Genomic DNA, 57671 nt, shown 5'->3' on the forward strand with positions numbered 1-57671 from the left:
CATATAGAAATTATTTTTTCAAGAGTATGAAACGGGAAGCTAATGGTGAAGAAACGAATGAAAAAACACAGTGATTCCATCACAGTGAAACAAAACGAATTGGAAAGCGGGGCTTGATGGATTTGAATGGACAGCGCATGTTTCCTGGCATTTTGTTAATCGGTTTCGGCTTGTATTTTTTTCTTCAGCAATCGGCCTTTACGTGGGTGAAGCCTTATCTCGGCTGGCCGGCGCTTTTGCTGATTACCGGCATTTCTTTTCTTGTTCAAGGCCTTAAAGAAGAGGGCAGCGGTATTTTGCCCGGTGTTGTATTGACCGGATTTGGCCTTCACTTTTATGTTGTGGACTACCTTGGCTGGTGGGCGAATGATACGGGCGTGTTTATTTTAATCATCGCGGTCGGCTTTCTTCTTCAGCATCAAAAAACGGGTCACGGCCTCCTAAATGGCATCTTGTTTTTGTTTTTGGCAGCGATCACTTTATTTTACGGAACGATCAAGCAGTGGCTCGGCCCGCTCGAATCCTTCTGGCAATTCTGGCCGCTCGTTCTCATCGCCATCGGCGGCTACCTGCTGTTTGTCCAGAAAAATGCAGGGCACAGCCGGAAAAAATCATAAAAGAGTCTAGGACGTAACATTGAGGGCAGCCGGTGAATCCGAACAATCCGGTAGCTGAAAGCCTTGATTCTTCTTTTTTTCTGGAAAAGCACAAGCAGGGGCTCCGAACGCGAAGTCCTGCAGAAGCCGCCCGAACTGTGTTCGCGCAAGCGCAGTCTCTAAAGGGCTCATCACCTTAAAGATCAAAAAAGAAAGCCGAGTGCATGCGATATTTTCGCACGATCATTCGGCTTTCTCTTGTATTCAAAACCTTTTGTCTCAAGCTCTTTTCTTACTTATTCGTCTATTTCCTTTTGCTCATTTCGCAATTCTGCTTCGTACTCCTTTTGCTCATACATCCGCTTTTTAACAGCTTTCCATACTTCATCCTTGCCAAGGCCCGTTTCAGATGAAAAGACGATAATGTCATCGAGCGGGTCGAAGTCGAGTGTTTCTTTTACGACTTTTAAATGCTTTTGCCATTTGCCTTTTGGAATTTTATCTGCCTTTGTCGCAATGACGATGGCCGGGATTTCATGATGCTTTAAAAATTCATACATGGCGACATCATCCGCTGACGGTGCATGGCGAAGATCGACGATTTGCACGCAGGCAAACAGCGGCTTTCGGTCTGTCATATACGTTTCGATCATCTGTCCCCAGGCTGCCCGCTCTGTTTTGGCTACTTTGGCATAGCCGTATCCTGGCACGTCCACGAAAAATAGTTCGTTTTCGATTTTATAAAAATTCAATGTTTGGGTTTTGCCGGGCTTCGATGAAATACGGGCCAGGCTTTTCCGGCCAATCATCCGGTTAATAAAAGACGATTTTCCTACATTCGAACGGCCAGCCAGCGCAAATTCCGGCAGGCCATCGGCTGGATACTGATGCGGCTTTGCAGCACTGATCACCAGCTCCACATTATTTACTTTCATGAATTGCTTCCTCCGATCGCGATATCCAGAACCTCGTCCATTGTGGAAACAGGCAAAAAGGTCAGCCCTTCCCGAACGCTTTCTGGCACATCATCGATATCTTTTTCATTATCTTTTGGCAATATAATCGTTTTTAGTCCGGCACGGTGTGCACCGAGCGATTTTTCCTTTACGCCGCCAATGGGCAGCACTCGTCCGCGCAGGGTGATTTCACCGGTCATGCCGACATCACGCCGAACCGGGCGCCCTGTCAGAGCCGATATTAACGCGACAGCCATCGTAATTCCTGCCGAAGGGCCGTCTTTTGGTACAGCGCCTTCTGGAACGTGAATATGAATATCGTGGTTTTCATGAAATTCATCCTCAATGCCCAGCTCCTCTGACTTGGATCGCACGTAACTGAAAGCAGCCTGTGCGGACTCCTTCATCACATCGCCTAATTTCCCCGTTAAAATAAGTTTTCCTTTGCCCGGTGAAAGCGATACTTCAATTTGAAGGGTATCGCCGCCCACTGTCGTATAAGCAAGGCCGTTGGCAACACCCACTTGATCTTCTGTGTCTGCCTGTCCATAGCGGAAAATGCGTTTTCCAAGAAACTCCTGCAGGTTTTTGTCAGTCACGGTCACCCGTTTCTTTTCACCCGATACTATTTTTTTCGCGGCTTTCCGGCAAATGGCCGCCAGCTGGCGCTCGAGGCTCCGGACACCGGCTTCACGCGTGTAGTAGCGGACAATATCCCGAACGGCTTCTTCTTTTAAGCGGATTTGATTGCGCGTAAGACCATTTTCCTTCGCTTGCTTTGGAAACAAGTGATCCTGCGCGATGTGGATTTTTTCCACTTCGGTATAGCCTGCAATTGAGATAATTTCCATCCGGTCACGCAGCGGTCCTGGAATGGCACTTAAATCATTGGCAGTGGCGATAAACATGACATTTGATAAATCGTATGTTTCCTCAATGTAATGATCACTGAAATTGTGATTTTGCTCCGGATCCAGCACTTCAAGCAAGGCTGATGAAGGATCGCCTCTGAAATCGCTCGACATTTTATCAATTTCGTCAAGCAGAAACACCGGATTAACGGTCCCCGCCTTTTTCATGCCTTGAATGATCCGGCCTGGCATGGCTCCAACATACGTGCGCCGGTGCCCGCGAATTTCCGATTCATCCCGTACGCCACCAAGAGAAATACGGACAAAGTTGCGCCCCAATGATTCTGCAATTGACCGCACAAGACTTGTTTTCCCGACTCCTGGAGGGCCCCCAAGGCAAAGAATAGGTCCGCGAAGAGACTGCGTTAATTGACGCACAGCCAAAAATTCAAGGACGCGTTCTTTTACTTTTTCGAGTCCGTAGTGATCACGGTTTAATACATCCTCCGCCTTGATCACATCCAAATCGTCTTCTGTCGCATTCGACCATGGCAGCGTGACAAGCCATTCCAAATAATTGCGGATAACCGCACTTTCCGCCGCACTTTGCGGAATTTTCTCATATCGGTCCAGCTCTTTCAGGGCGGTTTTTTCGACATGCTCTGGCATAGCCGCCGCCATAATCCGCGTGGTCAGCTCTTCCACTTCACCTGTTTTGCCTTCTTTATCACCGAGTTCCTGCTGGATCGCTTTCATCTGCTCGCGTAAATAATATTCCTTTTGTGTTTTTTCCATGGAGGTTTTCACACGCTGGCCAATTTTTTTCTCTAAATTGAGGACTTCCCGCTCATTGTGCAGCAGCGCAATCAGCCGCTCGAGCCGTTTTTTTACCGAAAACGTAGCCAATATGTCTTGCTTTTCCTTTACCTTCAAAGACATATGCGACGTGGCAATATCGGCCAGCCTGCCCGGCTCCTGTATGTCTGAAACAGAACTGAGCGTATCGGATGACCCTTTTTTCGACAGCTTCACATACTGTTCAAATTGCTTTAACAGCATCCGCATGAGTGCCTCTGTTTCTGCATCCTTTGACTCATCTTCTTTATGCACTTCCACGACAGCTTCATAAAACGCTTTTTGATCCACAATGGAAATAAGCTTTGCCCGCTCCAGGCCTTCAACGAGCACGCGAATCGTCCCATTCGGCAGCTTGAGCATTTGCTTCACCTTTGTTAATGTGCCGACCTCATACACGTCATCTCCCGCAGGATCATCCAGGTCCGGGTCTTTTTGAGCGGATAAAAAAACGAGCTGATCGTTCATCATTGCTTTTTCCAGCGCTTCAATGGAACGGTCGCGGCCTACGTCTAAATGCAGCACCATCGACGGGTATACGTGCATTCCACGAAGCGGCAAAAGCGGTATTGTATAAATTGTATCTGCCTTCATGACAACTTCTCCTCCCAATAAGAAAAGCGCAACGTCCAACTATACACCTTTTCTTCTCTTGCTTTCTTCCTATCTTATCGCAAACGCATAGACGCTGTCGATTGAAAAGAAGGGACAGCACCTGTACAGGCACTGTCCCTTCTGAACGATCACTGGCACTTATGCAGATGTTTTATCAACCGTACCGACATCATTGCCGTTTTCGTCAAGAAGACGAGGCGATGCCAGGTCTGTTACAGTTTCTTTTGTAATCACACACGTTTTAATATCGTCACGTGTCGGCAATTCATACATCACATCAAGCATAATGCTTTCAATGATGGAACGGAGGCCACGTGCACCGGTTTTGCGTTCGATCGCTTTTTTGGAGATTTCGCTTAATGCTTCATCGTCAAATTGAAGTTCGACATCATCAAGCTCAAGCATTTTCTGGAACTGCTTCACGAGCGCATTTTTTGGTTTTGTTAGGATTTCAATCAATGCTTCTTCATCCAGCTGCTCAAGGCTGGCGATGACTGGAAGACGGCCGATGAATTCCGGAATTAAGCCGAAACGCAGTAAATCTTCAGGCACAAGCTGCGCCAAATAAGACTTGTCTTCTGCTTCTTCTTTTTTCTGGTCGGAACCAAAGCCGATGACCTTCTGGCCAAGACGGCGCTTGATAATTTGTTCGACACCATCAAACGCTCCGCCGCAAATAAAGAGGATGTTTGTCGTATCGATTTGAATGAATTCCTGGTGAGGATGCTTGCGCCCGCCCTGTGGTGGAACACTGGCAACCGTTCCTTCAAGAATTTTCAATAGTGCCTGCTGAACGCCTTCACCTGATACATCGCGTGTAATCGAAGGGTTTTCCGATTTACGGGCAACCTTATCGATTTCATCAATATAAATGATGCCTTTTTCGGCTTTTTCAACGTCATAATCTGCCGCTTGGATCAATTTCAGCAGGATGTTTTCCACGTCTTCCCCTACGTAGCCCGCTTCTGTCAGTGACGTCGCATCCGCAATCGCAAATGGCACGTTCAAAATGCGTGCAAGCGTTTGAGCAAGAAGGGTTTTCCCGCTTCCTGTTGGTCCAATTAAGCAAATATTCGATTTGGCCAGTTCCACATCGTCAATTTTGCTGTTTGAATTAATCCGTTTATAGTGGTTGTACACCGCAACCGCAAGCGACTTTTTCGCACGCTCCTGGCCGATGACATACTCGCCTAAAATTTCGCGGATTTCAGTTGGCTTCGGTACATCCTTGAATTCCACTTCTTCTTCTGTGCCAAGCTCTTCTTCCACGATTTCTGTGCACAGCTCAATACATTCGTCGCAAATATAAACGCCTGGTCCAGCAACGAGTTTCCTCACCTGGTCCTGCGATTTTCCGCAAAACGAACATTTTAACTGTCCTTTTTCTTCATTAAATTTAAACATCTGGTTCACCCCTTATGCTATGTTGGTGCAGCCGGAGCCAAATCATGTCCGCCTTTTTAAACTGCGCCGTAACTAAGTTATGTATCGCATTGTAGCACACTTGCCGCAAAACCAAAAAGAAAAAGCGTTTTTCTCTTCTTATAGGTAGAAAACAAGGCACGATCACGTCGCGCCCTGTCAGTGTGTTCTCTTATATATTATGCACCAGTTTTGCTGTTTTCGACAAGAAATTCGACTGCTTTGCGAATTTTCAAATCAGCTTTCATGCCTTCAAGGCTTCCAAGCGCTTTTTGAATATCTTCTGCTGAAAGACCAAATTGCTCAGACATTTTAGCTACTTCTGCATTCACATCTTCGTCTGTTGGCTCAAGGTTTTCTGCTTCAGCGATTGCTTCAAGCGTTAAGCTTGTACGCACGCGCGTTTCTGCATTTTCCTTCATTTGGCCGCGAAGATCTTCTTCAGATTGTCCAGAGAACTGGTAATACAGGTCAAGGTTCATTCCTTGCATAGAAAGGTTTTGCGTGAACTCTTGAAGCATGCGGTCGATTTCAGCATCGATCATCGCATCCGGTACGTCTGTTTGTGCATTGGCTACCGCTTTTTCAACAAGGTCATCGCGAAGCTTTTGCTCAGAAGCGTTTTTCTTTTGTTCAGTCAGACGCTCCTGTACCTTTGTTTTTAATGCTTCAAGTGTTTCCACTTCTTCGTCTGTTTCTTTCGCGAAATCATCGTTAAGCTCAGGAAGCTCCTGTGATTTGATTTCATGAAGAGTGACTTTGAACGTTGCCGGCTGGCCCGCAAGCTCTTCTGCATGGTACTCTTCAGGGAATGATACTTCTACTTCTTTTTGTTCGCCAGTTTTCATTCCAACAAGCTGCTCTTCAAATCCAGGGATAAACGTGCCTGAACCGATGACGATTGAATAGTTTTCCGCTTGTCCGCCTTCAAATGCTTCACCGTTTACAAAGCCTTCAAAATCGATGACAACCGTATCGTCGTTTTCAACAGCTCCGTCTTCTTTTACAACAAGCTCAGCGTGGCGTTTTTGAAGATCCTTCAATTCGTTTTCAACATCTTCAGCTGTTACTTCATCGCTTTCTTTTTCCACTTCAAGGCCTTTGTACTCGCCAAGTGTTACGTCAGGCTTTACCGTTACTTTTGCTGTGAAGATGAACGGCTTGCCTTTTTCGAATTGCTCAACGTCAATTTCAGGGCGGTCTACTGGCTCGATGCCTGTTTCGTCAATTGCGTTTCCGTATGCTTCCGGAAGAATCGCATCGATCGCATCCTGATAAAGTGCTTCAACGCCGAAACGCTGTTCGAACAACGGACGTGGCATTTTCCCTTTACGGAATCCTGGTACGTTGATTGTTTTTACTACTTTTTGAAATGCTGTGTTAAGACCTTGGTTAACCGTTTCAGCGTCAACTTCAACTGTTAAAACGCCCTGGTTACCTTCTAATTTTTCCCACTTTGCTGACATAAAAAATTCCCTCCAACAATCTATTAATAAATATGAACGTTCGTCCTATGTATATTCTTATTTGATATAAAAAGGACACAATACGACTTTTACATTATAACATACAGCCGTTTTCTTTCAACTAAAAGGCTGAAATTTCGTCGAGTTCCTTCATGACGGCCAGCGCTTTTGCGACTTCAGCATCCTCTGTTTTCTCTGCGTCCTGCTCGTACATGGCGTTCAGTTTCAGCAGCACCGCCTCCACCCACTTTTCCGGCGACACCTCCGGATCAAACGGATGCAGTAAAAACTGATACTGCTTCACCAGTTCAGCTGCCTGCTCATAAAGCGCGGGATTGTCCTGTCCGGCACGTTGGTCAAGACCATCTATGACGGACTGAAAAAAAGGCTGCTGAAACGCTTCATCCGTTAAAACCGGAACGAGGTCTTTTTCCCTTTGCATTTTCTTGACGGTTATTTTCTCGGCCGTGCCGATTTCCCGCAGCAGTCCCAGGGCAATGGTTTGGATGAATGGGTGCTCCGCTTCATTTTGAACGAGCTGAATCAGCTCTTTCTCAAATGGAGCTGCATCCGTTTTGCCGAGCTCTGCAAGCTTCATCATCTTTTCCTGCAGCCCATCTTCAGTCCTAAACAGAACCGTTTCTTTTTTCACACTCATCCGGTCTGCCAGTGCTTTTAAATGAGCGAAGTGTTCATAACGGTCTGACGGCAGCCCTTCTTCCATTAAAACAGACAGCGTGTCCGCCACTTCCTTATACCGTTTTCTTTGAATCAGCATCAGTACATGCAAATCCAGCACATCAAAATAATGGCCTTCTCCTTTAAGAAGCATATCACGTGACAGCTCAATTCCCTCTTCGTGGCTTCCACTTTCATGATACGCAATGAGAAGCGCCATTTTCAGTTCCTCCTGGCGGCTGTCATCAAAGCGCAAAGCCTCTGAATAGCATCTGATCGCTTCATCAAACCGCTTTTCTTCCAGCGCCTGCTGCCCCTGCTGTTCAAGCCGCGCGGACGTTCCCGGAAATGGAACAATATTGCCGGACTGCTTTCGGTTCTTTCTTTTCATTCTTCTCACCGCCCGAATGTCTTTCGTTAAAGTGTAGCACGCGGCTTTTTGATTGAACAGAGAAAACAGTTGCCATCCTCCATGGCTGCTGTCATGCTTAAGAAATGATTCCACCTACAAAGGAGATTGACAATGATTGAAGTAAAAACATCTACATTAAGCGACGGCGAATTTAACCGGGGCGTTTTTGCCACAAGAGACATCAAAAAAGGGGAAATGCTTCACGAAGCACCCGTTATTCCATACCCGAATGACCAGCATGTGCATATTGAAAAAACGCTGCTCGCTGATTACGCATTCGAATACGGGGCCAACCATACCGCGATGCTGCTCGGCTACGGCATGCTGTTTAATCACTCGTACGAGCCGAATGCTGTGTATGATATCCACTTCGAAAGCCACTCGTTTAAATTTTACGCGTACCGCGATATAAAAGCGGGCGAGGAAATTTTGATTAACTATAACGGAGAAGTGGATGATGAAACGCCGCTTTGGTTTAACGACGACAGCTTGGAGCAATAAAAGCAGCCGCTTCCTTTAGGGGAGGCGGTTCATAGTGTTGAAAAACAAACTCGTCAAGAGAAACTAGATGTTTTCTCGAGGTTGTTTCCTTTTCTTTAGAAAAATAAAGGCTGTTGTCTTTTCTGGAAAAAAACATTCATGGGCTCCGGGCTGCCGGCTCCGCTTTTCTATGTGGCGAACGCCGAACAAGCCCAAACTATGTTGGCACAAGCGCAGCCCCAAAACGATTTATTATCATGAAGAGCTCAAAAGAAAGTCGAATATGATCGTTCGGCTTTTTCTTCTATCTAAAACCTTTTGTCTCAAGATCTTTTTCACATAAAAATAAAGAAAGAATGAAAAAACGTCCACAAATGTTGATTTAACAACATTTGCAGACGTTGGCAAGGGTTTAAAGCTTATGTAAAAAAGTAATACATACGTCCCAAGAGGGATTCGAACCCCCGACCGACGGCTTAGAAGGCCGTTGCTCTATCCAGCTGAGCTATTGGGACTTCCTTTAAAGACAATATTTATAATAACAATCGGTTGGATTCCTGTCAACCTATTTTTCAGCATACGATAAATCTAAAGAAAAAGCCGTTCTGCTTGGACGGCAGAACGGCTTTTACGGTCAGCGGCTAAAGGAGCAGGCGAGATCGGCCACCTCATGATGCCGTTCGTCAAAAAAGCGAACACCGATTTTAGATTTGCTTACGTCCACAATGGCGTACGTTTTTTCACGCCGCCCGCGCGGAAGGGAGATGCTGCCGGGGTTTAAATAAAGCACACCGTCGGCCATTTCCGCGCCCGCAGTGTGCGAGTGTCCGAAAAACACAAAGTCGGCTCCGGTTTCTTTTGCCTTCATCGCTAAATTAGTTAAGGTCATTTTAATGTTGTACCGGTGTCCGTGCGTTACAAATACGCGGCAATCTTCCACACTTTCCAGAATGTCATTCGGAAACTGGTCCTCCGTGTCGCAATTTCCGCGCACGATCGTGAATCCGTCAACAGCCGGGTCCTCTGCTGTCAGCTCCGAATCTCCGCAATGAATCAGCGCGTCCACTTTTCCTCCGTAACGGCGTTTCAAGTCTGTTAAAATGCTGTCCCATCCATGATTATCACTTACAATTAGCATTTTCATTTTCCGTCACCTGCCCATTCAGGCAATAGCGCCTGCAGATTGTGTAGTGCCTTTGCACGGTGGCTGATGGTGTTTTTTTCTTCCGGAGAGATTTGCGCCATCGTGACTGCGTAGCCTTCCGGAATAAAAAGCGGATCATAGCCGAACCCATTTTCTCCGGTTTCCTCAAAGGCAATGGTTCCTTCACAGTAGCCATTTGCGAACAGCGGCTCCCGGTCATCCGGAAATGCGACAGCCAGCACACAAGCAAAGCGGGCACCGCGCTCGTCCGCTGGCACATCATGAAGCTCAGCCAGCACTTTTTCATTGTTGGCGCGGTCATTCTTTTCTATTCCCGCATATCGGGCTGAATACACACCCGGACGGCCATTTAGTGCATCGATGACAAGTCCTGAATCATCGGCAATCGCAGGCTTTCCAGTGAGACGGGCAGCCGAATCTGCTTTTAACAGCGCGTTTTCCGCAAAGGTTTCGCCTGTTTCCTCCACGTCCGGCAGCTCCGGATAGTCAAGCAAAGTTTTGACCGTTATGCCAAGGGGCTCAAACAAACGGGCAAATTCCTTTGCTTTCCCTGCATTTTGAGTAGCGACAATCACCTCATTCATCGACTGACTTCCTTTCCTGAATCAAATCAGCTGCAACGCCAAGCACATCCGCTTGAAAGCCGAACAGCTCTTTCATAGCAGCCTGAGCTGATTCTAAAAGCTGTTGAAGCTCTGTCATGGAGAAAGTAGCTTCTTCTCCCGTTCCCTGCACTTCCACAAACTGACCTGCTCCGGTCATCACAACATTCATATCCACTTCTGCACGGCTGTCTTCTTCATAGTTCAAGTCGACCACGACGCCCTGCTCCTTGACGATGCCCACGCTGGTTGCCGCAAGAAAATCTGTGACGGGATAGCGTGGAAAATCCTTTTCAATTGCCAGCTCATGCAATGCCATGGTCATTGCCACAAAAGCTCCTGTAATCGCAGCCGTTCTCGTGCCGCCATCGGCTTGTATGACGTCACAGTCAATCCAAATCGTCCGTTCCCCGATCACATCGAGGTCCACAACGGCGCGCAGAGCCCGTCCGATCAGCCGCTGAATTTCCATCGTCCGCCCCGTTACTTTTCCTTTCGTGGACTCCCGCATATTGCGCTGGCCTGTTGCCCGCGGGATCATGGAGTATTCAGCCGTTACCCAGCCCTTTCCGCTCCCTCTCATAAAGGGCGGCACACGGTCTTCAATGCTCGCTGTGCAAATCACTTTTGTGCTGCCGACTGAAATCAGCACCGATCCTTCCGGGTGTGTTAAAAAGTTTGGTTCAATTTGAACCGGGCGCAGTTCTGTTTTTTCTCGTCCGTCTGTACGCATACACATTCCTCCGTTTTTTTGCTGCTTCCGCTGTTCATTTTCCGGAATTTCCGTTCATCTGTCAAATGTTCACTCAGCTGTTACCTGACTTTCTGCATTGACAAACAATGGCGCTGTCAGCGATACAGGCAGCGGCTCACCTGTTTCCATTTTCACGTCCGGGTGCCCGTCGACTGTAATGGAGATGCTTTCAATATTGGCGGATGCAGCAAGCGTCAACGCAAGCGGCTTTAACAGCTGGCTTGATACGAGTGCCTCTCCATTATTCTCTAGAACTGATTCATTTAATTGAAGCGATGCCTGTCCTTTTTGAACAGATGGTGTGCCTGTTACCGCTGCATCCGCCGGCCAGGTGGTCATGAGTCCGCTTCCCGGGACAGGACCTTTCGCGAGCTCTGATACAGCGGCGGAAATGATATCCGTTGTTTCGGCCGGGATGCGGCGCGTAACCGGCACGAAGTACGGCCCCTGTTCGTTTTGAGCGGTATAAAACACCGTCAGCGGCTTTGTCGCTCCAGTATGTGCGTAATCTGCTTTCATATTGATTCCATCCTCGCGCTTCATTCCGCCCGCTGCAATGGGCAAGCCGGCCTTTGGCATGGCGTCCAGCTTTTCACCGTTCAGCTTGACCTGCACCCGTTCAGCCTGGCCCATCCCCGTCACCGTCCAGGTGATTGCCGACGCAACCAGCAGCTCTTCCTCTGCAGGATAATCTGCAAAGCTTCCGCCCAAGCTGACGGTTGCCGTTTTTCCTTCGACCTCTACATTTTGAATGACGGTTCCTTCTGGCAATGGAGATGTAAATCCTTCCGGCAAGGTGCCGGCCGCCAATGCTTGCAGTGCTGCTTTTTCAGCATTTTCCTCCGCTGGAATGGAGACCGCCTGCGGCACAAGCAGCCCATTTTGATCCGTTGCGTACAGTTCAGCCATCATGTTTTCTTCAGCGGCAGCCGGGCTTTCGTTTTTTTCCTCTGTATACACGACTTTGATCGGAAGTCCCTCCTCCGGCTCCACTCCGCAGCCAGCTAACAACAGCAACCCCAGTCCTATTCCTGCTTTTTTCATTTGATCCGCTCCTTTTCATCGCTGTTCATCCATATATATGCGGTCAAATAAAAAAAAGCCGGCATTAGGCCAGCTGAATTTTTTTTGTATTTAAGTTTATGTCACCAAGCCAGTCTTTTGCAATGGTGTTAAATGATCTGATGCTGCCTGTCGTAAAAAACCGGTGATCGGCCGTTTCACTTTCCGCCAGCATGTCATTAAACTCAAGAATGGCACTGACCCCCCGAGCCGTTTCGTCTCCCGAGCTGATGACGGACACTGAATCACCCATGTAATCCGCAATAATCGGCTCTAAAAGAGGATAGTGGGTACACCCTAATATAACGGTATCCGCCAGCGTGTTTTTCAGCGGCGCAAGCGTTTGGGCAACGATTTGTTTTGCGCGTTCACTCCGGTATTCCCCGCTTTCCACAAGCGGCACAAAACCCGGACAAGCGAGTGAATACACTTCAACATCTGGATTAATGGCTTCGATTGCTTTTTGATACGCATGACTTTTCACCGTTCCAGCCGTTCCAAGCACCGCAATGTGACGGTTTTGGGTTTGCTTGATCGCGGCCCTGGCGCCCGGCTGAATGACCCCGACAACCGGAATGGGCAGCTCGCGCTTAATTTCATCGAGTACAACGGCGGTAGCGGTATTACAGGCGATGACGAGCATTTTCATGTCGTACCGTTCTAAAAAGCGAGTCATCTCCCACGTAAACTGACGGACTTCTCCCGGCAGCCTTGGTCCATATGGACAACGGGCCGTATCCCCTACGTAATAAATCGTTTCTTTCGGCAGCTGACGCATCATTTCTTTGGCAACCGTCAGCCCGCCGACACCTGAATCAATGACGCCAATTGGTCTATTCAACATGCCCGCCTCATTCCGCTTTCATTTCGATGTGCATTTTGTTTAAAAGGTTGTTCAGCTGTGCCGTTTCTTCTGCTGAAAAGTTATTCAGTACGCCGTCGACATATTCCTGGCGCCTTTTAATCACATCTTTAATAATGTTTTCGCCTTCTTCAAGCAAATGAATACGGACGATGCGGCGGTCTTTTGTGTCTTTGACTCGCTCCACCAATCGGGATTTTTCCATCCGGTCAATAAGATCGGTTGTTGTACTGCAGGCTAAAAACATACGCGAGGACAAATCGCCGATCGTCGTGTCCCCTTTTTCATATAAAGAATGCAGCGCAATAAACTGCGGCGGCGTGATCATGTAATCATTTAAAATTTCTCGTCCCTTTTGCTTAATAATACCGTCGATATGGCGTAAATTCCGCTCAATATCAGCAACGGCTTCTCCCGAACTGCTTTGTGTGAGAGACATTTCTTTGCACCCTTTCATATGTAAAACGATATGCGATTCTTCGTCTATTTTCCCTGTTTATGGACCAAAATGCAAGCAAAGGAAAGCCGCGCCATCGATTGGCGCGGCTGCCGTGCTATAAGGTCAGCTCACCGATGCGGAGCAATTCCACAATGGCCTGTGCCCGGCCTTTTACGCCGAGCTTTTGAATCCCATTTGAAATGTGATTCCGAACGGTTTTTTCGCTAATTCCAAGCTCCTCTGCAATGTCATGAGTCGATTTCCCGTCAACCAGCCGCTTGAATACATCCTTTTCCCGTTTCGTTAAAATCAACGCTGCCACAAACCACGTCACCCTTTCAAAGTGCAGCCCGTTTTTTGTTTAGCCGCCGCTTCTTTATCATATGCGCGTTTGCTTTAATTGGTTTTCGTTAACAGCTGTTTTGTCGACGGATGAAACGGCACCGGACGCCCTGTTAACTGGTTAAATTGCACAATCGTCCCTCTGCCGGTTAACACAACCTCGTTTTTTTCATTGACAGCTTTGTAATGAAGGTCACAGGAGCTGTTTCCGAAGGCAGCGGCTTTCACGAAAATCCGAAGCGTTTCATGATAATACACCTGCCGGATGTAGTCGCACTGTAAATCTGCGACGACAAACACAAGCTCATCCTTTTCCCAGTTTTTCCTCAAGCCTTTTTCACGAAAAAAATGAATGCGCGCTTCCTCAAAATATTTAAACGCGATCGTATTATTTAAATGCCCGAGCATATCAATTTCAGAAAAACGGACGACCGTTTCCCAATAGGTATCGAATTCCCCGGACCACTCCTCCCAATCAGCTATGTATGACGGTTTTTTCATTAAGACACCTCATTTTATGAATGGTTATTCATTTGTTTTGCAAAGAAAACCTCCAGCACAAGCTGGAGGTTCTTCCCGTTTAATCGACCGCGTGGTCACTGCCAAAAAAGCTGCGGAAGGACTGAATGGTTGTATCACGGTTTAATGCTGCAATGGACGTTGTAAGCGGAATGCCTTTCGGGCACGACTGAACGCAGTTTTGCGAGTTGCCGCAATTGGCCAGGCCGCCATCGCCCATAATCGTCTCCAAGCGCTCATCACGGTTCATGGCACCTGTTGGATGCGCGTTAAACAAGCGAACCTGTGACAATGATTGCGGACCGATAAAGTTCGATTTGCTGTTTACGTTCGGGCAAGCCTCAAGGCAGACACCGCACGTCATGCATTTCGACAATTCATATGCCCATTGACGCTTCCGCTCCGGCATACGCGGGCCAGGACCAAGATCATACGTGCCGTCGATTGGCACCCAGGCTTTCACCCGTTTTAACGAATCAAACATCCGGCTCCGGTCCACCTGCAGATCGCGAACAACAGGGAATGTGTTCATCGGCGCCAGACGGATCGGCTGCTCCAGCTTATCAACAAGAGCTGTACATGACTGGCGCGGCTTGCCGTTAATGTTCATCGAGCACGCACCGCACACTTCTTCGAGACAGTTCATGTCCCAGTTGATTGGCGTTGTTTTTTCCCCTTTTTTGTTTACAGGGTTGCGGCGGATTTCCATCAGCGCGGAAATCACGTTCATATTCGGGCGGTATTCTATTTCAAATTCTTCATCATACGGAGCAGAGTCGACAGCATCCTGACGTGTAATAATGAAGCTGATTGTTTTTTGCTCGCTCATTATTTCTCCTCCTTTTTCTTCGAGTAATCCCGTTTACGAGGCGGAATGAGCGATACGTCAATCTCTTCATAATGGAAGGCTGGCGCTGTATTTTCACCTGTAAACGAGGCCATCGTTGTTTTCATGAATTCATCGTCATTCCGTTCCGGGAAGTCCGGCTTGTAGTGCGCGCCGCGGCTTTCGTTCCGGTTCAACGCCCCGATTGTGATGACACGGGCTAAATGAAGCATGTTCTTCAGCTGGCGGGTAAACATCGCGCCTTGATTGCTCCATTTCGCTGTGTCATTAATATCAATGTTTTTGTACCGCTCTAAAAGCTCGACAATCTTATCATCTGTCTGCTTTAATTTGTCGTTGTAACGGACAACGGTCACGTTGGCTGTCATCCACTCGCCCAGCTCTTTGTGAAGAACATAGGCATTTTCCGTTCCTTTGTTCATCGACATAATATCATTCCATTTTTCCTGCTCCTGCTTGACGTGATTGTCAAATACAGTAGATGAAATGGAATCTGCGCTTTTCTCAAGACCGCTAATGTAACGGACTGCATTTGGTCCTGCCACCATTCCGCCGTAAATCGCTGAAAGAAGCGAGTTTGCGCCAAGACGGTTTGCACCATGCTGTGAATAATCACATTCACCCGCTGCGAAAAGACCCGGAATATTCGTCTGCTGATCATAATCAACCCACAAGCCGCCCATCGAATAATGAACCGCAGGGAAAATTTTCATCGGCACTTTACGCGGATCGTCACCCATGAATTTTTCATAGATTTCGATGATGCCGCCAAGCTTTACATCAAGCTCATGCGGATCTTTGTGCGAAAGATCCAAATACACCATGTTTTCACCATTAATGCCGAGCTTTTGATTCACACACACATCGAAAATTTCACGCGTCGCGATGTCACGCGGCACGAGATTTCCGTACGCCGGGTATTTTTCCTCAAGGAAGTACCACGGCTTTCCGTCTTTATATGTCCATACACGGCCGCCTTCACCGCGCGCTGATTCACTCATCAGGCGAAGCTTATCGTCGCCAGGAATCGCTGTCGGGTGAATCTGGATAAACTCACCGTTCGCGTAATGAACGCCCTGCTGATACACAATGGAAGCGGCTGAGCCTGTATTAATAATGGAGTTTGTTGACTTGCCGAAAATGATGCCAGGACCGCCTGTTGCCATAATGACAGCGTCACCCGGGAACGACTGAATGTCCATCGTTGACAGGTTTTGTCCAACGATGCCGCGGCAAATGCCTTCATCGTCTACGATCGCGCCAAGAAATTCCCAGCCTTCGTATTTGGTCACAAGACCGGCTACTTCATAGCGGCGAACTTGTTCATCAAGTGCATATAAAAGCTGCTGCCCTGTTGTGGCACCGGCAAACGCGGTACGGTGATGCTGTGTACCTCCGAAACGGCGGAAGTCGAGAAGCCCTTCCGGTGTCCGGTTAAACATAACGCCCATCCGATCCAGCAGGTGGATAATACCAGGAGCTGCTTCAGCCATCGCTTTTACCGGCGGCTGATTCGCTAGGAAATCGCCTCCATAAACGGTATCATCGAAGTGCTCCCACGGAGAATCCCCTTCTCCTTTTGTATTAACGGCACCGTTAATTCCGCCCTGCGCACAAACGGAATGAGAACGCTTTACCGGAACTAGTGAAAATAATTCAACTGCTGTTCCGGATTCCGCTGCTTTAATCGTAGCCATCAGACCAGCTAGTCCGCCACCGACTACGATAACTTTACCTTTACTCATTGTGAGGTCCACTCCCTTTTCCGGTTCTATCTTCTACCTATCTGATGGAACCCGATTCATTGCCGGTTTTACAAAAATGCAAAAATAGAACGCATTCCGATTACAGATAATGCGACAAAAACAAACAGTGTTGCGTATGTAACGATTTGCTGTGAACGCGGTGATACGGCGATGCCCCAGCTCACGCAGAAAGACCAAAGGCCATTTGCAAAGTGGAAAATTGCTGCAAGTACACCAACTATGTAAAAAGCAACCATGAATGGATTATCTAAGATATTCTCCATCATTTGAAAGTTCACTTCCGCACCGAGTGCAGCTTGAACCCGTGTTTCCCATACATGCCATGCAACAAACACAAGTGTAATGACACCCGTCCAGCGCTGCAGGATAAACATCCAGTTACGGAAGAAGCCAAAGCGTCCCGCATTGTTTTTCGCCGTAAAAGCAATATACAGCCCGTAAATAGCATGAAACAAAAGCGGCAGGAAGATAATAAACGTTTCAAGCACAAGTACAAACGGCAAGCTCGCCATAAACCCTGCAGCCTGATTAAACGCTTCTTCCCCTTTCGTCGCAAAATGATTGACGACTAAATGCTGCGTCATAAACAGCCCGACCGGTATGACACCGAGCAATGAGTGCAGCCTGCGGTAAAAGAACTCTCGATTGTCAGCCACCATTTTCCCCCCTCAATCTTGAAGCATCCGACAAATAGTTTGATTATTCGCACATGGCTTCATCTCTTAATCTTACGATGTGACAAGTACATTTTACTCCCATAAAGTACTAGCGTCAAGGAAAGGTGGGCACATTTTTGTCCGGCTTTTCGTGCGGAATATGCTTTTTTTAAAGCGGTTAATTGTATATAATGTTGAAAGAGAAAGCGAGGAATTCACTTTGACTATTGAAAACGAAGAACAGGGACTGACTAAAGCAAAAACAGCGTCTGTTTCTTTCTTTGGCTATGAATTGATTCGAGACGTTTTAATGGGAGAGCTTTTAGGAAAAGACGCTGATGATGTGCTGTACTGGGGAGGAAAAACACTTGCCCGTCGTTTTCCTTGTACGGACACAGACGAATTGGCGGCCTTTTTTCAGGAAGCAGGCTGGGGCATAATTGTCCTTGTGAAAGAAACAAAAAATGAACGGCTCTATCGTTTATCCGGCGGAATGGCAGAACGCCGAATTGATACACAGACGACTCCATCCTTTACGCTAGAAAGCGGCTTTGTCGCAGAACAGATGTCTTCTCACTTTGATAAAGCAGCGGAAGCGATTTTCCAATTACATAAAAAAACCAAGCATGTGGACATTACAGTCAAATGGGAATAGACCGCTCTCGTAGCGGTCTATTCATGCTGTTGAAAAAAGAATGTGTCAATGAAAAGTAGATGATGTTATCTCTTTCTCAAAGCTAATGTGCTTGTACGAACACAGTTCGGGCGGCTTCTGCAGGACTTCGCGTTCGGAGGGGCGGGCGGTGAGCTAACTTTTGTCGCTTCGCTCCAAAAGTGGATCTCACCTAGCCCGCTGATCCCTCCCGAGTCTTCGTCCTGCGCCAGCCGCCCTGGTGGGGAGGAAAAGCAGATTGCAAAACGAAAAATGGAAATGGTTCTGAGTGGAAAGAAAGCGATGAGAACCCTCTGATTTTCACTATGTAGGAAAAGCAGGCTTCCTTCTTGATGTCAAACGTTTTCAAGAATAGCTGTCAGTCATTCACTTTGTTCCTTTAAAACCACTACGGGCGGAGGGAGGCCGGCGTAGACTCTCCGCGAAACTGGCGGGCAGGTGAGATCCGGCTTTGGCGCGCCAGCGACAAAGACTAGCTCACCGCCTGCTTCGCAGAAAAGCGGAGCCGGCAGCCCGGAGCCCCTGAATGTTCTTTTCTAGAAAAATAGCCTATTTTTTGCTAAGTAAAAAAAGGAAACACTCTCGAAAATCCTCTGGTTTCTCTTGACACGTTTGTTTTTCAACACTATAGGAATAGACCGCTCTCGTAGCGGTCTATTTTTCTGCGAGTGCCTGTAGGACAGCATCGGCGGTTTTTTCGGGGATGCCGGCTGCTAGGATCTCTTCTTTTGATGCTTCCTTCAGCTTCTTCAACGAGCCGAATGCTTTCAGCAGCTGCTTTTTGCGCTGCGGTCCGACGCCTTCAATATCATCGAGTACCGACTGAAAAGCACCTTTGCCACGAATTTGCCGGTGAAAGGTAATCGCGAACCTATGCACTTCATCTTGAATACGCTGAAGCAAATAAAACGCCTGACTGTTATGCTTGAGCGGCACAATTTGAAGCGGATTCCCGTAAAGCAGCTGGGACGTACGGTGCCGATCGTCCTTCGCCAGCCCCGCAATCGGAATATCGAGCCCTAGTTCATTCACTAAAATATCACGGGCCGCCTCAATCTGCCCCTTCCCGCCGTCAATCACAATTAAATCCGGCAGCGGCAGCCGGTCGCGCAGCACCCGTGTATACCGGCGCCGAATCACTTCACGCATGGAGCCGTAGTCGTCCGGTCCCTGCACCGTTTTAATTTTATATTTCCGGTATTCTTTTTTCTCCGGCTTGCCGTCAATAAACACAATCATGGCGGAAACAGGGGCTGTCCCCTGTATATTGGAATTATCGAATGCTTCAATCCGAAGTGGAATGTGGATATTCATCGCTTCACCGAGCTGCTCGGCTGCTTTGATCGTCCGCTCTTCATCCCGGTCAATGAGGGCAAACTTTTCGCGCAGTGCGGCTTTTGCATTGTTTTCAGCAAGCTTAACCAAATCTTTTTTCTTGCCGCGCTGCGGTTTGGTGATCGGTACGCCGATCAGCTGTCCGGCAAGCTCTCCGTCCACTGCATCGGGAAGCAAAATCTCCTTCGGTTTAAAATGCTCCGGCGCTTCGTAAAAACGTCCTAAGAAAGTAAGAAATTCTTCTTCAGGCTCACTATAGATCGGAAAAGTAGAAACGTCCCGTTCAATCAGGCGCCCCTGCCGGATGAAAAAGACCTGCACACACATCCAGCCCTTATCGACGGTCCATCCAAACACATCACGGTCGGTTAAATCCGCCATATTCATTTTCTGCTTTTCCATCAACGTGTCAATATGCGCCATTTGATCGCGGTATTCCTTGGCCCGCTCGAATTCCAGCTTTTCAGCCGCCTCCATCATTTTGCTTTGAAGCTCTTTTTTCACTTCCTGATGTCCCCCATTTAAAAAACGGGTGATTTCGGCTGCCATTTCCTTATAGGCTTCATTTGGCACTTCTTTTACACAGGGAGCGAGGCACTGCCCCATATGATAATAAAGGCAGACCCGGTCCGGAAGCGTCGAACACTTTCGAAGCGGATACAAACGGTCTAGCAGCTTTTTCGTTTCGGAGGCGGCGTAGGCATTTGGATACGGACCGAAATATTTCGCTTTATCCTTTTTCACCTTCCGTGTAATGATCAAGCGCGGATGGCGTTCGGCCGTCAGCTTAATAAACGGATAGCTTTTGTCATCCTTCAGCATAATGTTGTATTTCGGATCATGCTTTTTAATTAAATTCAGCTCTAATATAAGGGCTTCAAGATTGGAGGATGTAATAATGTATTCAAAATCAACAATCTCACTGACTAATCGGGTCGTTTTCGCGTCATGTGACCCTGTAAAGTACGATCGCACCCGGTTTTTCAACACCTTTGCTTTCCCGACATAAATGATGGTGCCGTGCCGGTCTTTCATTAAATAACAGCCTGCCTCATCCGGCAGAATGGCCAGTTTATGCTGGATCAACTCATTCATAAGATGCACCTCTTTCGTACAAAAAAAGCGCCCCGGCAAAGCGGGACGCCTCTTGTTTATTACGCGTTGCGGTTGATTAGTTCTTCAAGCGCTTCTTTTGGCTGGAAGCCGATGACTTTATCAACCGGCTGACCATCCTTGAAAAGAATTAGCGTCGGAATGCTCATTACGCCGTATTCGCCAGCGGTCTGTTGATTTTCATCAACGTCAAGCTTGACGATTTTCACTTTGTCGCTCATTTCTGTGTCTAATTCTTCTAGTACAGGAGCGATCATTTTGCACGGTCCGCACCATGGTGCCCAAAAGTCCGCGAGAACGAGTCCGCTTCCTGTTTCAGTTGAAAAGTTTGCATCAGTTGCTTTTACGATTGCCATGTATAAATACCTCCTAAAGTTTCTGCATCATACGGACAGTATATCACCGTTTTTTTGCGTTAGCTATTATTTTGCTTACCCGTAAAAAAACAGCCTCAAACCACGAGGCTGTTCAAAAGAACGAATTAAACTGTTCCCGCTTTTACTTTTTTAAACTCTTCGGTCAGCATCGGCACGACATCAAAAAGATCGCCGACGATGCCATAGTCTGCCACATTAAAAATGTCTGCCTCCGGGTCTTTATTAATGGCAACGATCACCTTGGAATTGGACATGCCGGCTAAATGCTGGATGGCTCCTGAAATGCCACAGGCGATGTATAAGTCCGGTGTAACCACTTTGCCTGTCTGGCCGATTTGCAGAGAGTAGTCGCAGTAATCGGCATCGCAGGCGCCTCGTGAGGCACCTACCGCACCGCCGAGGACATCTGCAAGCTCCTTCAGCGGCTGAAATCCTTCCGCACTTTTAACGCCGCGGCCTCCCGCAATAATGACCTTTGCTTCGGATAAGTCTACCCCTTCTGCTGATTTCCGAACAACGTCCTGAATAATGGTCCGCAGGTCAGAAATGGAAGCGGATACAGAAAAAACCTCACCCGACCGCGATTCGTCTTTTTGGAGCGGTTCGATGTTATTCGGGCGTACAGTGGCGAGCAGTAGTCCTTCTTGAATGGCCACTTTCTCAAACGCCTTGCCGGAATAAACCGGCCGTGTAAAATGAATGTCCCCGTTTTCTTCTTCAACAGCCGTTGCATCTGACACGAGGCCCGCGTCCAGCTTTGCGGCTATTTTCGGTGACAGATCTTTTCCGAGAGCGGTATGCCCCATCACGATTCCTTCCGGCTGCTCCTGGTCAATCACAGCCTGAAGCGCCTGGGCGTACCCATCAGATGTATAATGAGCAAGCTTTTCGTCTTCAACAATGAGCACACGGTCTGCTCCGTAATAAATCAGCTCCTGCGCCAGCGATTGCACGGAGTCACCGATCACAACGCCGATCACCTCTCCGCCCTGTGCCATTGTCTTCCCCGCTGCAATCGCTTCGAATGTGACATTTCTGAGCTGTCCGTCACGCGTTTCTCCCAGTACAATGATGTTCTTTGACATGAATAATCCCCCTTGTGAAATCAGATGACTTTTGCTTCAGAGCGGAGCAGGCTGGCCAGTTCCTTTACTTGATCGGACAGGTCGCCTTCAAGCACCCGGCCTGCGGATTTGGCGGGCGGCATAAAAATATCAATGGTTTTGGTTTTCGGTGCGACATCATCTTCTTCTAAATCCAGATCATCCAGCTCCAGTTCTTCGAGTGGCTTTTTCTTTGCTTTCATAATGCCCGGCAAAGACGGATAACGCGGTTCATTTAACCCTTGCTGGCAAGTAACGAGAAGCGGAAGCGTTGTACTGATTTTCTCCGAGTCTCCTTCTACATCGCGGGTAATCGCTACATCTGTTCCATTGATTTCAATATCGGTTATCGTCGTGACGTACGGAATGCCCAGCCCTTCTGCTACACGCGGCCCTACCTGACCGCTTCCGCCGTCGATTGCCACGTTCCCGGCTAAAATGAAATCGACTTCTTTGTTCTTCAAAAAAGCCGTCAGGATTTTGGCTGTCGTATGCTGATCCCCTTCATCCAGGTCTTCTTCTGAATTAATGAGCACCGCTTGATCCGCCCCCATCGCAAGCGCTGTCCGAAGCTGTTTTTCCGATTCGTCGCTGCCGACGGTCACCACGGTTACTTCACCGCCATGCGCGTCCCGGAGCTGGATGGCTTCTTCAACCGCATATTCGTCATATGGATTAATGATAAATTCCGCCCCGTCTTCTTGAATGCGTCCCCCTGACACCGAAATTTTCTCCTCTGTATCAAACGTTCTTTTCAGCAGCACATAAATATTCATGTGGTTCCCTCCCCATTGTCCGTTCTGTTACTGATTTGAAAAGCCGTTCAGCAGCATCTTTGTGACATCCGGTGCCGATGCGGCCAAATCATATTTTTGATCATTCATGACCCATGTCGTGATCATTTCATCCAGCGTGCCGAAAATCATTTGACGGGCAAGCCGAATGTTTAAATCCGGCCCGAATTCCCCTTTTTGCACGCCCGTTTGCAGCACCTCGTCAATAAGCAGCAAATATTCTTTTAAGACCTCATTAATTTTTAAGCGAAGCTCTTTATTGGACTGGCGCAATTCCAGCTGTGTGACAACAGCTAAATGCGGGTCTTCTGTCAGCAGTATAAAGTGGTTTTGTACGAGAAGCTCCAGCTGCGCAGCGGCTGTTTCCTTTGTTTGAATGCTTTCCTTTGTTTTAGCTGCAAACGTCCCCATTTTTTCCTGGAATAATGAAATGAGGATGTCCTCTTTGTTTTTAAAGTATAAATAGATCGTGCCGTCTGCAACGCCTGCCTGCTTGGCGATTTTGGATACCTGCGCCTGATGGTAGCCGTTTTCAGCAATCGCGACAACAGCGGCATCGATGATTTGATGATATTTTGGTTTGTTTTTTTTCATGAAACAAGCCGCCTTCCTGTGAAATCAATAATGAATGACTATTCATTCATGATATTATCTTACCGCCAATCACTGATTTCGTCAAGAAGACCGCTTTGTTTATTCTGCTGGCTGATCGTTTTTTTGTTTTTCTTCGTCAATAAGGACGCGGCGAAGGATTTTGCCGACTGCTGTTTTCGGCAGCTCTTTCCTGAATTCATAAATACGCGGCACTTTAAAAACAGCCAGGTGGCTTCTGCAAAAGTCGTCCAGCTCTTTTTCCGTAATGTGCTGTCCTTCTTTTAAGACGATAAAGGCTTTGACGGTTTCTCCCCGGTAAGGGTCCGGCACGCCGACGACGACCGCTTCTTGAATGGCATCGTGCTCATATAATACTTCTTCCACTTCCCGTGGATAAATGTTAAAGCCGCCGGCAATAATCATATCTTTTTTCCGGTCCACGATGTAAAATAAGCCCTGCTCATCCATGTAGCCGATATCCCCTGTTAAAAACCAGCCCCCTTTAAACGACTGCTCTGTTTCGTCCGGACGGTTCCAATAGCCTTTCATTACTTGCGGACCTTTCACCGCAATTTCGCCTTTTTCGCCTGGCTGCTGCACCGGCTCTCCTGTCTGCATGGATAAAATCACCGCATCTGTATCGGGCCACGGGACACCTACACTGCCCGGAACGCGCGCTCCCCAAATGAAATTAGCATGCGTAACCGGCGATGTTTCTGTTAGCCCATACCCTTCAACAAGCTTGCCTCCTGTTACCGCTTCGAATTTTTGCTGCACCTCGACAGGAAGTGGAGCGGAGCCGCTAATACAGGCATCGATCGACGATAAATCATATTGATGAATGTGGCCGCTGTTTAACAGTCCGATGTAAATGGTCGGTGCGCCTGGAAAAATCGTCGGCTTTTGCTTTTGAATGGTTTTCAGCGTTGTTTTCACATCAAATTTCGGCAGCAGAACCATTTTATACCCTTGCATCACGCCGAGAATCATAACCGTGGTCATGCCGTATACGTGAAAAAAAGGAATAACGCCTAAAATGACCTCTTCACCCGGCCGGTATTTGTACATCCATGCACCGCACATGGATGCATTGGCCACCAGGTTTTTATGTGTCAGGATGACTCCTTTCGGAAATCCGGTTGTCCCGCCCGTATACTGTAGAACGGCTGGATCGCGATCAACATCTGTTTGAAGCGGCACTTCCTTCGCTGGTGATTCTTCCATAATTTTTGTGAAAAAGTGATTGTTGTTTCGATTTTCCACTTGAACGACGATGCCGGTTTGCTTTTTTTGAATAAATGGGTAAATAACGTTTTTCGGAAATGGAAGATAATCCTTGATAGCGGTTACAATAACATGTTCCAATGGCGTGCTGCGAATGATCTTTTGCAGGCGCGGATAAAGCAGGTCAAGGACAATCATGGCTTTCGCTCCGCTGTCTTTTAACTGGTACTCCATTTCCCTTTCTTTATAAAGCGGGTTAAACTGGACGACGACGGCACCTGCGTACAGCACACCGTAAAAGCTGATCACTGCCTGTGGTGTATTCGGGAGCATGATCGCCACCCGGTCCCCTTTTTGAATCCCAATCTTTTTCAGGTAAGCAGCCATTTTCAGCGCAGACTCGTGCAGTTCCTTGTAGGAAAGCTCCTTGCCCATAAACTGTATAGCGGTTTTGTCTCCGTACTCAGCTGCCGCTTTTGTTAAAAATAATGGAAGCGGCTGATCCGGGTACACAATTGAATGAGGTATTTCCTCCGGATAATGGGCAAGCCACGGTTTATCAGACATCTTCATCCACCCCTTTGTGAGAAGAATTCGTTCTCTCTTCAGTATAATGAATAATGATTCATTTTACAACAAAAGAAAGCCGAACGCATTCGTTTGGCTTTTCTTCTTTTCAAACTCTTTTGTTTTAAGTTCTGCTCTACTTCATCCCCTTAATTCATCATCATATATATGACGCCAATGATAAAAAATGCGGCACAGCAGCCAATTAACACCTTTGCCAGGGTTTCCATGCGTTTATTCCTCTTTTCTTACAGCAGAGCCGCGCCAATCATGTACGACAGTCCTGCTGATATCACGAATGAAATAAAGCCGACCGCGCGGTTATCCCGTTCGATTTCTTTGTCTACGTTAAAGCTGGGCGTTAAAAACTCAAACATAAAATAACCGCTCAGCAGCAGAATAAAGCCGAAAATCCCCCATCCTGCCATCGTTAAAACGGAGTCATTATGCAAAATAGAATGGCGGAATATATTCGCAATGCCGAAAATTTTGCCGCCTGTGGCCATTGCCACCGCCATGTTGCCTTTTTTTATTTCTTCCCAGTTTCGATAGGACGTCACCAGCTCAAACAAAGCGAGGCACAGAATAATGCAGATCGTCGCAATACTGTAATAGCCCGCTAGCTGCACATATTGATTTTCCCAAAAACCGGTCATATTCCCGCCTCCTTACTTTAGTTCGGCAATAGTGACGCCGAGGCCCCCTTCGCCCGAGCCGCCAAACCGAATTGATTGAACCATTCGATGCTTCGTTAAATAGCCGCGCACGCCTTTCATTAAAGCGCCGGTTCCTTTTCCGTGAATAATCGATACCTGGTGATAGCCTGCTAACAGGGCGTCGTCTAAATACTTCTCCACGCGCTTCAGCGCATCCTCATAGCGCTCGCCTCGCAAATCCAGCTCAGAAGACACATGAAAGTCTTTTCCGCGGATGGTTGCGATCGGCTTTGGCTCTTTCTTTTTCTCCGACTTGATAAACTGCATATCGGATTCGGCGACCTTCATCTTAATGATGCCCATTTGAACAACCCACTCGTCGCCAGCCGCTTTTTCGATAATGCTGCCTTTTTGGCCAAAGCTGATGACTTTCACTTCATCGCCCGGCTTCCACTGGCGCTTCGCCGGTTCTATCGCCGGTTTTTTCGTTTTTTGCTCCGGAACGGCGCCTTCAAGCCGCTTTCTTGCTTCAATCAGCTCGTGCTCCTTCATCCCGGCTGCCCCGCTCATCCGCATCGCACGCAGCTCTTTCATCACGTCTTCTGCTTCTGCACGTGCTTTTTCAACGATGGCCGCTGCTTCCGCACGCGCTTTTTCTTCCATTTTTTCTTTTTGCTCGTGATAAGCAATGACTTCTTTTTGCAGGTCGCGGTGCAGCTTTTCTGTATCGCGCAAATAGTCACGTGTTTCTTTTTCATGCTGCTCGGCCAGTCGGCGGCTTGTATCCAGTGCCGCAATCATATTGTCCACTTCATGAGAATCAGCGCTGATCATGCTGCGGGCATTTTCAATAATCGCTGAGTTAAGACCAATGCGCTTTGAAATTTCAAATGCGTTGCTTCGGCCCGGAATGCCGATTAAAAGCCGGTACGTCGGGCTGAGTGTTTCCACATCGAATTCCACGCTGGCGTTAATCACCTGCTCGCGGTTGTAGCCGTATGCTTTTAGCTCCGGGTAATGGGTGGTCGCAATGATCCGGGCTCCGCGCGCAATCACTTCATCTAAAATGGAAATAGCAAGCGCTGAACCTTCCTGCGGGTCTGTTCCTGAGCCGAGCTCATCAAACAGAACGAGGCTTTCGTGATCAATTTCGTTCAGCATGCCGGCAATGTTCACCATGTGAGAGGAGAAGGTACTTAAATTCTGCTCAATTGACTGCTCATCCCCAATGTCGGCAAAAACCGATTGAAATACCGCTGTTTCCGAGCCGTCCTCCGCCGGGATAAATAAGCCTGACTGTGCCATTAAAACGGACAGGCCTGTTGTTTTTAACGTAACCGTTTTACCCCCTGTGTTCGGTCCGGTAATGACGATTGCCGTATAGTCCCTGCCGATTTCAATATCACTGGCCACCGCTTCATCCGCGGGCAGCAGCGGGTGGCGTGCTTGAATATAATGAATGTAGCCTTCTTCGTTTAAGAGCGGCTTCGTGGCATTCATCGAACGGGCAAATTTCCCTTTTGTAAAAATAAAGTCGATCTCCGAGAGCATTTTGGTCATCGTGAACAGACCCGGTGCGTGCTCCGCTGTTTCAGCAGACAGCTCGCGCAGAATCTTTTCAACCTCGTACTGCTCCTTCACGGTCAGCTCACGAAGCTCATTGTTCAAATTCACGACAGATGCCGGCTCGACAAATAATGTTTGCCCGGAAGAAGACTGGTCGTGGACGATGCCGCCGTAATGAGAACGGTATTCCTGCTTGACGGGAATAACGTACCGGTCATTTCGAATCGTCACAATGGCATCTGACAGCATCTTCTGGGCGCTTTGGCCGCGCGTCAGGCTTTCGAGCTTGGAGCGGATGCGTGATTCTGCCGACCGCATACCATGGCGAATATGGCGCAGGGCATCGCTCGCTGAATCAAGCACACGTCCGTTTTCATCTACTGTATGCTTAATTTTATGCTCAAGATCGGTCAGCACCGGGATCATCGCCGTTTTTTCCGGCAAAATGCGCAGCGTCACCTGTCCTTCTGAGCGGACATCCTCAATAAACTTGCGAATGTGCCGGCTCGCCGCAATGGTCGAAGCAATTCGCATCAGTTCAACACCGCTCAGCACACCGCCAATTTGCGCCCGTTTGGCGTGAGGACGGATGTCATAAATACCGGCAAGCGGCACGTTTCCTTTGATCCGGATGACCGCTGCCGCTTCTTCCGTTTCATCGAGCCACTGCTGTACTTCTTCTGGCTTATGCGACGGCTTCAGTTCCTCTGCAAACGAACGGCCGGCTTCAGATGATGCATGCTGGGCCAGTTTTGCGATAATTTTATCAAATTCAAGTGTTGCAAGCACTTTTTTGTTCAAGGTCGTTGCATCTCCTTTAATGGCGTTACAAGCTGCGGATAAAGGACATGAATGCTGCTTTTGGCCACGTATTCACAACCGTTTCCGGCCGCAGCCATCCTTTTCTGCCCGCACTTGCGCCTGTTTCCATAAATTCTAAGTGTTCAATGGCATGGGCATCTGTATTGATCATCAGCTTCGCCCCGGCCTCCTGTGCCATTTTTAAATGAACGGCGGATAAGTCAAGACGATGCGGATTCGCGTTTAATTCAAGCGCTGTATTCGTTTCAGCTGCAAGGCGAATTAATTCCTCCATGTCCACCGAATATCCGTCGCGGCGCCCAATAATCCGGCCGGTCGGATGAGCAATCAGCTTTACGTACGGATTGTAAAGAGCTGTTTTCAGCCGCTCCATAATTTGCTCCTGCGGCTGCGAAAAGCTTGAATGGATCGACGCAATGACGAAATCAAGCTGTTTGAGCACGTCATCCTCATAATCGAGCGTGCCGTCCGGCAAAATATCCATTTCAATCCCGGACAAAATTTCGATATCTGTAAATTTTGCATTCCATTCTTTTATTTCTTCATTTTGACGGAGCAGCCGTTCCGCAGACAGGCCATTTGCGACCTTTAAGTAATAAGAATGATCGGTAATGGCCATATACTCATATCCGCGCGCCCGGCACGCTTCAATCATTTCTTCAATGGAGAAAGCGCCGTCTGACCAGGCCGTGTGCATATGCAGATCACCTTTTATATCCGTCAGCTCAATAAGCGTGCTCTCCTCGTAATGATCCGTTTCCGTTCCGTCCTCCCGAATTTCCGGCGGGAAAAAGGGCAAGCCAAGATGGTGATAAAGCGCGGCTTCATCTTCAAACGTTTGGACTGTGCCATCCGGCTGCTCGATGCCGTATTCGCTTACTTTTTCATTTCGCTCTTTGGCAATCTGGCGGATTTTCACGTTATGGTCTTTTGAACCGGTAAAGTGATGAAGGGTGCTTGCGAACTGCTCCGGCTCAACGATGCGGAAATCGATGGACAGATCGAATTCACCGTCGATGATGACCGATACCTTCGTCGGGCCGGCGGCAATAATTTCTTTGATTCCGTCCATTGCAAGCAGGTGCTCCTTGGCTCGCTCCGGCTTTTCTGATGCCACAATAAAGTCCAGGTCCTTGACCGTTTCACGCAGCCGTCTGAGGCTCCCAGCTCTTGAGTAGCGAACGATGTCCTCACACTCGTTTACGTACCGTTCGATTTGTTCAGCGATCGGCAGGACGTACATAATCGGCAGACGGTCTGGCTGGGTGCCTGCTTTTTGAACGGCCGCTAAAATTTTCTCTTCTGTTTTGGCGCCAAAGCCAGCAAGTGCCTGTACCTTATGCTGCTCGCACGCTTCCTTTAATTCAACCATGTTGGTGATGCCCAGCTCCTTGTAAAGCTTGGCGATCTTCTTGCCGCCGAGCCCCGGCAGCCCTAAGAGCGCCACAAGCCCTTCCGGTACTTCGCCGGACAGCTCTGTCAGCACCGTGGACTCGCCCGTCTCTATGTACTCGGCAATCACCGCAGCGGTGCCTTTGCCGATTCCGGACAGCTTCGTCACGTCCTCGATTTCAGACAGGCTTCTGTCGTCCTGTTCAAGCGCGGCGGCTGCCTTGCGGAACGCTGATATTTTAAAGGGGTTGTCACCTTTTAACTCCATGTATACAGCAATTTTTTCAAGCAATCGGATAATGTCTTTTTTATTTACCATTTCAGTCACCTGCTTTTCTTTAATAGTAGCAGAAAAAAACTCCTCTACCAAATAGGAGAGAAGTTTTCAGCCATTGGCGGCGTTTCGGTTTTTCACACGGCTCATTTCCATTTTCATTTGTTCTAATTCTTCTTCCATTTTTAAATAATCATTCACCATATTAACAGCCGTCAGAACCGCAATTTTCTGCGTATCAAGCGAAGCATTGCGGCTCCCGATTTCACGCATTTTGTCATCAACCATTTCCGTTACACGGCGAATATGGTATTCTGATTCAGTTCCGATAATCGTATACTGAGATCCGTAAATGTCAACTGTTAGGCGAGTCTTTTGTCCGTTCGACAAATGCAAGGCCCCCATTTCTGTTGCAATTCTGTTATATATCATACCATGAGTCATTTCCTGTGAAAAGGAAGAAAGTTTGGAGGAGTGTCGAATTGAGTCATACTGTGCTTGTTGTCACCCGCGATACACTTGAAAAAATGAAGGCGCATTACGGCGTTCCAGCTTCTCTGCCAGCCGGTGCCGTCTTTGCTGCAAAAGTGGACGGCTGCTCTGTGACAGGCTACCGCTCGGGGAAAGTGCTGTTCCAGGGCAAGCGGTCAAGTGCTGAATCCGCAAAGTGGGACGGCCAAAAATCGGAGCCGAAGAAAAAGAAGGTGTCTGCCCCGAGCGGCCTGCTGCCAGAGGGGTTTTCCAGCTTATCTGTCGCTGGAAGTGATGAAGTCGGCACAGGCGATTACTTTGGTCCGATCACGGTCGTCGCCGCTTATGTCGAAAAAAGCAGAATTGCCGAGCTGTCTGCCATCGGTGTCCGTGATTCCAAAGATATGAAGGACCCTGAAATTATATCTATTGCGAAAAAATTAGTTAAAGACATCCCATACAGTCTGCTTATTTTGCACAATGAAAAATACAACGATTTGCAGGAAAGCGGCATGTCGCAAGGAAAAATCAAAGCGATTCTGCATAATCAGGCGCTCGGCAAGCTGCTCGAAAAAATCGCCCCTGAAAAACCGGAAGCGATTCTCATTGACCAATTTGCGGAAAAGCCGATTTATTACCGTCATGTAAAGGGACAAAAAAACATTGTCCAGGAAAACGTGTATTTCAGCACAAAAGGAGAAAGCATCCATATCGCCGTCGCTGCCGCTTCCATTATCGCCCGCTACGCCTTTTTAAAGGAAATGGATCTTTTGTCTGAAAAAGCCGGATTTTCAATCCCAAAAGGAGCCGGGCCAAAAGTAGACGAAGCCGCCGCCCGTTTAATCCGCACGTATGATGAAAGTGTGCTGCGCCATTTCACGAAGCTGCACTTTGCCAATACCGGAAAAGCGAAAAAACTGTAATATGGTGGCGAAATCCTGCGACATTTAACGCCGGTATTTATGATTTACCGCTGATATAAAGGCGCTATCGCCGGTATGTTGATGATACCGGCGATAGACAGGCGGATATCGGCGTTATTTTCACTTTATCGGCGATCGACCGGTACATGTCAGCGATGGGTTGATTTTATCAGCGTTAGTGGTCTCCAACACAATAAAACAGGCAGCCGCTGATGGCTGCCTGTTTTATTTTATGTCCGCAAATCTGCGTTAGCTTTTTCTTTCAATGCTGTCAGTACTTTTTCGTGAACAGCCGTGACTTCTTCGTCTGTTAACGTTTTGTCCGGATTCACGTACGTCAGGGCAAAGGCAACGGACTTCTTGCCTTCCTCCATCCGCTCTCCTTCATACACGTCAAACACATGAACATTCGTCAGCAGGCTTCCGCCTGCTTCTTTAATAATCCCTTCAAGCTCCGCTGCTTTCACTGCACGGTCGACGACAAGCGCGATGTCGCGGCTGATCGACGGAAAGCGTGGAATCGCTGTGTAAGACAGCTCTTCACGTGCCGCCTGAAGAAGGACGTCTAATTTTAATTCAAACATATACGCTTCTTTTAAATCCACTTCTTTTGCCAACGCCGGATGAAGCTGGCCGACAACCCCAATCGGCTGGCGATCGAGCAATACAGATGCCGTCCGTCCTGGATGGAAGCCTTCTGGTCCTGCTTGTTCAAACGAAAGACGATCCGTCAAGCCAAAGCGCGCCGCAAGTCCTTCAATAACTCCTTTTACAGCAAAGAAATCGGCTGGTTTTTTCTCTCCTTGCCATACATGCTCCTGCCAGAGTCCTGTGACAATTCCGGCAATGCGCTCTTCTTCCTTCGGCTGAACATTCTCGCCTTCATTTAAGTAAACAGCACCTGTTTCATATAAAGAGGCCGATCCCATCTGGCGCGCACTGTTGTAAGAAGCCACTTCCATTAAGTGCGGAAGAAGACTTTCACGTAAAAACGCCCGCTCTTCACTCATCGGCATGGCAAGTGCGACCGGCTTCCGTACTTCAAGGGCGAATTGTGTGGCTCGCTTTTCCGATGTCAGGGAATACGTGACCGCCTGGTAAAAGCCTGCTCCTTCTAAATAACGGCGTGCTGTACGGCGCCCCAGCTGGTACGGAGACAATCCGCCCGGCAGTGATTCCCCTTCCGGCAATGTCAATGGAATGTGGTCATAGCCGTAAAGGCGCGCCACTTCTTCTGTTAAGTCTTCCGGAATCGTAATGTCACCGCGGCGTGTCGGTACTGTGACTGTAATTTCATCGCCGTTTGTTTCCGTTTGAAATTGAAGACGGCTGAAAATATCTTCAACCCCGCCCATTTGGAGATCCGTTCCGAGACGTGTATTTAAGCGGTCCAGTGTAATCGACACTTTTTTAGGCTCCGGCGCGTATTCTCCCGCCACGACACTCCCTGCAAGAACCGTTCCGCCGGCAAGCTCGGCCATCAGCTGCGCTGCGCGGTCACATGCTGCCTTCACGCGGGCAGGGTCCACACCTTTTTCAAAGCGGGCACTTGCTTCCGAACGAAGACCATGTGCTTTTGAAGCGGCACGTACAATTTGCCCGTCGAAATAAGCCGATTCAATCAAGACATTAACGGTTCCAGCATGCACTTCTGAATTGGCGCCGCCCATGACGCCGGCAAGTGCGATCGGCTCTTTGCCATTGGTAATCACAAGCTGGTCCGCTGACAGCGTCCGTTCTGCATCATCAAGCGTTACAAACGTTTCGCCTTCTTCAGCGCGGCGGACGACGATTTCACCTGTTCCGACACGGTCCAGATCAAACGCATGAAGCGGCTGTCCGTATTCCATCAGCACGTAGTTGGTAATGTCAACCACATTATTATGCGGACGAACACCGGCATTCATTAGAAGCGTCTGCATCCAAAGCGGTGATGGACCGACTTGGACGTTTTTCACAACCCGCCCGATGTAAACCGGGTTGTCTTCCGGTGCATCAATGCGAATTTGAACAGCTTCGGCAGCATGTTCATTGCCCTCAGCAGGATTCGGCTGCGGGATGGTGACAGAACGGCCTAAAATGGCTGCCACTTCGTACGCCACGCCAATCATGCTCAGGGCGTCCGAACGGTTCGGCGTCAACGACAATTCTAAAATGGCGTCGTCACGGTTTAAGGCAGCCAGTGCATCTTCACCCGGTGTGACATCGTTTGGAAAGTTGAAAATCCCTTCCGCATATTCTTTCGGATTCAAGCGGCTTTCGATGCCCAGCTCTGACAGCGAGCAAATCATGCCGTTTGATTCTTCGCCGCGAAGCTTTGCGCGCTTAATTTTAAAGTTGCCCGGAAGCACAGCTCCAGTTCTCGCAACGGCTACATACTGGCCGGCATCGACGTTTTTTGCACCGCAAATAATTTGTACCGGCTCTTCCTCGCCAACGTCAACCATACATTTGCTTAGTTTATCCGCATTTGGATGCTGCTCGCGCGATTGCACGTACCCGACAACGATTCCTTTCATGTCAGAAGCAGGCATGTCCACTCCTTCTACTTCAATGCCGGCACGGGTGATTTTCTCCGCCAGCTCTTCTGGTGACTGATCGGCAATGTCAACGTATTGCGACAGCCATTTATATGAAACAAACATGTGTGAATTCCTCCTTATTCGTGTACAGAAAATTGCTTTAAGAATCGCATATCGTTCGTGTAAAAATGGCGGATATCGTCAATGCCATATTTCAGCATCGCGATGCGCTCCTGCCCCATGCCAAACGCAAAGCCGGAATAAACCGTTGAATCAAACCCGGCCATCTCCAGCACATTCGGGTGGACCATGCCGGCGCCAAGCACTTCAATCCAGCCGGTTCCTTTACAGATCGAGCAGCCTTTGCCGCCGCACATGCAGCTGACGTCTACTTCAACAGATGGCTCTGTGAACGGGAAAAAGCTTGGACGCAGACGGATTTCACGGTCTTCACCAAACATACGCTTCGCAAACGCATCAAGCGTTCCTTTTAAATCACTCATGCGAATGTTCTCGCCCACCACAAGGCCTTCAATCTGGTTAAACTGATGTGAATGGGTCGCGTCATCGCTGTCGCGGCGGTACACTTTGCCCGGGCAAATAATCTTCACAGGCCCCTTGCCTGCATGCTTCAGCATCGTCCGTACTTGAACCGGTGATGTGTGTGTCCGCAGCAGCAGTTCAGGCGTAATGTAAAAAGTATCCTGCATGTCGCGCGCCGGATGGCCTTTCGGCAAATTGAGCGCTTCAAAGTTATAATAATCCTGCTCGACTTCAGGCCCTTCCGCGATCGTATACCCCATGCCGATAAATAAATCTTCAATTTCTTCGGTGACACGCGTAAGCGGATGATGACCGCCAAGCTTCACCGGACGTCCAGGCAGCGTCACATCAACGGATTCTTCTGCCAGCTGCTTTTGAATCGCTTCTGCTTCAAGTGAGGACTGCTTTGTTTCAATCGCTGTCGTAATGGCTTCCCGAACGACATTCACAAGCGCCCCCATTTTCGGCCGCTCTTCAGCCGAAAGCTTACCCATTCCTTTCAACACTTCGGTGACTGGTCCCTTTTTGCCAAGATAGGCCACACGAATGTCGTTTAATTCCTTTAGATCCTGTGCAGCTGCCGCTTTTTTAACGGCTTCCTCCTGCAGTTGTTTCAACTGTTCTTCCACGATTTTTCCTCCTTTTTGGCAACAAAAAAAGCCCCGTTCCCGGAAAGGGACGAGGCTTCTGATATCGCGGTACCACCCTTTTTAACGCGCACGAAATCACGCGTTCACTTCATTCAGATAACGGTTTAAACCGGTGTGCCTTTACACTCTTGTGGTCCAAGCACCGGCTCGGGAGGTGAACTTCAGCCAGTTCTTTTTAAAAATGCTTTCAGTCAGGGCATTTTCTTCCTAAAAAAAAGAAGGGTGGCGTACTTTTCTCCGTCATTGCCTTTTCAGTATTCTTATTTATTATAGACAACCCATTTTTGAAATTCAATTGTTTTCCCGAAAATGATACAGAAGGATGCCCGCCGCTACCGCCACGTTGAGTGATTCACTTTTTCCGAAAATCGGGATGTACACGTTTTTCGTCGTTTGCTTGAGCAGTTCCGGGCGCACACCGCTTCCTTCATTGCCAACGACCAGCGCAAAGGGCCCTGCCTGCTCGGTCCGGTAATCAACAGCACCTTCAAGCGCCGTGCCGAATACCGGGATGTCCCGGTGCTGCAATTCCGCTGCCGCCTCCAGTAAATCCATCGTGACCACCGGCAAATGGAAATGGCTTCCCTGCGCGGAACGAAGGACTTTTGGGTTGTATACATCGCCCGACCCATGTCCGATTATAACAGCATCGATGCCGGCCGCTTCTGCTGTCCGAATCATCGTACCGATATTGCCTGGATCCTGCACGGCATCCAGCAATAAAAAAGCGGTGCCCTCCGGCAGCTCAGATGTTTCCTGCTTCCGGCAGACCGCAAAAACGCCCTGTCCGTTTTCAGTATCCGACAGTCTTTTCGCCACTTCTTCAGAAATCATTGTCACGTCCACCTCGTCTACATTCCACGAAGCAGGCACCGCCGCTTCTTCTGACAACAGGATTTCAGCTACTTGGTCTTTGTAGCGAAGCGCTTCTTCCACCAGATGAAAGCCTTCAAGCATGTACAGGCCGGTTTTATCGCGCTCTTTTTTCGTCCATAATTTATTCAGCTGCTTTATATGTGTATTGTTCACAGATTGAATGTAATTCATCGTTTGATCCCCTTTCACAGAAATTCATTATAGCATTTTTCCGTATAACCGGCGCCGCTCTGGTGAAAATAACAGAAGGAGGAGGGATGAACATGAACTTAAGAGGTGCTATTGCGCAAAATTTAACAGGAAAAACGCCGAACGACCTGTCTGCTGTTATTCAGGACGCCATTTCCGGTGGAGAAGAAAAAACGCTGCCTGGACTCGGCGTCATGCTTGAAATGTTTTGGAAAAAAAGCACAACAGAAGAGCAAAAGGTCGTTTTGGAACGAATGGCTTCCGCGTTGAAATAGCATCAGCCGGATTTTTTTCAAAACAGACCGGATTTTGTGCCACGATGACCGCATTAATCGCAAAAAAGACCGGATTGTAAGAAGCGGTGACCGGAAAAAGCCTGATCCGGTCACCGGCTGTCTTGATCCGGTCTATTCGCTGTTTTTTCCGGTCCACCATTGGTTAATCAAATGTAATGTTGTTTACTTTGTCCCGGTCCAGACGTAAAATTACTTCGCCGAGAAGCTTCACGGCGTTTTCATAATCATCCCGGTGAAGCATCGCCGCGTGAGAATGAATGTAGCGTGTGGCAATCGTAACGGACAGCGTTGGCACACCGCTCGCGGTCATATGAATTTCGCCGGAATCCGTTCCGCCGCCAGCCATGGCATCAAACTGGTACGGAATGTTCAGCTCATCTGCCACATCCGTCACGAAATCACGCAAGCCTTTATGAGAGACCATCGATGCGTCATATAAAATAATTTGCGGCCCTTTGCCCATTTTGCCCATCGCTTCTTTTTCAGTTACGCCCGGTGTATCACCGGCAATGCCGACATCCACGCCGAATGCGATATCCGGCTCAATCACATGAGCAGACGTTTTCGCGCCGCGCAAGCCGACTTCTTCCTGCACCGTTCCGACCCCATATACAATGTTCGCATGCTGCTTGTCTTGTACATATTTCATCACATCGATCGCAATTGCACAGCCGATCCGGTTATCCCACGCTTTTGCGAGCAGCATTTTTTCATTGTTCATAACGGTAAATTCAAAATACGGCACAACCATGTCGCCCGGACGCACACCCCACTCGGCTGCCTCGTCCTTGCTTGACGCACCAATATCAATGAACATGTCCTTTATATCCACCGGCTTTTTACGCGCTTCGGCCGGCAAAATATGCGGCGGCTTTGAACCGATCACACCGGTAATATCTCCTTTGCGTGTTGCAATCGTTACACGCTGCGCAAGCATCACCTGGCTCCACCAGCCACCTACCGTTTGAAAACGGATAAAGCCCTTGTCATCAATACGCGTCACCATAAAACCGACTTCATCGAGATGACCCGCAACCATAATTTTCGGTCCATTCGCATCGCCTGTTTTTTTGGCAATTAAGCTGCCGAGTCCGTCTGTCGTCACTTCTTCTGCAAAAGGCTCAATGTACTTTTTCATGACCTCCCGCACTTCCCGCTCGTTGCCGGCAATCCCCTTTGCATCGGTTAATTCCTTCAGCATACTTAATGTTTCATCCAGTTTCTTCATTATATTTATCCCCCTTTTCATTAATAGCCTGATTGCTGCCGCTTGTAGTTCACTTCATTTTTGGCGATGTACGCCTGCTCCACTTCATCAGGAGAAAAGCCAAGTAAGTCACCCAGGGCAAAGTAGTGGTTCAGGACAAGCTGATAATCCCCTTCAGCTTTTGTATGGTGAAACGCATGAACAGCCTGCATCACGAGCAGAAATTGCGCCGTTGCCGTTTCCGCGGCCTCCATTGCTTCCGGCTCCTTCTGGCAGTTCGTCAACAATCCCAGTGATAAAATGAAATGAACACCGTCCACGAATTCTTCTAGAATAACCGCACGCTCCGACGGCCCTTTTTTGCTCCAAAACTTAAAGCAGCGGGTTTCATTGGCAAGCTCCCCGATTTCAACGAGCAGCGCCAGCACCTTTTGTTCAAATAAATCAATACCGCCGAGATCATGGCCTTTTTCTATGTACGCATCCAGCCCTTTTTGCATTTGATACAGCTTTTCAATCGTCAAAAAACCATTCCTCCTGTCATCGCAAGCAGCACTATATCGATCAGCGCCACTACCGGCATGCCGTATTTAAATGCAGCGTGCTTTGTTTTGTGGCGATATGTCTGCATGGCCACCCAGCTCCCAGGAGCGCCGCCAAGCAGCGCCAGCAGCCAGAGTGTTTTTTCGCTGGTCCGGTATTTTTTTGTTCTGGCTTTCTTTTTATCATTCCCCATCGTGACGTATGCGATGAAGTTGATCGCAATAAAATACATCAGCACGATCGACACAGCACCACCACCTTTGTCTTCTATTTTATCAAACTTCACACAAAAAAGCCGCCCTGACTGATCAGGACGGCTGTTTCAAATTAACCCAGTTGTTTCTTTGCAGCTTCTGCAAGCTGTGCAAATGCTTTTTCGTCGCTGATGGCAAGATCAGCAAGCATTTTGCGGTTTACTTCGATGCCGGCAAGCTTCAAGCCGTGCATTAAGCGGCTGTATGAAAGACCATTCATACGAGCAGCTGCGTTGATACGAGTGATCCACAATTTGCGGAAATCACGTTTTTTGTTACGACGATCCCGGTATGCATATTGCAGGGATTTCATTACTTGCTGGTTTGCTACTTTATATAAACGATGTTTCGAACCGAAATAACCTTTTGCTAATTTAAGAACCTTTTTACGACGTTTGCGTGTTACAGTACCGCCTTTTACGCGTGGCATACTATTTCCCTCCTAGTGATGTTACAAAATTTTTCTTACAGATTGTCAAGCATGTGGCGAATACGTTTGAAATCGCCTTTAGAAACCATTGCGCCTTTACGCAATTTACGTTTTTGTTTTGTTGATTTGTTAGCGAACAAGTGGCTTGTGTAGCCGTGTGAACGTTTCAGTTTACCTGAACCTGTTTTCTTGAAACGTTTGGCAGAACCACGGTGAGTTTTCATTTTTGGCATTTCGTCTTCCTCCTCAAACTGGTTTACTTTTCGTTTTTCGGCGCCATAATAAGGAACATACTACGGCCATCCATTTTCGGCTTAGACTCAATCGTCGCAACTTCCTTGCACGCTTCTGCAAAGCGGTCAAGTACACGCTGGCCGAGTTCTTTATGTGTAATCGCACGACCCTTAAACCGGATCGACGCTTTTACTTTGTCACCCTTTTCCAAAAACTTAATCGCATTGCGAAGCTTTGTATCGAAATCGTGGTCATCAATGCTTGGGCTGAGACGCACTTCTTTCAATTGGATGATTTTCTGGTTTTTGCGAGCTTCTTTTTCTTTCTTCTGCTGTTCGAACTTGAATTTACCGTAGTCCATAATGCGGGCTACCGGCGGTTTCGCAGTCGGAGCAACAAGAACAAGATCCAGATTCACGCGGGCAGCGATTTCAAGTGCTTCGCGTTTTTGCTTAATGCCAAGCTGATCGCCGTTTTGATCAATCAATCGTACTTCACGGGCACGGATGCCTTCATTTAAATTCATGTCTTTGCTAATAATAAGCCACCTCCAGGTCATTTGAGAAAACACTTTGTAAAAGAAAAGCGCACTGCTTGCATGAAAAAGACGGAGCATCTGAAGTAGATGCCCCGCCAGTAAAAAGCCGATGAACAGCTTTGTCGTTTACCATGTCAACCTGCCAACGTAATTGTCAGACGAGGTGAGAAGCGGGTGCTTCTGCTTTCTTTTATTGTGTGTTTTATTCACCTTAGTAACTATATCATAACTTCTTTCAAATGTCCAGCAGACAGACGAAAGAACCAACGTTTTAAATCATACCATTGCTTTTTAAAAAAGACAACTCTTTTTTTGATTAACGTGTGCCTTCTTTTTGAACAAGGTCACGAAACGCATCGAATGACATTGTTTCGGACTGCTGCTCGCCGTACTTGCGGACATTGACCGATCCGCTTTCAAGCTCTTTATCTCCCACAACGAGCATGTACGGAATTTTCTTCATTTGTGATTCACGGATTTTGTAGCCAAGCTTTTCTTCACGGCTGTCCATTTGCACCCGCACTCCGGCTGCTTTCAGCTCATCCTGTAATGTTCTTGCATAATCGTAATGCACTTCATTGGAAACCGGAATGATCTGCACCTGTACTGGAGCAAGCCATGTCGGGAACGCGCCTTTGTATTCTTCAATCAAGAACGCAACGAATCGTTCCATCGTCGATACAACCCCGCGGTGGATCACGACAGGACGGTGCTGCTTGCCGTCTTCTCCGACATACGTGAGGTCAAATCGCTCTGGCAGAAGAAAGTCCAGCTGCACGGTAGACAGTGTTTCTTCTTTGCCAAGCGCTGTTTTCACCTGCACGTCCAGCTTCGGACCGTAGAAGGCTGCTTCATCTTCTGCTTCCACGTAGTCCATGCCAAAATCATCCATCGCTTCCTTCAGCATCGCCTGCGCTTTTTCCCACATTTCGTTGTCATCGTAATATTTCTCGGTATTGTTCGGGTCACGGTATGACAAGCGGAACGAATAGTCATTCAAGCCGAAATCCTTATACACGGCCATGATTAGTTCGACCACGCGCTTTAATTCTTCTTTTATTTGATCCGGGCGCACGAAAATGTGGGCATCATTTAACGTCATGCCGCGCACACGCTGCAGGCCGGCAAGCGCTCCTGACATTTCATAGCGGTGCATTGTGCCAAGCTCCGCAATCCGGATTGGCAGCTCACGATAGCTGTGAATGTCGTTTTTGTAAATCATCATGTGATGTGGGCAGTTCATTGGACGAAGCACAAGGTCTTCGTTGTCCATTTCCATCGCCGGGAACATGCCTTCCTGGTAATGCCCCCAGTGTCCGCTCGTTTTATACAGCTCGACGCTGCCAAGAACCGGTGTGTACACGTGATCATAGCCAAGGCTCACTTCTTTATCCACAATATAGCGCTCAATGATGCGGCGGATCGTCGCGCCTTTTGGCAGCCAGAGGGGAAGACCCTGTCCAACCTTTTGCGAATTTGTAAACAAATCAAGCTCTTTGCCAATTTTGCGGTGATCGCGTTCTTTTGCTTCTTCCAGCATTTTTAAATGGTGGGCTAAATCTTCTTTCTTGAAAAAAGCTGTCCCATAAATGCGCTGAAGCATTTTGTTGTCGGAATTGCCGCGCCAGTATGCACCGGCAATGTTCAGCAATTTAAACTCCTTCAGTTTGCCTGTAGACGGAACGTGCACACCGCGGCAAAGGTCAGTGAAATCGCCCTGCTCATAAAGAGTCACGATTTCATCTGCCGGAATGGCTTCAAGAAGTTCAATCTTGTATTCGTCGCCGATTTCCTCGTAAAACGCTTTTGCTTCATCGCGCGTCACTTCTTTACGGATGACCGGCACGTTTTCGTTAATGATTTTTTTCATTTCTTTTTCAATAACAGGCAAATCCTCCGGCGTGATCGATTCATCTAAATCAATGTCGTAGTAAAAGCCGCCTTCAATCACAGGACCGACGCCCAGCTTCACGTTATCTGCACCGTACACACGCTTGATCGCCTGTGCCATCAGGTGCGCTGTGCTATGGCGAAGGATTTCCAGTGCATCCGCATGCTCCGGTGTAATAATTTCGATGGCGCCGTTCTCACCAATCGGTGTTTTCAAATCAATTGGTGCACCGTCAAGCTTTCCTGCCAGTGCTTTTTTGCGAAGGCCCGGGCTGATCGACTGCGCGACATCCTCCATTGTTGTTCCCGCCGGAAATTCCTTTACGGCTCCATCGGGAAAAGTTAATTGAATCGACATGTGTGTTTCCTCCTTTTTTAAACGACAAAAAACCTCGCTCCTCCGTAAACGAAGGGGCGAGGTTAAATCGCGGTTCCACCCAACTTTCCAAGAGAATTCCCCTTGGCTTAATTGCAGTCAGATAACGGTCTGGTGCCGCCGCTTCCTACTCAAGGTTCAGAAGCAGAGCTCGAGGGTGGTGAATTCATTTGTTCGCGACGGGAAAGTTGCAGCCGGTGCTTTCCCTCTCTGAAGACGTCCCAAATAAAACATGTCCCTGTCATTGCTTTTCGTATGACGCTATTATAGTACCACTTTTTTTGAAAATCAACTTCTTTTTTAATGACGGCGGTTTTCGCCTGACATTTCAACCGGTGTCGTTAAAAATTTAATCCGCTCCATCACGCGGGCGGCCTTTAGCGCCTCCGATTCACCGCGCTGTGAGTGGGTCAAATGGTGCTCAAGCTCTTGATAGTTGAAATTAGATGTAAACAGAACCGGCAGCCCTTCCAGCATCCGGTGCTGTAAAATCGTTCCTAAAATATCGTCACGAATCCAGCTTGACATCGTTTCTGCCCCGATATCATCAATCATCAAAACCGGCGCTGATTTTACGGCATCCACCTTTTCACCAGTAGACTGGTCACCAAGGGACTGCTTCATTTCACGGACAAATTCCGGGAAATACACAATCATAGAAGCGATATGCTTTTCCGCCAGTTCATTCGCTATGGCCCCGAACAAAAATGATTTGCCCACGCCAAACTTCCCGTGAATATACAAGCCTTTTGAGGTTTCCCCCGGTGTATAGCCATCTACAAAATCTTTGGCCATTTTCACGGCACTTAACCGGCTGCGGTTATCGAGCTCCACCTGCGCAAACGTCGCTTTTAGCACATCGCCCGGCATATACAGGCTTTTCACGTGCCGGCGCAAATGCTTCATTTCGTCGTCACGCACTTTTCGCGGACAGCGTTTGTAATCAAGCTCCATCACCCGGTGACGCATCACTAGCTCCGGCTCAAAGCCCTTCATCACATTGATGCAGTCCCCGAGAGACGGGCATTTTTGGCAATCGTGACTTTGTGACACATACTCAAACAGCTTGCCCATGGCCCGAGCCGTTTCTTTTTCGCCGATTTCATGCTCCTTTAAAAACGATTGAACGGTCTGGTCGGCCAGCACTTCCCTTTTCGTTTGCTCATATTGCTCGGCAAACCCGGGTGATGCGTTTATCTTCCCGAGTGCTTCGTTAATTTTTTTCATTTACAGAAGCTCCCTTTATCCGATTTCGAAGTGCTTCTTCCAGCTTTCTTTTTTCCTCTTCGAAATCTTGATCTACTGCTTCGTCCTTGCCTTCGTCTTTGTTTGTAAACCAGGAAGGCAGTTTTTCAGTCCGTGTTGTTTTACGTCCATTATAGGATTTTGGCGCCTGTTTTGCTTTGGCCGCCCATTCACTGGATTGTTTTTGCTCTTCCTTCGCCAGTTCAATCGCTTGTTTTGCTGACTCAATTTTCTTTCTCGCCCATTGTGCGGCAATTTTATCCATAAAACTTTTCGACAGCTTCATGTTTGATTTCAGCATAACATATTGAATGAGGGCATTCATGACACCCGGTGTGAAATCATACTGAAGCATAATTTGTTCAATCAATTTCATGTCCACCGAAGAAGGCGCTTTATTCGAGATATCAATCATCATTTGATACGGCGTCACCGTTTCGCAGTGCAAAATCAGTTTTTCTTCCTGCGTTTTCGGTGCATCGCCGGTTTTTTCACTTGCTGCTTGCATGCGCGGTGTCATATCCGGCAGACGGCCGCCTGTTTCGAATTGGTACGCGTTTCGAGCTGTTTTCCTGAGCTCTTCCACATCCACCTCATCCTGCTCATTGATAGAAGACAGGACAAGGTTTTTCATGTCGATCGGTGCAATTCCATATAAAAAAGCCAGCTTTTTAATGGTTTCTTTAATAAAAGGCGTCAAGGACGAGACAGGGATCAGTGCGTCCTTCAACGCAAGCTCCAGCGTACCGAAATCAAATGACTCCTGAAGGGATGGACCCTTCGGTGTTTCTTTTGACGCGATGCGGCTGCCGGGTTCCGGACGGCTGCTGGCCTCCGCTTCTTCTGTATCCATATAGCCAGTTGAAAAAACATCAGGAAAGGCATGCGTCACATCCTGAAATTCTGCCGTTTTCACTTCACGGTCGCAGAAAAGCTTTTTCAGCTTTAAAAAATGCGCTTTTCCGATTTTCCGGTACAAAAAAACGTTTAACAGGCCATCGGTGAAAAATTGATCTGGTGACAAGGGCGGAAGCAATTCATACAAAAACTCTCTGCTGCCCTCTTTCTTTTTCACGTACGTTTTTAATAAGCCAATGCCCTCGAGCTTCAGCCGTTCCTCGTAAATTTGCTGCGGACCGCATCCGAGTGTGTTCATCAAGTCATAATGGGATGCTCCGTTCGTTGACAGCTTCCCATCTTCTACCTCGGCATACATCGTCATGTAAAGGCTGAGCGCGCTCGCCCCAATCAGTGGCTGATACAGCAAAGTAATGACCTTTTGCTCGAGGCTGTCTATACAGCCTGCCATTGACACTCTATACACGTCAGCCGGCTGCATTTCATTCCAATGCCGGTTCATGCTGTTCACCTCGCTGCCCTTCTTCATAAGAAGAAAAAACCCGGCATACCATCTCCGGGATTTTACTTTTCCTTGTTCATAATTTCTTTTAGTTCATCAAGAAATACATTAATATCCTTGAATTGACGGTAAACGGATGCAAACCGGACGTATGCGACTTCATCAATAGCAGACAAGCGGTCCATCACCATTTCACCGACTTCATCTGATTGCACCTCGGACGTCCCTTTCGCCCGCAGATCCCGTTCGATATCCGCTGTCATTTTTTCAAGTGTCCCTAGTGGAACAGGCCGCTTTTCACAAGCTTTTATCAGACCTCGGAGCATTTTTTCCCGGTTAAATTCTTCGCGCATTCCTTCTTTTTTCACCACAATGAGCGGGGTATGCTCCACACGCTCGAATGTTGTAAACCGATGGCCGCACTGTTCGCACTCCCGGCGGCGTCGGATGGAATGCCCGTCATCTGCCGGGCGGGAATCGACAACCTTCGTCCCGTTAAAACGGCATTCTGGGCAAATCATGATCAATCAACTCCGATTTTTATTTCGCGGCCTTTGCTGCAATGGCCCCTTTGTTCTTTTATCATACTAAAAAACAGCCGCCATGAAAATAGAAAAGGGAGCGTATGAATTTTTCATACACTCCCTTTTTTTATTACACCATGCTTGCTGTTTGTTTAATTTGTGAGCGCACAGGACCCATACCACGCGGCATTTCAATTGTTTCGCGTGTTTCAGCTTCGAGTGCATCGGCAATATAGTTCGCAGCAATATTCGGATCCAAATCACCGCATGTGTACACATCGATGCTGGCATATCCGTGTTCCGGAAAGCTGTGAATCGTTAAGTGTGACTCGGAGATGATGACGACTCCACTTACTCCCTGTGGAGCAAATTTGTGGAACGCGACTTCGCGAATTTCCGCACCTGACTTAAGAGCGGCGTCGACAAATGTTCTCTCGATGACTTCCATATCGTTTAATTTGTCAAAATTGCAGCCCCATAATTCTGAAATGACGTGACGACCCATTGTTTCCATGATCGTTCCCCCTTTTACAAAGTAGTTTTTGAATCAATTGTAAAAGTGATCACTGCCACGGGGGAAAGTTAGTCCGAAGAGGTCCTAACCCTTTAAGCATTTATTTCACAAATTCGAGTATACGACCTGCTACACTATTTTGCAACAAATTTCTTTATTTTTTTCAGACGAAAAAAACCCCGGCGTTTCCGGGGGGTTTAAGCAGATATGCGAACCTTGTTTTTCAGCTGTTCGGCGACGAGACAGGCAAGGTCGACGACGCGGCAGGAGTAGCCCCATTCATTGTCATACCAGGCGAGCACCTTCACCTTGTTCTCCCCCATCACAATGGTTGTCAGTCCATCGACTGTAGAAGAGTGAGGATTTGTATTGAAATCAACAGAGACAAGCGGCTCTTCTGTGAAGTCTAAAATCCCGTGCATGGAGCCGGAAGCCGCTTTTTTAAAGGCGTCATTCACTTCTTCAGCCGTAACGGGTCTTTTTACGTCCACCACCAGGTCAACGAGCGATACATTGGATGTCGGCACACGCAGCGCCATTCCGTGCAGCTTTCCCTTCAGCTCCGGCATCACGAGTGACAGTGCTTTTGCAGCTCCTGTAGAAGTGGGAATAATGGACTGAGCGCACGCACGGGCCCGGCGCAGGTCTTTATGCGGATTATCAATGTTTTTTTGATCATTCGTGTAAGCATGGACCGTTGTCATTAATCCGTTTTCGATGCCAAATTGATCATTCAGCACTTTTGCGACAGGTGCCAGGCAATTGGTTGTGCAGGAAGCATTGGAAATAATGTCATGCTGTTCAATATCGAGCGCTTCCTCATTCACGCCCATCACAATCGTCACATCTTCATTTTTGCCGGGTGCCGTTAACAAAACTTTTTTCGCGCCTGCCTGCAAGTGCAATGCCGCTTGTTCGCGCGCGTTAAACTTCCCTGTGGCTTCGATGACGATATCAATACCGAGCTGGTCCCACGGAAGCTCAAGCGGATTGCGGCTGGCCAGCAGCTGAACCCGTTTCCCATTTACAATCAGTGCGTGGTCCTCTGCTTGAATGGTTCCTTCAAATTTCCCGTGATTCGTGTCGTATTTCAGCAAGTGAGCAAGTGTTTCGGCCGGGTAGCTGGCGTTCACGGCGACAAGATCAAATTGATCATTCAAGATGGCTTTGCGGAACACCATACGGCCAATGCGGCCAAAACCGTTAATTGCTACTTTTGCTTTCGTCATAATGAAGAGCCTCCTATGTAATAAAGTTATACTTTATCTTCTTTTTATGAATTTAGTATAACACATTAAATCAAAAAGGAAACATAAAATTGACCCGATTATAAAAATTTCTCTCAAAGGGATTTAGGGACGAAAAAAGACCCGATTAAACACAAAGGTTTAATCGGGTGATCCAGTCTTCTACTTGTTGCTTTGTTGCGTTCAATGGACCGCTGTTATCGATGATATCGTCAGCCAATGCTTTTTTATCCTCAATCGGCATTTGAGCGTTTATTCGTGCGGCTGCTTCTGGTTCGCTGTAGTTGTTTCGTTTCATCAGCCGGCTTAATTGAACAGCAGGAGCAGCATACACGAGCAGCGTCCGTTCTGCCATCCACTCAAGCTTGCTTTCGAATAAAAGCGGAATGTCCAGAATGATCGTTCTGCTGCCGGCTTGAACGGCTTTTTCTTTTTCGGACAGCATCCATTCCCGTACCGCCGGATGAACGATGGCATTCAGCTGTTTACGTTTCGCCTCTTCATGAAATACAATCGCTCCGAGCTTTTCCCGGTTCAACGTGCCTTCTTCGGTCACAATCTCAGAACCAAAGACCTCTATAATACGCTCCAGGGCAGCCTGTCCCGGCTCGACTACTTTTCGTGCCGCGACATCCGCATCAATGATCGCAAAGCCTTTTTCTTTTAACAGTCCGCTGACGGTGCTTTTTCCGGTGGCAATTCCGCCTGTCAGTCCGATAATCATATTAAATGCTCAATCGGCTGGCACTGCAGGCAAATGTGTGTGCCTCTGCCCGCCGTTTTTGTTTTCACAATTTCAGCACCGCATTCCACACACGCTTCACCGGCACGTCCATACACATTCAGCACCTCTTGAAAGGTCCCTTTTTGTCCCTGACTGTTTACGTATGTCCGAATCGTGCTGCCTCCGCGTTCAACAGCTTCAGCAAGTACGCTAATGGTATAGGCGTGAATCTGTGCTGCTTCCTCGGGCGTGATCGTACTGCTGACCCGGTGAGGATGAACCCGCGCCCGGAATAACACTTCATCTACATAAATATTCCCGAGCCCCGTCACAATGATTTGGTCTAAAAGCGCCGTTTTCACCTGCCGCGACGTTTTTTGCAGCCTGGCATGCAGGTAGTCCGGCGTAAAACGGGGATCAAACGGCTCCGGTCCAAGTGCTTTTAACGAAGAAAGTTCATGTTCCATTCCTTTTTCCGTTAAATGCATCGTGCCGAATTTCCGGACATCGCGGTAGCGCAGCTCACTGCCGTCTGTAAATGAAAAGATGACGTGAGTGTGCGGCGCTTCTGCTTCAGACGATTCATTCACGCTGAATTTGCCTTCCATTCTCAAGTGAGAGATTAAGGCATAATGATCCAGCTGAAAAATGAGAAATTTTCCTCTTCGGTCAATTGAATGAATGGTTTCTCCTAAAAGGGCATCCCGGAATGGCTCCGCTTCCGGTTTTTTGATCATTTTCGGCCATCGCACGTCAACAGAGGCAATCGTTTTTCCTGCTGCCAGCTCGGTTAAAGTGCGTCTGACGGTTTCTACTTCAGGCAATTCCGGCATTTTTCGCTCTCCTTACTTTGCATCGTACCACGTCGGGCCAAAGGAATAATCCACTTTTAACGGAACATCCAGTTCAAATGCGTGTTCCATCACTTCTGGCACGATGCGCTCCATTTGATCAATTTCTTCTTTTGGCACATCAAAAATCAGTTCATCGTGTACTTGCAGCAGCAGCTTGGAGGTCAGTTTCTCACGCTCCAGCCGTTCTGCCACATCAATCATCGCTTTTTTAATAATGTCTGCAGCACTTCCCTGGATCGGCGTATTCATCGCTGTCCGTTCACCGAAGGACCGGAGATTAAAGTTACGGCTTGTAATTTCAGGAATGTAGCGGCGCCGGTTTAAAAGCGTCGTCACAAATCCTTTTTCCTTTGCTTCACGAATAATGGAATCCATGTATTCCTTTACGCCCGGATACGTGTTTAAGTACCGGTCGATGAATTCCGCCGCATCCTTTCGTGTAATGCCAAGATTTTGGGACAGCCCGTAATCACTGATGCCATATACGATGCCGAAGTTCACGGCTTTGGCCTGGCGCCGCATATTCGACGTAACGCCGCTCTCTTCGACATGGAATACTTCCATGGCTGTAGCGGTATGAATGTCGAGTCCTTGCTGAAAGGCGTCGATTAATTTTTCATCGCCGCTTATATGAGCAAGTACGCGCAATTCAATTTGTGAATAATCGGCCGCGAACATAACAGAATCCGCTTTTTCTGGAATAAACGCCTGACGGATTTTCCGCCCTTCTTCTAAACGGATTGGAATGTTTTGCAGATTCGGGTCTGTTGAACTGAGCCGTCCCGTTTGTGTGAGTGCCTGATTAAAGCGTGTATGGATTTTATGAGTATCCGGATCTGCCACCTTCAAGAGTCCTTCAATGTACGTGGACTGAAGCTTGCCGATCTGGCGGTAATCTAAAATGTACTGCACGATCTCATGCGCTGGCGCCAGCTTTTCCAGAACATCCGCTGACGTAGAGTAGCCTGTTTTCGTTTTTTTCACAGCAGGCAGGCCCAGCTTTTCAAACAGAATCACACCTAGCTGCTTTGGAGAATTAATATTAAAATCCGTGCCGGCAAGCCCGTGAATCGTCGCTTCCATTTCAGCCAGCCGTCTTTTCAGCTCTGTTCCCATTTCGTTTAAACGAACAGTGTCTACACGGACGCCTTCCGATTCCATATCCGCCAAAATAAGCGCCAGCGGAAGTTCAAGTTCATCAAACAATTCGTTCTGGCTGTTTTCCGTCAATTCGCGCCGGCACGTATCATCCAGGCGGCTTAATGCTTCTGCTTTCGCGCTGACATGCTTTGCGTAAACAGCTTCTTCCGGCAAGGCCCGCTTGGCTCCTTTTCCATATACCGCTTCATCCGGGGCGATGCCGTTTTCTCCATGAAGCCTCGCTGTTGCCGCGAAATCCTCTGGTGATTCGGCTGGATTAATTAAGTAGGATGCCAGAAAAATATCAAAGTCGATGCCTTTCAGCTCTATACCGTGACGGCGCAGGGCAATAACGGTCCGCTTCGCATCGTAAACCGTTTTACGCGCAGAAGCGTTCTCCGCCCACTGTTTAAAAGCGGTTGATTCAAAAACCGATTCTCCAGGCAAAAAGATCGTCCTGCCGCTGCCAGAAACGGCAATGCCCGCAACCGGCGCTTTATGATAGTTCACATCCATCATTTCCACATAGACCGCATCTGCTTGTTCAAAATGGGCCGGCTCTGGATGGTGAACAATGTCAAAGTCAACATCCACCGCTTCATCCGGCTCGCTCGTCCGCTGAATTCCGTCCAGCAGCGTCTTAAATTCCAGATCACGATACAAATCGTACAGTTCGTCATCATTTGCTCCGCTGTAGGTGAGCCGGTCGATTGCCATATCAAGCGGAACCGACCGCAAGATCGTTGCGAGCTTTTTGCTCATCACAGCCATCTCCTGGTTGTCGGTCAGCTTTTCCTTCAGCTTCGCACCACTCACTTGATCAATCGACTGGAGCAGCTGTTCAACAGAATGAAACTGCTTCAGCAATTTAATCGCCGTTTTTTCGCCAACGCCCGGAACGCCTGGAATGTTGTCGGAGGCGTCGCCCATTAACCCCTTCATATCAATAATTTGCAGCGGCGAAAGACCATACTTTTCCTGCACATGCTCTGGTGTATACACTTCAATATCGGTGATGCCTTTTCTCGTGATGCAGACTGTTGTTTTGTCTGTTGCCAGCTGTGTTAAATCCTTGTCACCCGAGTACACCTTTACTTGATAGCCCTCTTTTTCCGCCTGCAGTGACAGCGTGCCGATAATATCGTCCGCTTCATAATTTTCCAGCTCAAAATAAGGAATGCCATGCGCTTTTAACAGCTCCCGCACATACGAAAATTGCTCGGAAAGCTCGGGCGGCGTTTTCTGCCGTGTTCCCTTGTATTCTTTAAACGTTTCATGGCGGAATGTCGTTTTCCCTGCATCAAACGCAACAAGAATGTGCGTCGGCTGTTCATCCTTCAGCATCTTGTTCAGCATCATCGCAAATCCGTACACCGCATTTGTGTGAATGCCCTTTGAATTGCTCAGAAGCGGCAGAGCAAAAAAAGCGCGGTACGCGATGCTGTTCCCGTCAATTAACACTAGTTTTTTTTCCATAAGTCCTCCTTCAAAAACATCAAAAAAGCCGTTGATTTCTTTTCCATTCTACCATGCACGGCAGAAAAAAAGAAAACAACGGCTTGTATCAACCTTGTCCAAAAAAAAGCGGCAGAGGCTATCAACGAATGGCCTCCGCCAAACAAAAGCTGGATAAAGGGGGTTGATACTTATTACTATAACAGCTAATTATAAAAGGAATGTAAACGCGTCATTAATCTTTTGTAAAATCACTCGGCACGTCTTTACGGAAAGAAACGGTGAAGGATGTTCCTTCATTCATTTTGCTTTCTACTGTTATTTTCCCTTGATGGGCTTCCATAATATGCTTGACGATGGCCAGGCCGAGCCCTGTTCCGCCAGAGTCCCTGCTTCTTGCTTTATCTACCCGGTAAAACCGTTCAAAAATGCGGGGCAGCTCTGCTTTTTCAATGCCAATTCCCGTATCGGATACGGTCACATGAACCATTTTCTCTGAATCATTTCCTTCAATGTAAATACGTCCGCCTTTTGGCGTATACAGAATCGCGTTTGTAATTAAATTTAAAAACACTTGCTTCAGCCGGTATTCATCCCCTTGAACGAACAGACGCTCTGGCAAATTTACCTTTAAAGCAATTTGCTTTTCTTCAAGACGGTGTTCCAGCGTCAAAATCATTTCTTTTACTAATTTATTTAACGAAACGGTCGTGATGTTGAGCGTCAATCCCTTTTGCTCAATTTTAGACAAATCAAGCAAATCAGCTACGAGCGTTTCCATCCGGCCACTTTCTTTCCAAATAATATCCAGAAATAATTTAGCGGCGTCCGGGTCCTTTAATGCCCCGTCTAAAAGAGTTTCCGAAAATCCTTTGATCGATGTAATCGGTGTTTTTAGTTCATGCGACACGTTCGCCACAAAGTCTTTTCGCATTTGTTCCAGGTGCTTGATCTCCGTTATGTCATGAAATACAATTAAAATTCCTTTCCATTCATCGTTCGTTCCGATGATGGGCGCTCCCGACACCTCGATGTCTTTTTCTTCAAGATCGAAGGCTATTTTAATTTGACGGCGGACATTTTTTTCGGTCATAAATACATCTTCCACTACTTTGATCACATCATCCTGCGTAATAACCTCGTAATACCGCTTTTTAATAATCCGGCCCGTGCTGTACATTTTTTTAAAGGAACGGTTTGCCATGACGATGTAGCCCCGGTCGTCAATAAGCAGCAGACCGCTTTCGATATTTTCAATCAGCGTTGTCAGCCGGTTTTGATGCACTTCCTGCGCCTGCATCATTTCCTGCAGGTTCCGGGCAAGGATGTTAATAGATGTATTCAGCATTCCGACTTCGTCCGGAGGGGTTTCATACGTGCGCGCCCGGTAGTTGCCCTTTGCGAGCTCAATGGCCACAGCCGTTGCGGATTCAATCGGCTTCACGTACCTGCCGGTGATTTTCGTTCCAATTAACAGGATTAAAATGAGTGAGACGCCGAGAGACGCAAGCAGAATCAGCCAGATTTGACCGTAAATTTCATCCAGTGCATTCACTCGCATACTGACAACAACATAGCCCTCTTGCTCTCCAGCGCTATTGTCAATGTAGGCCCAGTGGTATTGAAGATCCAGACGGCGCAAAAGGGAATTTTTATAGTTTTGCTCATTAAGCGTGCCTGATATCCGCTTTACGATATCCCGGTGCACATTCGTATGCTGCTCATTTTCTCCCCCACTGTCATAAAGCATGGCACCTGCATTGTCCGCTACACTAAGGCGTGTATCCATTACCTCGCTCCACTCATTCAAAAGCTCAGGATTGATCGCTTCAATTCCTCCGCTGTCTTCAATTGCACCGGCAAGCAAGGCTGTTTCACGCTCAAGGCGGTCATTCACCGTAGATAAATAATACGATTTAAACATTTGGCCAAGCCAGATGCCAAGCGCAACCAGCACAACAGCGATGAGTGTAATAAGCGATAAAATCAGTCTTGTCCGGAAATTGATCATGCTTCTTTCGGTTCTTCCAGCTTATAACCCAGCCCTCGAATGGTTTTAATATAGCGTGGCTTCTTAGTATTTTCTTCCATTTTATCTCGCAGATGACTGATATGCACGTCGACAATTCGTGTATCCCCAACGAAATCGTATTTCCATACGGCCGCAAGCAGCTGGTCGCGTGTTAAAACTCTTGTTTTGTTTTCTGCTAAAAACAGCAGCAATTCAAACTCTTTCGGTGTTAATTCCATCAGCTGCTTTTTATAATAAGCTTCGTATTTTTCCGGGTACAGCTTTAGTTCCGCGACTTTGATTAACTCACTGTCGTCTTCTTCCTCTTCTTCTATGACAGGCTCAGACGGCGCCTGCTGCACACGGCGCAGGATCGCTTTTACGCGCGCAATAAGCTCTCTCGGGCTGAAGGGCTTGGTCATATAATCATCTGCTCCGAGCTCAAGCCCGAGCACTTTATCAAACTCTTCATCCTTTGCTGTCAGCATTAAAATCGGGATGGTCACACGACGCTGGCGCAAATCCTTGCATACTTCCATGCCATCGAATTTTGGAAGCATCCAGTCCAAAATCATCAAATCAGGCTTCGTTTCCTCCGCCATGCGAAGCGCTTCTTCCCCGTCGTAAGCTGTCTCCACCTCAAATCCAGCTTGCTCCAGATTATATTTGATTAACGTAACGATGGATGGTTCGTCATCCACGACTAATATTTTCTTCATTCGAATCCTCCTGAAAATCAATCTATGTCTACTCTTCATTATAGCTGAAGAGCCCCACTGTAGAAAGCACTTGTTCACATTCAGAAAAACAAACGTGTCAAGGGAATACAAGTCTTTTTTTATGGCATTTTCCTTTTTATGAGTAAAATAAAGGCTGTTGTCTTTCTAGAAAAGAACATTCAGGGGCTCCGATCTGCCGGTTCCGCTTTCCTGTTGGGCGAACGCTGAACCAGCCCAAAGAGCGTGGCTGTTTCAGCCTGTCCGCTCGTCCAACGGGAGTCTTCACCGACAGCTCTCCGCCCATAGCGGTTTTAAAGGACCAGCGAGGAGAGCAGACAGCTGTTCTTGAAAAGCGTATGACGTTAAGAATGAAACCCACTTTTCCTACATGGTGAAAAGCAGAAGGTTCTCATCTTTTTCTTTCCACTCAGAACCATTTCCATTTTTGGTTTTACACTCTGCTCTTCCTCCCCACTAGGGCGGCTGGTGCAGGGCGAAGACTCGGGAGGGATAAAGCGGGTCAGGTGAGATCCACTTTTGGAGCGGAGCGACAAAAGTTAGCTCACCGCCCGCCCTTCCGAACGCGAAGTCCTGCAGAAGCCGCCCGAACCGTGTTTGTGCAAGCATATTAGCTTTTCATTGACATATTCTTTTTCCAACAGCATGAAAAGAGCCCACCAAAAGTGGCAGGCTCTTTTCCATTTCATTTTTATGCAAGAATTTCCATGACGTTTCGTACCGCTTCGGCTGATTGGTCGAGAGCGGCTTTTTCTTCCGCTGTCAGGTCGAGTTCGATGATTTTCTCGATGCCGCTGCCACCAAGGATGGTGGGCACGCCGAGGTACAATTCATCGTAGCCGTATTCCCCTTCCAAAAAAGCGATCGCCGGCAGGATACGGCGCTGGTCCTTTAAGATAGCTTCTGTCATTTCAACGAGAGATGCAGCCGGTGCGTAATAAGCGGAGCCATTGCCGAGCAATTGAACAATTTCGCCGCCGCCTTTGCGCGTACGCTCGACAATCTCGTCCAGACGCTCTTTCGGAATCAATGCTTCAAGCGGAATTCCCCCAGCATAGGAGTAGCGGACGAGCGGAACCATATCATCGCCGTGGCCGCCAAGTACGAAGCCCGTTACATCTTTTACAGAAACCTTTAATTCCTGTGCCACAAATGTTCTGAAGCGGGCAGTGTCCAGCACGCCGGACTGGCCGATGACACGATGCTTTGGAAACCCTGACTCTTTCAATACGGTGTAGGTCATCGCATCGACCGGATTTGTCAGGACGATGATAATGCTATCAGGAGAGTATTTTACGATTTCTGCCGTAACCGATTTCATTACATTTTGATTCGTCTGAACAAGGTCGTCACGGCTCATGCCCGGCTTGCGTGCGATTCCTGCTGTGATGATGACAATGTCCGAATCAGCTGTGTCGGCATAGTCAGACGTGCCTGTGATATTGGCATCAAACCCTTGAACCGGGCTTGCCTGAAGCATATCCAGTGCTTTTCCTTTTGTAGGACCGTCTGCTTGAGGAACGTCGACCAGAACAACATCCGCTAATTCTTTTTGTGCGAGTAAAAATGCCGTTGTTGCGCCAGTGAATCCGCCGCCAATTACAGAAACTTTTTTACGGTTGTATGCAGTCATATGAAAACTCCTCCTTTAAGTTGTGTGCGCGTTATGTATGAAATGCCCTCCACATGGGAGGGCATTAAAATTAAAGATTTTTAATTAATTCATCAGCGAATTCTGAACATTTAACTTCTGTTGCGCCGTCCATTAGGCGGGCAAAGTCATATGTAACGACTTTAGAAGAGATCGTTTTTTCCACTGATTTTGTGATCGAGTCAGCCGCTTCGTTCCAGCCCAGGTGCTCAAGTAAAAGAACGCCTGAAAGAAGAACAGAAGAAGGATTTACTTTATCAAGTCCAGCATATTTAGGTGCTGTACCATGAGTCGCTTCAAAGATTGCATGACCCGTTTCATAGTTGATGTTAGCTCCCGGTGCAATGCCGATGCCGCCTACTTGCGCTGCAAGAGCATCAGAAATGTAATCACCGTTCAAGTTCATCGTTGCAACAACATCAAACTCTTTCGGACGAGTCAAGATTTGCTGTAAGAAGATATCAGCGATTGAATCTTTTACAAGCAGCTTGCCTTCTGCTTCAGCGTCAGATTGTGCTTTGTTTGCAGCATCTGTGCCTTCTGCTTCTTTGATCTTATCGTACTGCGCCCATGTAAAGACTTGATCGCCGAATTCTTTCTCAGCAAGATCGTAGCCCCAGCTTTTAAATGCGCCTTCTGTAAATTTCATGATGTTGCCTTTATGAACAAGCGTTAAAGACTTGCGGCCTTCTTTAAGTGCGTAATTGATTGCGGCACGAACTAAGCGCTCTGTTCCTTCTTTAGACACAGGCTTAATGCCGATACCTGACGTTTCAGGAAAACGGATTTTGTTAACGCCCATCTCGTTTTTAAGGAATTCGATGACTTTTTTCACTTCATCTGAACCTTCTGCGTATTCAATACCTGCATAAATATCTTCTGTGTTTTCACGGAAAATAACCATGTCAGTATCTTCTGGACGTTTCACCGGTGAAGGGACGCCGTCGAAGTAACGGACAGGACGAAGGCATGTGAACAGATCCAATTCCTGGCGAAGTGCCACGTTCAATGAACGGATTCCGCCGCCAACTGGAGTTGTAAGTGGGCCTTTAATTGCGATTAAGTATTCATCAATCTGATCAAGTGTTTCTTTCGGAAGCCATTCACCCGTTTGGTTGAATGCTTTCTCGCCGGCAAGAACTTCTTTCCAAACAATTTTCTTTTCACCGTTGTACGCTTTTTCCACGGCTGCATCGAGCACGCGTGAAGCTGCTGCCCAAATATCAGGACCGATGCCATCGCCTTCAATAAATGGAACAACCGGATTGTTTGGTACGTTTAGTACGCCGTCTTGCATTGAAATTTTTTCGCCTTGAGTCATGTTGCAATTCCCTCCAATTCCATGTTCAAAGGCCAGAGGAATCAAGTCCCCTAACCTAGGTTTGACCATTTTCATCTTACACTAGTTAATCTTTTTTTTGCAAATGCTTTCTAGCATTATCCGCGTTCGCTGATTGGAACATATTTTTGCATGTCCGGACCTGTATATTCCGCGCGCGGACGGATCAGTCTGTTGTTGGCATACTGCTCCAAAATATGGGCAATCCAGCCAGATGCACGGCTTACAGCGAAAATCGGTGTAAACAAATCATGCTCGATTCCGAGGCTGTGATACACAGATGCGGAATAAAAATCAACATTCGGAGGCAGGTTTTTGCTGCCCGTGACCAGCTCTTCAATTTCGATTGACATATTGTAAAGCTCCGGTTCGCCCGTTTGCTCTGTTAAACGCTTCGACATGTCACGAAGATGCTTTGCCCGCGGGTCTCCTTGACGGTACACACGATGGCCAAAGCCCATAATTTTTTCTTTGTTGTTTAATTTTTCCAGAATGTACGGCTCTACATTATCAGCTGAACCGATTTCTGTCAGCATTTTCATAACCTGCTCGTTTGCGCCGCCATGAAGCGGGCCTTTAAGTGCACCTAGGGCTGCCGTCACGCCTGAATACATATCAGACAATGTTGCCACACAAACGCGGGCAGTAAACGTAGACGCATTTAACTCATGATCCGCATGAAGAACGAGCGCTTTGTCAAACGCTTCAATTTCCACTGCTGTCGGCTCATTGCCGGAAAGCATATACAAAAAGTTTTCAGCAATGCCGTATTCTTTTTTCGGTGCAATCGGCTCCTGGCCTTTACGAATGCGGGCAAAAGCTGTAACAAGAGCTGGAATTTTCGCTTGAATGCGCACCGCTTTACGGTAGTTGGCTTCGTCCGTCATTTCATCAGATTCTTCATCATAAAGCCCCAATAAAGAAACAGATGACCGCAATGCCGCCATTGGATGAACTTTGTCGATTGGATACATTTTGAAATGATCAAGAATCTCTTGAGGGATGTCGTAGCTGTCCGACAACTGGGTTTTCAGTTCATCCAGCTGAGCCTGTGTTGGAAGGCTGCGATGCCAGAGTAAATAAATTACTTCTT

At 47.7% G+C, this 57671-nt stretch carries 54 protein-coding genes, 1 tRNA gene and 3 other annotated features (1 of these 58 only partly in view); of the genes, 5 read left to right on the plus strand and 50 right to left on the minus strand.

What is annotated here, in order from left to right:
• Positions 1-116: 116 nt before the first annotated feature.
• Entirely contained in the window at positions 117-617 is a 501-nt protein-coding gene (locus tag BW952_RS03520; RefSeq protein WP_045849836.1) for a hypothetical protein, read from the plus strand.
• A gap of 275 nt (positions 618-892) precedes the next feature.
• Here BW952_RS03520 and yihA read toward each other — a convergent pair whose 3' ends face one another.
• The 5 genes from yihA to BW952_RS03545 all read right to left on the minus strand — a co-directional run bounded on the left by yihA (position 893) and on the right by BW952_RS03545 (position 7830).
• Positions 893-1531, minus strand: a complete 639-nt coding sequence (yihA, locus tag BW952_RS03525; protein WP_045852398.1) for a ribosome biogenesis GTP-binding protein YihA/YsxC — start codon at positions 1529-1531, stop codon at positions 893-895.
• Positions 1528-3852 (minus strand): endopeptidase La, encoded by a 2325-nt coding sequence (gene lon / locus BW952_RS03530; RefSeq protein ID WP_045852397.1) that lies wholly within the window; start codon positions 3850-3852, stop codon positions 1528-1530. Before lon ends, yihA begins: the two co-directional genes overlap by 4 nt.
• Positions 3853-4011: 159 nt before the next feature.
• A complete protein-coding gene (gene clpX, locus BW952_RS03535) occupies positions 4012-5277 on the minus strand; it encodes an ATP-dependent protease ATP-binding subunit ClpX (protein WP_045852396.1) in 1266 nt (421 codons plus the stop codon).
• A gap of 197 nt (positions 5278-5474) precedes the next feature.
• The gene (gene tig / locus BW952_RS03540) at positions 5475-6761 is read right to left on the minus strand and encodes a trigger factor (RefSeq protein ID WP_045852395.1); all 1287 of its coding nucleotides are present in this window, start codon (positions 6759-6761) and stop codon (positions 5475-5477) included.
• 121 nt (positions 6762-6882) lie between these two features.
• Positions 6883-7830 (minus strand): hypothetical protein, encoded by a 948-nt coding sequence (locus BW952_RS03545; protein WP_045852394.1) that lies wholly within the window; start codon positions 7828-7830, stop codon positions 6883-6885.
• A gap of 132 nt (positions 7831-7962) precedes the next feature.
• Here BW952_RS03545 and BW952_RS03550 point away from each other — a divergent pair, with 132 nt between their 5' ends.
• The gene (locus BW952_RS03550; RefSeq protein WP_045852393.1) at positions 7963-8352 is read left to right on the plus strand and encodes an SET domain-containing protein; all 390 of its coding nucleotides are present in this window, start codon (positions 7963-7965) and stop codon (positions 8350-8352) included.
• Positions 8353-8772: 420 nt separating this feature from the next.
• Here the strand turns inward: BW952_RS03550 and BW952_RS03555 are convergent.
• The 12 genes from BW952_RS03555 to BW952_RS03610 all read right to left on the minus strand — a co-directional run bounded on the left by BW952_RS03555 (position 8773) and on the right by BW952_RS03610 (position 17345).
• Positions 8773-8846, minus strand: a tRNA-Arg gene (locus tag BW952_RS03555).
• A 119-nt stretch (positions 8847-8965) separates the two neighbouring features.
• Positions 8966-9475 (minus strand): metallophosphoesterase, encoded by a 510-nt coding sequence (locus BW952_RS03560; protein ID WP_045851742.1) that lies wholly within the window; start codon positions 9473-9475, stop codon positions 8966-8968.
• Positions 9472-10080 carry an XTP/dITP diphosphatase gene (locus BW952_RS03565; protein ID WP_045851741.1) on the minus strand — a complete coding sequence of 203 codons (609 nt, stop codon included), beginning with the start codon at positions 10078-10080 and terminating at the stop codon, positions 9472-9474. Before BW952_RS03565 ends, BW952_RS03560 begins: the two co-directional genes overlap by 4 nt.
• Positions 10073-10831 carry a ribonuclease PH gene (rph, locus tag BW952_RS03570; RefSeq protein WP_045851740.1) on the minus strand — a complete coding sequence of 253 codons (759 nt, stop codon included), beginning with the start codon at positions 10829-10831 and terminating at the stop codon, positions 10073-10075. Before rph ends, BW952_RS03565 begins: the two co-directional genes overlap by 8 nt.
• A 69-nt stretch (positions 10832-10900) precedes the next feature.
• A complete protein-coding gene (locus tag BW952_RS03575) occupies positions 10901-11896 on the minus strand; it encodes a GerMN domain-containing protein (RefSeq protein ID WP_045851739.1) in 996 nt (331 codons plus the stop codon).
• Positions 11897-11960: 64 nt separating this feature from the next.
• On the minus strand, positions 11961-12755 hold the full coding sequence (gene racE, locus BW952_RS03580) for a glutamate racemase (protein ID WP_045851745.1): 795 nt from the start codon (positions 12753-12755) through the stop codon (positions 11961-11963).
• A 10-nt stretch (positions 12756-12765) separates the two neighbouring features.
• The gene (locus tag BW952_RS03585) at positions 12766-13215 is read right to left on the minus strand and encodes a MarR family winged helix-turn-helix transcriptional regulator (RefSeq protein WP_045851738.1); all 450 of its coding nucleotides are present in this window, start codon (positions 13213-13215) and stop codon (positions 12766-12768) included.
• Positions 13216-13330: 115 nt separating this feature from the next.
• Positions 13331-13537 (minus strand): helix-turn-helix domain-containing protein, encoded by a 207-nt coding sequence (locus BW952_RS03590; protein WP_094031938.1) that lies wholly within the window; start codon positions 13535-13537, stop codon positions 13331-13333.
• Between the two features lie 74 nt (positions 13538-13611).
• Positions 13612-14058 (minus strand): acyl-CoA thioesterase, encoded by a 447-nt coding sequence (locus tag BW952_RS03595; RefSeq protein WP_045851736.1) that lies wholly within the window; start codon positions 14056-14058, stop codon positions 13612-13614.
• A gap of 79 nt (positions 14059-14137) precedes the next feature.
• A complete protein-coding gene (gene sdhB / locus BW952_RS03600; protein WP_045851735.1) occupies positions 14138-14905 on the minus strand; it encodes a succinate dehydrogenase iron-sulfur subunit in 768 nt (255 codons plus the stop codon).
• The gene (gene sdhA, locus BW952_RS03605; protein WP_045851734.1) at positions 14905-16668 is read right to left on the minus strand and encodes a succinate dehydrogenase flavoprotein subunit; all 1764 of its coding nucleotides are present in this window, start codon (positions 16666-16668) and stop codon (positions 14905-14907) included. Before sdhA ends, sdhB begins: the two co-directional genes overlap by 1 nt.
• A gap of 68 nt (positions 16669-16736) precedes the next feature.
• Positions 16737-17345, minus strand: a complete 609-nt coding sequence (locus tag BW952_RS03610) for a succinate dehydrogenase cytochrome b558 subunit (RefSeq protein ID WP_045851744.1) — start codon at positions 17343-17345, stop codon at positions 16737-16739.
• A gap of 220 nt (positions 17346-17565) precedes the next feature.
• Here BW952_RS03610 and BW952_RS03615 point away from each other — a divergent pair, with 220 nt between their 5' ends.
• On the plus strand, positions 17566-18000 hold the full coding sequence (locus BW952_RS03615) for a YslB family protein (protein WP_052698503.1): 435 nt from the start codon (positions 17566-17568) through the stop codon (positions 17998-18000).
• Between the two features lie 672 nt (positions 18001-18672).
• Here BW952_RS03615 and uvrC read toward each other — a convergent pair.
• From uvrC to zapA, 10 genes are all read right to left on the minus strand, one after another.
• Positions 18673-20448 carry an excinuclease ABC subunit UvrC gene (gene uvrC, locus BW952_RS03620; RefSeq protein ID WP_045852363.1) on the minus strand — a complete coding sequence of 592 codons (1776 nt, stop codon included), beginning with the start codon at positions 20446-20448 and terminating at the stop codon, positions 18673-18675.
• 59 nt (positions 20449-20507) lie between these two features.
• Positions 20508-20822 (minus strand): thioredoxin, encoded by a 315-nt coding sequence (gene trxA, locus BW952_RS03625; RefSeq protein WP_045852362.1) that lies wholly within the window; start codon positions 20820-20822, stop codon positions 20508-20510.
• Positions 20823-20947: 125 nt separating this feature from the next.
• Positions 20948-21928: an electron transfer flavoprotein subunit alpha/FixB family protein gene (locus BW952_RS03630; protein ID WP_045852361.1), complete on the minus strand. Its 981-nt coding sequence runs from the start codon at positions 21926-21928 to the stop codon at positions 20948-20950.
• 20 nt (positions 21929-21948) lie between these two features.
• Positions 21949-22722: an electron transfer flavoprotein subunit beta/FixA family protein gene (locus tag BW952_RS03635; protein ID WP_045852360.1), complete on the minus strand. Its 774-nt coding sequence runs from the start codon at positions 22720-22722 to the stop codon at positions 21949-21951.
• Positions 22723-22749: 27 nt separating this feature from the next.
• The gene (locus BW952_RS03640; protein ID WP_045852359.1) at positions 22750-23334 is read right to left on the minus strand and encodes a fatty acid metabolism transcriptional regulator FadR; all 585 of its coding nucleotides are present in this window, start codon (positions 23332-23334) and stop codon (positions 22750-22752) included.
• 99 nt (positions 23335-23433) lie between these two features.
• Positions 23434-25125, minus strand: coding sequence for a long-chain-fatty-acid--CoA ligase (locus BW952_RS03645; protein WP_045852358.1), 1692 nt, complete (start codon positions 25123-25125; stop codon positions 23434-23436).
• Positions 25126-25373: 248 nt separating this feature from the next.
• Positions 25374-25781 carry a DUF350 domain-containing protein gene (locus tag BW952_RS03650; RefSeq protein WP_045852357.1) on the minus strand — a complete coding sequence of 136 codons (408 nt, stop codon included), beginning with the start codon at positions 25779-25781 and terminating at the stop codon, positions 25374-25376.
• A 12-nt stretch (positions 25782-25793) separates the two neighbouring features.
• The gene (locus BW952_RS03655) at positions 25794-28148 is read right to left on the minus strand and encodes an endonuclease MutS2 (RefSeq protein ID WP_045852356.1); all 2355 of its coding nucleotides are present in this window, start codon (positions 28146-28148) and stop codon (positions 25794-25796) included.
• A 25-nt stretch (positions 28149-28173) separates the two neighbouring features.
• Positions 28174-29880, minus strand: coding sequence for a DNA polymerase/3'-5' exonuclease PolX (gene polX / locus BW952_RS03660; RefSeq protein ID WP_045852355.1), 1707 nt, complete (start codon positions 29878-29880; stop codon positions 28174-28176).
• Between the two features lie 66 nt (positions 29881-29946).
• Entirely contained in the window at positions 29947-30225 is a 279-nt protein-coding gene (gene zapA, locus BW952_RS03665; protein WP_045852354.1) for a cell division protein ZapA, read from the minus strand.
• 92 nt (positions 30226-30317) lie between these two features.
• Between zapA and rnhC the strand changes: the two genes are divergently transcribed.
• A complete protein-coding gene (gene rnhC, locus BW952_RS03670) occupies positions 30318-31229 on the plus strand; it encodes a ribonuclease HIII (protein WP_045852353.1) in 912 nt (303 codons plus the stop codon).
• A 230-nt stretch (positions 31230-31459) separates the two neighbouring features.
• On the opposite strand, the gene pheT is transcribed toward rnhC, so the two are convergent.
• The 3 genes from pheT to BW952_RS03685 form a co-directional block, all read right to left on the minus strand.
• Positions 31460-33874: a phenylalanine--tRNA ligase subunit beta gene (gene pheT, locus BW952_RS03675; protein ID WP_045852352.1), complete on the minus strand. Its 2415-nt coding sequence runs from the start codon at positions 33872-33874 to the stop codon at positions 31460-31462.
• A 14-nt stretch (positions 33875-33888) separates the two neighbouring features.
• Positions 33889-34923: a phenylalanine--tRNA ligase subunit alpha gene (gene pheS / locus BW952_RS03680; RefSeq protein ID WP_045852351.1), complete on the minus strand. Its 1035-nt coding sequence runs from the start codon at positions 34921-34923 to the stop codon at positions 33889-33891.
• 42 nt (positions 34924-34965) lie between these two features.
• Positions 34966-35197, minus strand: a binding site (T-box leader).
• Positions 35198-35235: 38 nt separating this feature from the next.
• Complete coding sequence (locus BW952_RS03685; RefSeq protein WP_045852350.1) at positions 35236-35991, minus strand: TrmH family RNA methyltransferase; 756 nt, start codon at positions 35989-35991, stop codon at positions 35236-35238.
• A gap of 92 nt (positions 35992-36083) precedes the next feature.
• Between BW952_RS03685 and sspI the strand changes: the two genes are divergently transcribed.
• Positions 36084-36284, plus strand: coding sequence for a small acid-soluble spore protein SspI (gene sspI / locus BW952_RS03690; RefSeq protein ID WP_082084681.1), 201 nt, complete (start codon positions 36084-36086; stop codon positions 36282-36284).
• Between the two features lie 163 nt (positions 36285-36447).
• Here sspI and BW952_RS03695 read toward each other — a convergent pair whose 3' ends face one another.
• The 20 genes from BW952_RS03695 to citZ all read right to left on the minus strand — a co-directional run.
• On the minus strand, positions 36448-37533 hold the full coding sequence (locus BW952_RS03695) for a M42 family metallopeptidase (protein ID WP_045852348.1): 1086 nt from the start codon (positions 37531-37533) through the stop codon (positions 36448-36450).
• 20 nt (positions 37534-37553) lie between these two features.
• Complete coding sequence (locus tag BW952_RS03700) at positions 37554-38036, minus strand: dUTP diphosphatase (RefSeq protein WP_076496179.1); 483 nt, start codon at positions 38034-38036, stop codon at positions 37554-37556.
• Complete coding sequence (locus tag BW952_RS03705) at positions 38033-38341, minus strand: DUF1294 domain-containing protein (protein WP_414735840.1); 309 nt, start codon at positions 38339-38341, stop codon at positions 38033-38035. Before BW952_RS03705 ends, BW952_RS03700 begins: the two co-directional genes overlap by 4 nt.
• Positions 38342-38382: 41 nt before the next feature.
• On the minus strand, positions 38383-38739 hold the full coding sequence (gene rplT / locus BW952_RS03710) for a 50S ribosomal protein L20 (RefSeq protein WP_045852347.1): 357 nt from the start codon (positions 38737-38739) through the stop codon (positions 38383-38385).
• 35 nt (positions 38740-38774) lie between these two features.
• On the minus strand, positions 38775-38972 hold the full coding sequence (rpmI, locus tag BW952_RS03715) for a 50S ribosomal protein L35 (protein WP_045852346.1): 198 nt from the start codon (positions 38970-38972) through the stop codon (positions 38775-38777).
• Positions 38973-38995: 23 nt separating this feature from the next.
• Positions 38996-39514: a translation initiation factor IF-3 gene (gene infC, locus BW952_RS03720; RefSeq protein WP_139325412.1), complete on the minus strand. Its 519-nt coding sequence runs from the start codon at positions 39512-39514 to the stop codon at positions 38996-38998.
• Between the two features lie 54 nt (positions 39515-39568).
• Positions 39569-39703, minus strand: a sequence feature (ribosomal protein L20 leader region).
• A 124-nt stretch (positions 39704-39827) separates the two neighbouring features.
• Complete coding sequence (gene thrS, locus BW952_RS03725; protein WP_045852345.1) at positions 39828-41759, minus strand: threonine--tRNA ligase; 1932 nt, start codon at positions 41757-41759, stop codon at positions 39828-39830.
• A gap of 49 nt (positions 41760-41808) precedes the next feature.
• Positions 41809-42031, minus strand: a binding site (T-box leader).
• 46 nt (positions 42032-42077) lie between these two features.
• Positions 42078-43004 (minus strand): primosomal protein DnaI, encoded by a 927-nt coding sequence (dnaI, locus tag BW952_RS03730; RefSeq protein ID WP_045852344.1) that lies wholly within the window; start codon positions 43002-43004, stop codon positions 42078-42080.
• A complete protein-coding gene (locus BW952_RS03735; protein ID WP_045852364.1) occupies positions 42991-44382 on the minus strand; it encodes a replication initiation and membrane attachment family protein in 1392 nt (463 codons plus the stop codon). Before BW952_RS03735 ends, dnaI begins: the two co-directional genes overlap by 14 nt.
• A 62-nt stretch (positions 44383-44444) precedes the next feature.
• The gene (gene nrdR, locus BW952_RS03740) at positions 44445-44903 is read right to left on the minus strand and encodes a transcriptional regulator NrdR (protein ID WP_045852343.1); all 459 of its coding nucleotides are present in this window, start codon (positions 44901-44903) and stop codon (positions 44445-44447) included.
• Positions 44904-45036: 133 nt separating this feature from the next.
• Entirely contained in the window at positions 45037-45420 is a 384-nt protein-coding gene (gene speD / locus BW952_RS03745; RefSeq protein ID WP_045852342.1) for an adenosylmethionine decarboxylase, read from the minus strand.
• Positions 45421-45617: 197 nt separating this feature from the next.
• On the minus strand, positions 45618-46649 hold the full coding sequence (locus tag BW952_RS03750) for a glyceraldehyde-3-phosphate dehydrogenase (RefSeq protein WP_045852341.1): 1032 nt from the start codon (positions 46647-46649) through the stop codon (positions 45618-45620).
• Between the two features lie 145 nt (positions 46650-46794).
• Positions 46795-47391, minus strand: a complete 597-nt coding sequence (gene coaE / locus BW952_RS03755) for a dephospho-CoA kinase (protein ID WP_045852340.1) — start codon at positions 47389-47391, stop codon at positions 46795-46797.
• Positions 47388-48224 carry a DNA-formamidopyrimidine glycosylase gene (gene mutM, locus BW952_RS03760; RefSeq protein ID WP_045852339.1) on the minus strand — a complete coding sequence of 279 codons (837 nt, stop codon included), beginning with the start codon at positions 48222-48224 and terminating at the stop codon, positions 47388-47390. The genes coaE and mutM overlap by 4 nt, the downstream gene beginning before the upstream one ends.
• A 12-nt stretch (positions 48225-48236) precedes the next feature.
• Positions 48237-50861 (minus strand): DNA polymerase I, encoded by a 2625-nt coding sequence (polA, locus tag BW952_RS03765; protein WP_045852338.1) that lies wholly within the window; start codon positions 50859-50861, stop codon positions 48237-48239.
• Between the two features lie 214 nt (positions 50862-51075).
• Positions 51076-52851, minus strand: a complete 1776-nt coding sequence (gene pnpS, locus BW952_RS03770) for a two-component system histidine kinase PnpS (RefSeq protein WP_045852337.1) — start codon at positions 52849-52851, stop codon at positions 51076-51078.
• Positions 52848-53570, minus strand: a complete 723-nt coding sequence (locus tag BW952_RS03775; protein ID WP_045852336.1) for a response regulator transcription factor — start codon at positions 53568-53570, stop codon at positions 52848-52850. The genes pnpS and BW952_RS03775 overlap by 4 nt, the downstream gene beginning before the upstream one ends.
• Before the next feature lie 709 nt (positions 53571-54279).
• Positions 54280-55221, minus strand: coding sequence for a malate dehydrogenase (mdh, locus tag BW952_RS03780; RefSeq protein ID WP_045852435.1), 942 nt, complete (start codon positions 55219-55221; stop codon positions 54280-54282).
• A gap of 70 nt (positions 55222-55291) precedes the next feature.
• Complete coding sequence (gene icd, locus BW952_RS03785; protein WP_045852436.1) at positions 55292-56560, minus strand: NADP-dependent isocitrate dehydrogenase; 1269 nt, start codon at positions 56558-56560, stop codon at positions 55292-55294.
• Positions 56561-56676: 116 nt separating this feature from the next.
• Positions 56677-57671, minus strand: the 3' portion of a protein-coding gene (gene citZ / locus BW952_RS03790; RefSeq protein ID WP_045852437.1) for a citrate synthase. 124 nt of this gene lie beyond the right edge of the window; only the last 995 of its 1119 coding nucleotides appear in the window; its start codon lies off the right edge, out of view; its stop codon occupies positions 56677-56679.

This window comes from Domibacillus enclensis, assembly GCF_900156125.1.
GTDB classification, from domain to species: Bacteria; Bacillota; Bacilli; order Bacillales; family Domibacillaceae; genus Domibacillus; species Domibacillus enclensis.

Coding starts and splice junctions, on each gene's coding strand:
- BW952_RS03750 (WP_045852341.1), bottom strand. CDS start 46,649: ATGACGAAAGCAAAAGTAGCAATTAACGGTTTTGGCCGCATTGGCCGT.
- BW952_RS03630 (WP_045852361.1), bottom strand. CDS start 21,928: ATGTCAAAGAACATCATTGTACTGGGAGAAACGCGTGACGGACAGCTC.
- BW952_RS03735 (WP_045852364.1), bottom strand. CDS start 44,382: ATGAACCGGCATTGGAATGAAATGCAGCCGGCTGACGTGTATAGAGTG.
- polX (WP_045852355.1), bottom strand. CDS start 29,880: ATGGTAAATAAAAAAGACATTATCCGATTGCTTGAAAAAATTGCTGTA.
- yihA (WP_045852398.1), bottom strand. CDS start 1,531: ATGAAAGTAAATAATGTGGAGCTGGTGATCAGTGCTGCAAAGCCGCAT.
- sdhB (WP_045851735.1), bottom strand. CDS start 14,905: ATGAGCGAGCAAAAAACAATCAGCTTCATTATTACACGTCAGGATGCT.
- BW952_RS03775 (WP_045852336.1), bottom strand. CDS start 53,570: ATGAAGAAAATATTAGTCGTGGATGACGAACCATCCATCGTTACGTTA.
- BW952_RS03560 (WP_045851742.1), bottom strand. CDS start 9,475: ATGAAAATGCTAATTGTAAGTGATAATCATGGATGGGACAGCATTTTA.
- sspI (WP_082084681.1), top strand. CDS start 36,084: ATGAACTTAAGAGGTGCTATTGCGCAAAATTTAACAGGAAAAACGCCG.
- rpmI (WP_045852346.1), bottom strand. CDS start 38,972: ATGCCAAAAATGAAAACTCACCGTGGTTCTGCCAAACGTTTCAAGAAA.
- BW952_RS03640 (WP_045852359.1), bottom strand. CDS start 23,334: ATGAAAAAAAACAAACCAAAATATCATCAAATCATCGATGCCGCTGTT.
- tig (WP_045852395.1), bottom strand. CDS start 6,761: ATGTCAGCAAAGTGGGAAAAATTAGAAGGTAACCAGGGCGTTTTAACA.
- BW952_RS03635 (WP_045852360.1), bottom strand. CDS start 22,722: ATGAATATTTATGTGCTGCTGAAAAGAACGTTTGATACAGAGGAGAAA.
- BW952_RS03695 (WP_045852348.1), bottom strand. CDS start 37,533: ATGAAGAAACTGGATGAAACATTAAGTATGCTGAAGGAATTAACCGAT.
- trxA (WP_045852362.1), bottom strand. CDS start 20,822: ATGGCAATCGTAAAAGCAACTGATGCAAACTTTTCAACTGAAACAGGA.
- icd (WP_045852436.1), bottom strand. CDS start 56,560: ATGACTCAAGGCGAAAAAATTTCAATGCAAGACGGCGTACTAAACGTA.
- BW952_RS03685 (WP_045852350.1), bottom strand. CDS start 35,991: ATGAATTACATTCAATCTGTGAACAATACACATATAAAGCAGCTGAAT.
- BW952_RS03575 (WP_045851739.1), bottom strand. CDS start 11,896: ATGAAAAAAGCAGGAATAGGACTGGGGTTGCTGTTGTTAGCTGGCTGC.
- uvrC (WP_045852363.1), bottom strand. CDS start 20,448: ATGAATGAGTTGATCCAGCATAAACTGGCCATTCTGCCGGATGAGGCA.
- BW952_RS03565 (WP_045851741.1), bottom strand. CDS start 10,080: ATGAATGAGGTGATTGTCGCTACTCAAAATGCAGGGAAAGCAAAGGAA.
- sdhA (WP_045851734.1), bottom strand. CDS start 16,668: ATGAGTAAAGGTAAAGTTATCGTAGTCGGTGGCGGACTAGCTGGTCTG.
- nrdR (WP_045852343.1), bottom strand. CDS start 44,903: ATGATTTGCCCAGAATGCCGTTTTAACGGGACGAAGGTTGTCGATTCC.
- clpX (WP_045852396.1), bottom strand. CDS start 5,277: ATGTTTAAATTTAATGAAGAAAAAGGACAGTTAAAATGTTCGTTTTGC.
- dnaI (WP_045852344.1), bottom strand. CDS start 43,004: ATGAAAAAAATTAACGAAGCACTCGGGAAGATAAACGCATCACCCGGG.
- speD (WP_045852342.1), bottom strand. CDS start 45,420: ATGGAAACAATGGGTCGTCACGTCATTTCAGAATTATGGGGCTGCAAT.
- mutM (WP_045852339.1), bottom strand. CDS start 48,224: ATGCCGGAATTGCCTGAAGTAGAAACCGTCAGACGCACTTTAACCGAG.
- BW952_RS03545 (WP_045852394.1), bottom strand. CDS start 7,830: ATGAAAAGAAAGAACCGAAAGCAGTCCGGCAATATTGTTCCATTTCCG.
- BW952_RS03585 (WP_045851738.1), bottom strand. CDS start 13,215: ATGTCTCTCACACAAAGCAGTTCGGGAGAAGCCGTTGCTGATATTGAG.
- rplT (WP_045852347.1), bottom strand. CDS start 38,739: ATGCCACGCGTAAAAGGCGGTACTGTAACACGCAAACGTCGTAAAAAG.
- polA (WP_045852338.1), bottom strand. CDS start 50,861: ATGGAAAAAAAACTAGTGTTAATTGACGGGAACAGCATCGCGTACCGC.
- lon (WP_045852397.1), bottom strand. CDS start 3,852: ATGAAGGCAGATACAATTTATACAATACCGCTTTTGCCGCTTCGTGGA.
- BW952_RS03595 (WP_045851736.1), bottom strand. CDS start 14,058: ATGAAAAAACCGTCATACATAGCTGATTGGGAGGAGTGGTCCGGGGAA.
- BW952_RS03645 (WP_045852358.1), bottom strand. CDS start 25,125: ATGTCTGATAAACCGTGGCTTGCCCATTATCCGGAGGAAATACCTCAT.
- pheT (WP_045852352.1), bottom strand. CDS start 33,874: ATGTTTGTTTCATATAAATGGCTGTCGCAATACGTTGACATTGCCGAT.
- pnpS (WP_045852337.1), bottom strand. CDS start 52,851: ATGATCAATTTCCGGACAAGACTGATTTTATCGCTTATTACACTCATC.
- coaE (WP_045852340.1), bottom strand. CDS start 47,391: ATGATTATCGGACTGACAGGCGGAATTGCCACCGGAAAAAGCACCGTC.
- BW952_RS03550 (WP_045852393.1), top strand. CDS start 7,963: ATGATTGAAGTAAAAACATCTACATTAAGCGACGGCGAATTTAACCGG.
- BW952_RS03650 (WP_045852357.1), bottom strand. CDS start 25,781: ATGACCGGTTTTTGGGAAAATCAATATGTGCAGCTAGCGGGCTATTAC.
- mdh (WP_045852435.1), bottom strand. CDS start 55,221: ATGACTGCATACAACCGTAAAAAAGTTTCTGTAATTGGCGGCGGATTC.
- BW952_RS03520 (WP_045849836.1), top strand. CDS start 117: ATGGATTTGAATGGACAGCGCATGTTTCCTGGCATTTTGTTAATCGGT.
- rph (WP_045851740.1), bottom strand. CDS start 10,831: ATGCGTACAGACGGACGAGAAAAAACAGAACTGCGCCCGGTTCAAATT.
- thrS (WP_045852345.1), bottom strand. CDS start 41,759: ATGTCGATTCAATTAACTTTTCCCGATGGAGCCGTAAAGGAATTTCCG.